Annotated in this window: 54 protein-coding genes and 1 tRNA gene (2 of these 55 running past the window's edge); 35 read left to right on the forward strand and 20 right to left on the reverse strand. The window is 70.2% G+C overall.

The genetic code is table 11. The features are described 5' to 3' along the window. Positions 1-36, forward strand: partial view of a GGDEF domain-containing protein gene (locus BLQ63_RS16275; protein WP_143014946.1) — the final stretch only. It extends 1,563 nt beyond the left edge of the window; only the last 36 of its 1,599 coding nucleotides appear in the window; its start codon lies off the left edge, out of view; it ends in the stop codon at positions 34-36. A gap of 66 nt (positions 37-102) precedes the next feature. On the opposite strand, the gene BLQ63_RS16280 is transcribed toward BLQ63_RS16275, so the two are convergent. Next, a complete protein-coding gene (locus tag BLQ63_RS16280; protein ID WP_091037403.1) occupies positions 103-1,020 on the reverse strand; it encodes a glycoside hydrolase family 191 protein in 918 nt (305 codons plus the stop codon). A gap of 22 nt (positions 1,021-1,042) precedes the next feature. Continuing rightward, positions 1,043-1,867 carry a P1 family peptidase gene (locus BLQ63_RS16285; protein ID WP_091037406.1) on the reverse strand — a complete coding sequence of 275 codons (825 nt, stop codon included), beginning with the start codon at positions 1,865-1,867 and terminating at the stop codon, positions 1,043-1,045. Between the two features lie 320 nt (positions 1,868-2,187). On the opposite strand from BLQ63_RS16285, the gene BLQ63_RS16290 reads away from it, so the two are divergent. Next, the gene (locus BLQ63_RS16290; protein WP_091037408.1) at positions 2,188-2,406 is read left to right on the forward strand and encodes a hypothetical protein; all 219 of its coding nucleotides are present in this window, start codon (positions 2,188-2,190) and stop codon (positions 2,404-2,406) included. 237 nt (positions 2,407-2,643) lie between these two features. Here BLQ63_RS16290 and BLQ63_RS16295 read toward each other — a convergent pair whose 3' ends face one another. The 3 genes from BLQ63_RS16295 to BLQ63_RS16305 all read right to left on the reverse strand — a co-directional run bounded on the left by BLQ63_RS16295 (position 2,644) and on the right by BLQ63_RS16305 (position 7,513). Beyond that, positions 2,644-4,230 carry an LPXTG cell wall anchor domain-containing protein gene (locus tag BLQ63_RS16295; RefSeq protein WP_091037409.1) on the reverse strand — a complete coding sequence of 529 codons (1,587 nt, stop codon included), beginning with the start codon at positions 4,228-4,230 and terminating at the stop codon, positions 2,644-2,646. 200 nt (positions 4,231-4,430) lie between these two features. Continuing rightward, the gene (locus BLQ63_RS16300; RefSeq protein WP_091037413.1) at positions 4,431-6,035 is read right to left on the reverse strand and encodes an LPXTG cell wall anchor domain-containing protein; all 1,605 of its coding nucleotides are present in this window, start codon (positions 6,033-6,035) and stop codon (positions 4,431-4,433) included. Between the two features lie 203 nt (positions 6,036-6,238). Beyond that, positions 6,239-7,513 carry a serine hydroxymethyltransferase gene (locus BLQ63_RS16305; RefSeq protein WP_218125301.1) on the reverse strand — a complete coding sequence of 425 codons (1,275 nt, stop codon included), beginning with the start codon at positions 7,511-7,513 and terminating at the stop codon, positions 6,239-6,241. Between the two features lie 190 nt (positions 7,514-7,703). On the opposite strand from BLQ63_RS16305, the gene BLQ63_RS28505 reads away from it, so the two are divergent. Further along, positions 7,704-8,990: a DUF2062 domain-containing protein gene (locus BLQ63_RS28505; protein WP_177154970.1), complete on the forward strand. Its 1,287-nt coding sequence runs from the start codon at positions 7,704-7,706 to the stop codon at positions 8,988-8,990. A 97-nt stretch (positions 8,991-9,087) separates the two neighbouring features. Here the strand turns inward: BLQ63_RS28505 and BLQ63_RS16320 are convergent, their stop codons facing one another. Beyond that, the gene (locus BLQ63_RS16320) at positions 9,088-10,584 is read right to left on the reverse strand and encodes a glutamate-cysteine ligase family protein (RefSeq protein ID WP_091037422.1); all 1,497 of its coding nucleotides are present in this window, start codon (positions 10,582-10,584) and stop codon (positions 9,088-9,090) included. Positions 10,585-10,844: 260 nt separating this feature from the next. Between BLQ63_RS16320 and BLQ63_RS16325 the strand changes: the two genes are divergently transcribed. Continuing rightward, on the forward strand, positions 10,845-11,546 hold the full coding sequence (locus tag BLQ63_RS16325) for a CDP-alcohol phosphatidyltransferase family protein (RefSeq protein WP_245680987.1): 702 nt from the start codon (positions 10,845-10,847) through the stop codon (positions 11,544-11,546). Here the strand turns inward: BLQ63_RS16325 and BLQ63_RS16330 are convergent. Next, a complete protein-coding gene (locus tag BLQ63_RS16330; protein ID WP_091037425.1) occupies positions 11,543-12,697 on the reverse strand; it encodes a glycosyltransferase family 4 protein in 1,155 nt (384 codons plus the stop codon). The two genes, BLQ63_RS16325 and BLQ63_RS16330, sit on opposite strands and share 4 nt — an antisense overlap. A gap of 272 nt (positions 12,698-12,969) precedes the next feature. Between BLQ63_RS16330 and BLQ63_RS16335 the strand changes: the two genes are divergently transcribed. The 4 genes from BLQ63_RS16335 to BLQ63_RS16350 all read left to right on the forward strand — a co-directional run bounded on the left by BLQ63_RS16335 (position 12,970) and on the right by BLQ63_RS16350 (position 17,875). Continuing rightward, entirely contained in the window at positions 12,970-14,472 is a 1,503-nt protein-coding gene (locus BLQ63_RS16335) for a sugar transferase (protein ID WP_091037429.1), read from the forward strand. A gap of 97 nt (positions 14,473-14,569) precedes the next feature. Then, positions 14,570-15,574 (forward strand): UDP-glucuronic acid decarboxylase family protein, encoded by a 1,005-nt coding sequence (locus BLQ63_RS16340; protein ID WP_091037431.1) that lies wholly within the window; start codon positions 14,570-14,572, stop codon positions 15,572-15,574. Between the two features lie 68 nt (positions 15,575-15,642). Further along, a complete protein-coding gene (locus BLQ63_RS16345; protein ID WP_091037433.1) occupies positions 15,643-16,806 on the forward strand; it encodes an LCP family protein in 1,164 nt (387 codons plus the stop codon). Between the two features lie 226 nt (positions 16,807-17,032). Further along, positions 17,033-17,875, forward strand: a complete 843-nt coding sequence (locus BLQ63_RS16350) for an SAM-dependent methyltransferase (RefSeq protein WP_091037437.1) — start codon at positions 17,033-17,035, stop codon at positions 17,873-17,875. Between the two features lie 116 nt (positions 17,876-17,991). Here the strand turns inward: BLQ63_RS16350 and BLQ63_RS16355 are convergent, their stop codons facing one another. Further along, positions 17,992-18,876: a helix-turn-helix domain-containing protein gene (locus tag BLQ63_RS16355; protein ID WP_091037441.1), complete on the reverse strand. Its 885-nt coding sequence runs from the start codon at positions 18,874-18,876 to the stop codon at positions 17,992-17,994. 117 nt (positions 18,877-18,993) lie between these two features. Continuing rightward, positions 18,994-19,239, reverse strand: a complete 246-nt coding sequence (locus BLQ63_RS16360; RefSeq protein ID WP_091037445.1) for a DUF397 domain-containing protein — start codon at positions 19,237-19,239, stop codon at positions 18,994-18,996. A 530-nt stretch (positions 19,240-19,769) separates the two neighbouring features. Between BLQ63_RS16360 and BLQ63_RS16365 the strand changes: the two genes are divergently transcribed. Next, on the forward strand, positions 19,770-20,018 hold the full coding sequence (locus BLQ63_RS16365) for a hypothetical protein (protein WP_143014947.1): 249 nt from the start codon (positions 19,770-19,772) through the stop codon (positions 20,016-20,018). 834 nt (positions 20,019-20,852) lie between these two features. Here BLQ63_RS16365 and BLQ63_RS16370 read toward each other — a convergent pair. From BLQ63_RS16370 to BLQ63_RS16380, 3 genes are all read right to left on the reverse strand, one after another. After that, the gene (locus BLQ63_RS16370) at positions 20,853-22,139 is read right to left on the reverse strand and encodes a hypothetical protein (protein ID WP_091037457.1); all 1,287 of its coding nucleotides are present in this window, start codon (positions 22,137-22,139) and stop codon (positions 20,853-20,855) included. Continuing rightward, positions 22,126-23,310, reverse strand: a complete 1,185-nt coding sequence (locus BLQ63_RS16375) for a M48 family metalloprotease (protein ID WP_091037461.1) — start codon at positions 23,308-23,310, stop codon at positions 22,126-22,128. Before BLQ63_RS16375 ends, BLQ63_RS16370 begins: the two co-directional genes overlap by 14 nt. A gap of 593 nt (positions 23,311-23,903) precedes the next feature. Beyond that, the gene (locus BLQ63_RS16380; protein WP_091037464.1) at positions 23,904-24,170 is read right to left on the reverse strand and encodes a GntR family transcriptional regulator; all 267 of its coding nucleotides are present in this window, start codon (positions 24,168-24,170) and stop codon (positions 23,904-23,906) included. Between the two features lie 237 nt (positions 24,171-24,407). On the opposite strand from BLQ63_RS16380, the gene BLQ63_RS16385 reads away from it, so the two are divergent. Then, positions 24,408-24,683, forward strand: coding sequence for a hypothetical protein (locus BLQ63_RS16385; RefSeq protein WP_143014949.1), 276 nt, complete (start codon positions 24,408-24,410; stop codon positions 24,681-24,683). 53 nt (positions 24,684-24,736) lie between these two features. On the opposite strand, the gene BLQ63_RS16390 is transcribed toward BLQ63_RS16385, so the two are convergent. Continuing rightward, on the reverse strand, positions 24,737-25,393 hold the full coding sequence (locus BLQ63_RS16390) for an HAD family hydrolase (RefSeq protein ID WP_091037474.1): 657 nt from the start codon (positions 25,391-25,393) through the stop codon (positions 24,737-24,739). After that, positions 25,390-26,271 carry a winged helix-turn-helix domain-containing protein gene (locus tag BLQ63_RS16395; RefSeq protein ID WP_091037477.1) on the reverse strand — a complete coding sequence of 294 codons (882 nt, stop codon included), beginning with the start codon at positions 26,269-26,271 and terminating at the stop codon, positions 25,390-25,392. Before BLQ63_RS16395 ends, BLQ63_RS16390 begins: the two co-directional genes overlap by 4 nt. Before the next feature lie 169 nt (positions 26,272-26,440). Between BLQ63_RS16395 and BLQ63_RS16400 the strand changes: the two genes are divergently transcribed. From BLQ63_RS16400 to BLQ63_RS16435, 9 genes are all read left to right on the forward strand, one after another. Further along, positions 26,441-26,656, forward strand: coding sequence for a hypothetical protein (locus BLQ63_RS16400; protein WP_091037479.1), 216 nt, complete (start codon positions 26,441-26,443; stop codon positions 26,654-26,656). An 89-nt stretch (positions 26,657-26,745) separates the two neighbouring features. Continuing rightward, entirely contained in the window at positions 26,746-26,904 is a 159-nt protein-coding gene (locus BLQ63_RS28510) for a hypothetical protein (protein WP_177154971.1), read from the forward strand. 110 nt (positions 26,905-27,014) lie between these two features. Beyond that, positions 27,015-27,242, forward strand: a complete 228-nt coding sequence (locus BLQ63_RS16405) for a hypothetical protein (protein ID WP_091037481.1) — start codon at positions 27,015-27,017, stop codon at positions 27,240-27,242. 10 nt (positions 27,243-27,252) lie between these two features. Continuing rightward, positions 27,253-28,434 (forward strand): DUF2637 domain-containing protein, encoded by a 1,182-nt coding sequence (locus BLQ63_RS16410; RefSeq protein ID WP_091037483.1) that lies wholly within the window; start codon positions 27,253-27,255, stop codon positions 28,432-28,434. A gap of 78 nt (positions 28,435-28,512) precedes the next feature. Next, positions 28,513-30,633: a hypothetical protein gene (locus tag BLQ63_RS16415; RefSeq protein WP_091037485.1), complete on the forward strand. Its 2,121-nt coding sequence runs from the start codon at positions 28,513-28,515 to the stop codon at positions 30,631-30,633. A 132-nt stretch (positions 30,634-30,765) separates the two neighbouring features. Then, on the forward strand, positions 30,766-30,987 hold the full coding sequence (locus tag BLQ63_RS16420) for a hypothetical protein (protein ID WP_091037487.1): 222 nt from the start codon (positions 30,766-30,768) through the stop codon (positions 30,985-30,987). 25 nt (positions 30,988-31,012) lie between these two features. Further along, positions 31,013-32,935: a YfjI family protein gene (locus tag BLQ63_RS16425; protein ID WP_091037491.1), complete on the forward strand. Its 1,923-nt coding sequence runs from the start codon at positions 31,013-31,015 to the stop codon at positions 32,933-32,935. Between the two features lie 55 nt (positions 32,936-32,990). Then, positions 32,991-33,212 (forward strand): helix-turn-helix transcriptional regulator, encoded by a 222-nt coding sequence (locus BLQ63_RS16430; RefSeq protein ID WP_218125302.1) that lies wholly within the window; start codon positions 32,991-32,993, stop codon positions 33,210-33,212. Continuing rightward, a complete protein-coding gene (locus tag BLQ63_RS16435; protein WP_091037499.1) occupies positions 33,212-34,672 on the forward strand; it encodes a tyrosine-type recombinase/integrase in 1,461 nt (486 codons plus the stop codon). The genes BLQ63_RS16430 and BLQ63_RS16435 overlap by 1 nt, the downstream gene beginning before the upstream one ends. Positions 34,673-34,819: 147 nt before the next feature. Here the strand turns inward: BLQ63_RS16435 and BLQ63_RS16440 are convergent. Further along, positions 34,820-34,892 (reverse strand) — tRNA-Arg (locus BLQ63_RS16440). 182 nt (positions 34,893-35,074) lie between these two features. Here BLQ63_RS16440 and BLQ63_RS16445 point away from each other — a divergent pair. The 6 genes from BLQ63_RS16445 to BLQ63_RS16470 all read left to right on the forward strand — a co-directional run bounded on the left by BLQ63_RS16445 (position 35,075) and on the right by BLQ63_RS16470 (position 39,996). Next, positions 35,075-35,737, forward strand: coding sequence for a hypothetical protein (locus BLQ63_RS16445; protein ID WP_091037504.1), 663 nt, complete (start codon positions 35,075-35,077; stop codon positions 35,735-35,737). A 60-nt stretch (positions 35,738-35,797) separates the two neighbouring features. Further along, positions 35,798-36,163 carry a dihydroneopterin aldolase gene (gene folB, locus BLQ63_RS16450; protein ID WP_091037509.1) on the forward strand — a complete coding sequence of 122 codons (366 nt, stop codon included), beginning with the start codon at positions 35,798-35,800 and terminating at the stop codon, positions 36,161-36,163. Next, positions 36,160-36,681: a 2-amino-4-hydroxy-6-hydroxymethyldihydropteridine diphosphokinase gene (gene folK / locus BLQ63_RS16455; protein WP_091037513.1), complete on the forward strand. Its 522-nt coding sequence runs from the start codon at positions 36,160-36,162 to the stop codon at positions 36,679-36,681. Before folB ends, folK begins: the two co-directional genes overlap by 4 nt. Further along, the gene (locus BLQ63_RS16460) at positions 36,674-37,237 is read left to right on the forward strand and encodes a DUF3180 domain-containing protein (protein WP_091037518.1); all 564 of its coding nucleotides are present in this window, start codon (positions 36,674-36,676) and stop codon (positions 37,235-37,237) included. Before folK ends, BLQ63_RS16460 begins: the two co-directional genes overlap by 8 nt. Before the next feature lie 87 nt (positions 37,238-37,324). Beyond that, complete coding sequence (locus tag BLQ63_RS16465) at positions 37,325-38,653, forward strand: ABC transporter permease (protein WP_091037522.1); 1,329 nt, start codon at positions 37,325-37,327, stop codon at positions 38,651-38,653. 32 nt (positions 38,654-38,685) lie between these two features. Beyond that, the gene (locus BLQ63_RS16470) at positions 38,686-39,996 is read left to right on the forward strand and encodes a hypothetical protein (protein WP_091037527.1); all 1,311 of its coding nucleotides are present in this window, start codon (positions 38,686-38,688) and stop codon (positions 39,994-39,996) included. An 80-nt stretch (positions 39,997-40,076) separates the two neighbouring features. Here the strand turns inward: BLQ63_RS16470 and BLQ63_RS16475 are convergent, their stop codons facing one another. Beyond that, positions 40,077-40,346: a hypothetical protein gene (locus tag BLQ63_RS16475; protein WP_091037529.1), complete on the reverse strand. Its 270-nt coding sequence runs from the start codon at positions 40,344-40,346 to the stop codon at positions 40,077-40,079. Further along, positions 40,339-40,548, reverse strand: coding sequence for a hypothetical protein (locus BLQ63_RS27930; protein ID WP_143014950.1), 210 nt, complete (start codon positions 40,546-40,548; stop codon positions 40,339-40,341). Before BLQ63_RS27930 ends, BLQ63_RS16475 begins: the two co-directional genes overlap by 8 nt. Before the next feature lie 503 nt (positions 40,549-41,051). Between BLQ63_RS27930 and BLQ63_RS16485 the strand changes: the two genes are divergently transcribed. After that, the gene (locus BLQ63_RS16485; protein WP_091037534.1) at positions 41,052-41,792 is read left to right on the forward strand and encodes a GntR family transcriptional regulator; all 741 of its coding nucleotides are present in this window, start codon (positions 41,052-41,054) and stop codon (positions 41,790-41,792) included. 11 nt (positions 41,793-41,803) lie between these two features. On the opposite strand, the gene BLQ63_RS16490 is transcribed toward BLQ63_RS16485, so the two are convergent. Beyond that, positions 41,804-42,589, reverse strand: coding sequence for a DeoR/GlpR family DNA-binding transcription regulator (locus tag BLQ63_RS16490; protein WP_091037630.1), 786 nt, complete (start codon positions 42,587-42,589; stop codon positions 41,804-41,806). A gap of 179 nt (positions 42,590-42,768) precedes the next feature. On the opposite strand from BLQ63_RS16490, the gene nagA reads away from it, so the two are divergent. Then, positions 42,769-43,872: an N-acetylglucosamine-6-phosphate deacetylase gene (gene nagA / locus BLQ63_RS16495; protein ID WP_091037635.1), complete on the forward strand. Its 1,104-nt coding sequence runs from the start codon at positions 42,769-42,771 to the stop codon at positions 43,870-43,872. A 55-nt stretch (positions 43,873-43,927) separates the two neighbouring features. Here the strand turns inward: nagA and BLQ63_RS16500 are convergent, their stop codons facing one another. Beyond that, the gene (locus tag BLQ63_RS16500) at positions 43,928-44,704 is read right to left on the reverse strand and encodes a DUF4190 domain-containing protein (protein WP_091037537.1); all 777 of its coding nucleotides are present in this window, start codon (positions 44,702-44,704) and stop codon (positions 43,928-43,930) included. A gap of 519 nt (positions 44,705-45,223) precedes the next feature. On the opposite strand from BLQ63_RS16500, the gene BLQ63_RS16505 reads away from it, so the two are divergent. Then, positions 45,224-46,096, forward strand: a complete 873-nt coding sequence (locus BLQ63_RS16505; RefSeq protein WP_091037541.1) for an RDD family protein — start codon at positions 45,224-45,226, stop codon at positions 46,094-46,096. After that, positions 46,093-47,148 carry a histidinol-phosphate transaminase gene (locus BLQ63_RS16510; protein WP_091037544.1) on the forward strand — a complete coding sequence of 352 codons (1,056 nt, stop codon included), beginning with the start codon at positions 46,093-46,095 and terminating at the stop codon, positions 47,146-47,148. Before BLQ63_RS16505 ends, BLQ63_RS16510 begins: the two co-directional genes overlap by 4 nt. A gap of 66 nt (positions 47,149-47,214) precedes the next feature. Here the strand turns inward: BLQ63_RS16510 and BLQ63_RS16515 are convergent, their stop codons facing one another. Then, entirely contained in the window at positions 47,215-47,553 is a 339-nt protein-coding gene (locus tag BLQ63_RS16515; RefSeq protein ID WP_218125303.1) for a helix-turn-helix domain-containing protein, read from the reverse strand. 237 nt (positions 47,554-47,790) lie between these two features. Here BLQ63_RS16515 and BLQ63_RS16520 point away from each other — a divergent pair, with 237 nt between their 5' ends. From BLQ63_RS16520 to BLQ63_RS16545, 6 genes are all read left to right on the forward strand, one after another. After that, positions 47,791-48,504: an FHA domain-containing protein gene (locus tag BLQ63_RS16520; RefSeq protein WP_091037553.1), complete on the forward strand. Its 714-nt coding sequence runs from the start codon at positions 47,791-47,793 to the stop codon at positions 48,502-48,504. A gap of 194 nt (positions 48,505-48,698) precedes the next feature. Continuing rightward, entirely contained in the window at positions 48,699-49,184 is a 486-nt protein-coding gene (locus BLQ63_RS16525) for an FHA domain-containing protein FhaB/FipA (protein ID WP_091037558.1), read from the forward strand. 114 nt (positions 49,185-49,298) lie between these two features. Next, the gene (locus tag BLQ63_RS16530; RefSeq protein WP_177154972.1) at positions 49,299-50,525 is read left to right on the forward strand and encodes a PP2C family protein-serine/threonine phosphatase; all 1,227 of its coding nucleotides are present in this window, start codon (positions 49,299-49,301) and stop codon (positions 50,523-50,525) included. 156 nt (positions 50,526-50,681) lie between these two features. Beyond that, a complete protein-coding gene (locus tag BLQ63_RS16535; protein WP_091037567.1) occupies positions 50,682-52,583 on the forward strand; it encodes an FtsW/RodA/SpoVE family cell cycle protein in 1,902 nt (633 codons plus the stop codon). Further along, on the forward strand, positions 52,580-54,043 hold the full coding sequence (locus BLQ63_RS16540) for a penicillin-binding transpeptidase domain-containing protein (protein WP_091037570.1): 1,464 nt from the start codon (positions 52,580-52,582) through the stop codon (positions 54,041-54,043). The genes BLQ63_RS16535 and BLQ63_RS16540 overlap by 4 nt, the downstream gene beginning before the upstream one ends. A gap of 250 nt (positions 54,044-54,293) precedes the next feature. Beyond that, a protein-coding gene (locus BLQ63_RS16545) for a serine/threonine-protein kinase (RefSeq protein WP_143014951.1) crosses the window boundary here: on the forward strand, positions 54,294-55,347 show its 5' portion. It continues 239 nt past the right edge of the window; the window shows 1,054 of its 1,293 coding nt (coding positions 1-1,054); its start codon is at positions 54,294-54,296; its stop codon lies off the right edge, out of view.

Genomic DNA, 55,347 nt, shown 5'->3' on the forward strand with positions numbered 1-55,347 from the left:
ATCGGACGCTCCGGGGACCCCCCGGTTCAAGCGTAGTTCCCGGGTCCGACGGTGCTTTCGGTTCGGGCGCAACGCGAGTCGCGCTCGCGCGGTCCGGCCCTGCTACGGGCAGGGCGCGAAGATCGCGTCCAGGTCCACGTCGGCCACCGCGCCCGCGAAGCCCTCCTCCTCGTACCTCGCGCAGGCGGCGGCGATGTTCGCCTCCTCCGCGGCGTAGTCGACGGCCAGGATCAGCTTTCCGGCGGCCGCGATCTCCCGCACATGGGCGAGGTTCTCGGCGCACCACTCCTCGGTGCAGGGCTCGTCGGGGTTGATGAAGAACAGCTCCTCGACGCCGAGCCCGTCGATCGCGTCGAGGTACCCGTCGAACCCGATGAGCTCGGGCGAGTTCTGCACCAGCACGTCGAGCCGGTCGTCGGTGTACTCGTCGATGGCCTTGACCTGGTCGGCCATCTTCTGCGCCAGTGAATCCCGGTCCTCGCCGGGCACGAGGCCGAGGTCGATCTCCTCGTACGCGTTCGGCACGTCGAGGTACACCCCGTCGAACCCGGCCGCGATCGCCTGGTCCAGGCGCGGGCGCATCACCAGGTCCCGCCAGCGCTCGTCCCAGTACCGCACGAAGTACTCGTCGGGCCAGTCGCCCCACTGGTTGAGGACCAGGTCGGTCTCGGCGACGGCGGGGTACTCGGGCCGGTAGGTCTCGATCGAGCCCATCGTGAAGTACGCGTAGACGGTCTTGCCGGAGTCCTTGAGCGCGGTGATCTCCTCGGTGCTCCAGTAGCCTTCGCCGCCGTCGCGGGCCAGGTCGATGACCGCGACCTCCTGCGGCGTCGCCGCGAGGGCGTCGAGCGCGTCGCCGTCGTAGCCGCTGAGCTGGTAGATCCAGTCGCGGGGCGCCTGCGCGGCGCCGGCGGGCTCCTCGGTCGCGGGCGGCGGGCCGGTCGGTTCGGCCCCGGCGTCCTGCGTGCAGGCGGCGAGCAGGAGCGGGAGCGCGAGGAGCGCGGCGGGGAGGCGTCTCATGCCCGAAGTCTAAGGGGGTGGCTCAGATGTCCGTGCCGATCGCCTCGGCCACGGCCTCGACGGCGAGGGCCCGGACGACGTCGACGGAGGCGGGCACCAGGCCGGTGGCGGCGGCCACGAACGCGTCGCCGTCCATGCGCGTGTGCACGGGGCTGATGGCCTTCGCGAGGCCGTCGTGCGCGCCCTGGGCGACCAGGGCGCAGTCGACCTTGTCGAGCCGCGCGTTGGTGACCACGACGCCGATGGTGGTGTTGCGCCCGAACGACCCGCTCGCGAAGCCTTCGGGCCGCAGGAGCCGGCGGTCGAGCGGCCCGGGTTCGCCGAAGGCGTTGACGGCCGCGAGCGCGCTCACGACGACCGGTCCGGCCGCGACGGTTGCCGACCTGAGCCCGGAGGGGAGCGTCACGCCCCGCCACTGCCCCACCGTGGCGCCCCTGCCCGCCCCGACGGGCCCGTCGAGGGCCGGTTCGAACGGGGCCATGGCCGCGTCGCAGGCCTCGTAGCCCTGGGGTGCGGCCGGGACGTTGCCGGTGCCGTCGAGGTCGTAGAGGCCGAGGGTCGGCACTATCGGGACGGGTCCGCCGGGGGTCGCGACGCCGCGGCCGCGCTCGGCGAGCCAGCGCATGACCCCGTCGGCGGCGGCGAGGCCGAACGCGGAACCGCCCGTGAGCAGGACCGCGTCGATGCCGGTGTTGGCGCGGAGGGGGTCGAGCAGTTCGATCTCCCGGCTGGCGGGGGCCCCTCCCCGCACCTCGCCGGAGGCGACGGTGGCCTCGTCGAACAGCAGCACCGTGCAGCCGGTGTGCTCGCCGGTCCAGTGGCCGACGCGAACTCCCAAGTCCCGCATCCGGACAGACTACCTTCACCTGCCGGAAACCCGCTGCTCGAATTTCATAACCGAACGATAACTAAGTGCTTTGTGGACAGTGTTGCGCGCTACATGTGACCCACGCGAAATCCCTGGATTTTCAGGGCATACAGGCCCTAGCATTGATGTTGAGGCCGATGGAAGCAGTGGCGGAACGGCGAACCCGAACCGCTCGTGCTGCCGGCCACCGGAGCGATCCAGCGGGATCGCGACGGATCACCGCCGTCGACAATGGCGTCATCGACGAGCGGTCCCCCTTCAGATAGCAATCCGGCACACCCTGCCGGGAAGGAATCATCATGCACGAGTTCGTAGGTGCTTACCTCGCAGTCGACGCCGCCAACACCACCGCCACCTCGGCCCTGCCGAACGCGCCGGTCGTTGACGATGGCCGGGCCGACAAGCCGTATGTCTTCGGCGTCACCCGTCCCGAGAAGGTCCGCCTCTCGACCGCCGGCGTGCTGCGCCGGGTGGCCGACCGTGTCGAGGGCCGCGCCCTCGCCGGCCTGGCCCGATAGGTCCGAGGCGAGCGCGCCCACAAGGCGCCGCGCCCGACTGCACAACTCAAAAACCCACTAGAACGCTACGCGCTGCGGCTGCTTCCCAAGAGCCCCAGTGCGTTTCGTTCGCTCCGGGGTCATGACCGGAGGACGTGGGAAGACGGCGGGTCCCGGCTTCGAGCCGGGACCCGCCGTCGCGTCCCGGCACGCGCCGGGCGCCCGGCCGGGAACGGCCGGGCGCCCAGTGGTGACGGTCTACTCGGCGACCGCGCCGGCGGTCTTGCGGCGCCGGCCCAGGACGATCAGGACCACGCCCGCTACCAGTACCGCGCCGGCCGCGACGTAGATCACGGTCAGGGAGGTCCCGGTGGTCGGCAGCCGGCCCGAGCCGCCGCCGTTGAGCGTGAAAGCGGCCTTGTTGTCCTTCGGGTCGCTCTCGAAGTCGCCGGGGTAGTCCTCGTAGTCGAGCGCGATGACCTCGACGGACCCGGCGCCGTCGGCGTCCTCGTCGGTGACCTTGACGTCGACCGGCATGGCCTGGTCCGACCCGGGGGACAGCTCGTGGAACATGCAGATGAAGTCGAGCTCGGCGAGCCGCTCCTCGGTGACCTCGTCGTCCAGGTACGAGCCCATCTCGTCCCCTTCGAAGCAGTTCCACTCGTCGCCGCCCACCGTCATGACGACCTCGACGCCCTCCGGCAGCTCGACCAGGACCGCGTAGGACCCGGGTCCGTCGAAGAAGCTGTAGGCGCCGGCGGGGCCCTCGTTCCCGGCCCGGAGTTTCACGGTGACCTCGTCGCCGTTCCCGCCCTTGACGTCGATGGCCTCGGTGGTGAGGTCGTACAGCTGCTGGGAGGTCGTGATGTCGATGTTCCCGTGGAACTCGTCGACGAACTCGCTCTCGGGCTCGCTCACGGTCCGCAGGCCGAACAGGTCGCCCGACCCCTCGTCCCAGAACACGCCGCCGAAGTCGGCTTCGAGCCGGTCGGCGCCGACGGTGTACACCTCGTAGACGCAGTCGCACACGTCGACCGGCCCGGGGGCGCTCTCGTGGACCGTGTACCCGATCGGGGTGTCGAAGGTGAACACCGTCCCGGGCAGGTCCTCGAAGTCGGTCACGACGCAGGTGACGTTGACGCCCTCGTTCACGATGCAGTTGTCGTAGCCGGCGCCCGGCCAGGCGAGGCCGTGCGGCAGGTACTCGGGTGCCCAGGTGGTGACGACCACGGCTTCGGCGTTCGCCGACAACGCCGACTCCTGGAGGAACTCGGGCGCCACGTCGACCGTGGAGCCGGGCTCGACGCCGTCGTAGGCGGCGTTGCCGAGCAGGTACGGGCGGCCGTACCCGTCGCCCTCGTAGGGGAGGACCTCGACGGTGCCCTCGATCGTCTCCACGGTCTCGCCGTCGACGTCGACGGTGACGGTGTAGTCGTGGACGCCTTCGACCGCGCCGACGAGCGCCTTGTACTCGAAGGCGAACTCGACCGGGTTGTCCGCGTCCTCGGCGATGCACAGGAACTGCCCGGTGTCGGCGTAGAGGCCGCAGCCGTCCCAGTCGTAGGTCTGGAGCAGTCGCAAGCCGGAGCCGGTGTCGTAGTCGATGTGGGCGGTCACGTCGTGCTCGCCTTCGGCGAAGTCCTCGCCGAACTCGAGGGTGAGGCCGCCGAGGTGGTGCTCGTTGTCGGCGACGACCTCGGAGGCGATGTCCAGGTCGACCGAGACGGGGACGGGGGCCTGGGCGGAGGCCGGGAGCGCGAACGCTCCGGCGCCGAGCGCCGCGGCTCCCGCGGCGGCGGCGGTCCGGGCGAAGGCACGCCCGAACCTGTTTTTGGGTGCACTCATGGCAGGGTTTCCTAGCTGGTGATCGAGGACGGTCCTTTGTGGCCGCCTCAGAGGGACTGGATGTCTACTAGACGCGGCCGGTCCCCGAGTTGACGCAGCCGTTGCGGGGAAAATTCGTGACGGTGATCTCACGGTGCGTGCCGCCCGTGAAAGAGGGGCCCCCGTCCACCCGGACGAGGGCCCCGATGCGCTTGCGGCGCTTACTCCTCCGCCTCCGGCTCCGAGGCGGGCTCCGACGGGCCGCGCCGGCGGGTGAGCACGAACAGCAGCACCCCCGCGACCAGTGCCGCGGCGGCGATCCCGAGCACCGGCGTCAGCGACGAACCGGTCTTCGGCAGCTGCCCGTGCCCGTCCGCGTTGACACTGAACACCGCCGAGTTGTCCTTCGGGTCGGCCTCGAGCACGCCCGGGTACCCGTCGTTGTCGAGCGTGACGACCTCCAGGGTCCCGTCCCGCTTCGCGCCGGTCCCGGTGATCTCGACGCGCACCGGCAGCTCATGCGTCTCGCCGGCGGCGATCTCGTCGAACAGGCACGCGAAGTCGAGCTTCGCGAGGTCGCCGGGGTCCACGCTCGGCAGGTAGGTCTCCCAGTCCGCCTCGTCGAGGCAGATCCACCCCTCCTCGTCGATCGACACGAGGTCCAGGCCCGTCGGGAGCCTCCCGAGCAGCGCGTAGGAGCCGGGGCCGTCGAAGAAGTCGTACGCGTCCGCCGGACCGTCATTGACGACCTCCACCGTGACCGTGGTCTTGCTCCCCAAGGCCCCCTTGGCATTCGCGTCGTCGACCGCGAGGTCCCACGGGTGGTCCGCGGTCGTGATGACGATCTCGCCGACCGTGGAGTCGGCGAACTCCGACTCCGGCTCGCTCACCACCCGCAGCCCGAACAGGTTCCCCGAGCCCGCGTCCCAGTCCACGTCGCCGAACCGGTCCTCCAGCTCGGCGGCGTTGACGACATACGCGCTGTAGTAGCAGACGCACACGTCCACCGGGCCCGGCGCGCGCTCGCTCACCGCGTAGTGCACCGGCACGGTCGGCGTGAACACCGTGCCCGGCGCATCCGCGAAGTCGGTGACCACGCACGTGACCCCGGGCGAGTCGAAGTAGCGGTCGGTGCAGTTGTCGTAGCCGGCCGACGCGTCCGCGCCCCGGCCCTCGCTGAACGGGTACTCCGGTTCGCTGAACGTGAGGATCACCGCCGCCGCGTCGTCCCCGAGCGCCTGCTCCTGCAGGAACTCCGGCTGCACCTCCACCGTGCTTCCCGGTTCGACGCCGGTGAAGACCGCGTCGCCGTGCAGGTACGGCCAGGCCTCGCCCGGGCCCTCCTCGACGGGCAGGACCTCGATCGCGCCCTCGACCGTCTCGACCGTCGCGCCGTCGACCGCGAAAGAGGCGAAGTAGGCGAAGGAGTCGTCCTCGACCGCGTCGGTCGCGGCGTAGAGGAAGTCGAAGGAGACGCGGTCCCCGTCCACGTCCAGGGAGCAGTCGGCGGCGTACGGGCCGTCCGTCGTGCAGTCGTCGTCATCGGCGTCGTTCTCGGGCACGATGGCGCCCGCGGGGGTGTCGAACAGGATCGTCATGGTGACGGTGTGCCCGGCCGGGAGGTCCTCGCCGAAGACCACCTCCGCGGAGAACCGCACGGGCTCCCCTCCGACGGTGACCGGCGAACCGTCGTCGATGCCGACTTCCTCCGGCGTCGGCACCTGTGCGGACGCCGGGGAAGCGAACGCCCCGGCGCCGAGGGCCGCGGCGGCGATCACGACCGGCAGGAGCAGTGCCCGCCTGGTCCGGTTGCTGCGTGCATGCATGAAGGGCTTCCTCGCACTGGGCCGGACGGCCACGGGTCGCCCGGGAGAGGGACTGATGAATACTAGACGCGTTCAGCATGTCACTCGTTGCAATGCCGCTCCGGGGAATTCACCTGGGCGTTCCCCGAACGCCGCCCAGGACGCGGCGAGGGCGCCGCTCCCGAAGGAGCAGCGCCCTGCCGTTCACCTTCGCCGCAGCGCGGCTACGCCTTCCAGCCCGGAATCGGGAACGCCTTCGTGTGCTCGCGGATCTCGCCCGCGACCACGTCCAGCTCCGCGTCCTTGCCGTCCTTCGCCGCCGCGACCGCCCGGTCGATCCAGCCCGCGATGAGGTCCATGTCGCCCTCGGTCATCCCGCGGGTCGTGACCGACGAGGTGCCGATGCGCAGGCCCGACGGGTCGAACGGCTTGCGCTGGTCGAACGGCACCGAGTTGAAGTTCAGCTCGATCCCGGCCGCGTCCAGGGCCTTCGCCGCCGGCTTCCCGGGGATGTCCTTGCTGGTCAGGTCCACCAGGATCAGGTGGTTGTCGGTGCCCCCCGAGACCAGGTCGAACCCGCGCGAGGTCAGGCCCTCGGCGAGCGCCTTCGCGTTCGCGACGATCTGCGCCGCGTACGCCTTGAACGAGTCCTTCGCGGCCTCGCGCAGCGCCACGGCGATCGCCGCCGTCGTGTGGTTGTGCGGCCCGCCCTGGAGACCGGGGAAGACCGCCTTGTCGATGGCCTTCGCGTGCTCGGCGTTCGCGAGGATCATCGCGCCGCGCGGGCCGCGCAGGGTCTTGTGGGTCGTGGTCGTGACGACGTCCGCGTGGCCGACCGGGGTCGGGTGCGCCCCGCCCGCGACCAGGCCGGCGATGTGCGCGATGTCGGCCATGAGGATCGCCCCGACCTCGTCGGCGATGGCCTTGAAGCCCGCGAAGTCGACGGTGCGGGGGATCGCGGTGCCGCCGCAGATGATCATCTTCGGACGCTCGCGGCGGGCGATCTCGGCGACCTCGTCGAGGTCGATGCGGCCGGTCTCGCGGCGGACCCCGTAGTGGACCGCGTCGAACCACTTGCCCGTCGCGGAGACCTTCGCGCCGTGGGTCAGGTGCCCGCCCGCGGGCAGCCCCATGCCCAGGACCTTGTCGCCCGGGGACAGGAACGCCATGTAGACGGCCAGGTTCGCCGGGGACCCCGAGTAGGGCTGGACGTTCGCGTGGTCGGCCCCGAACAGGGCCTTCGCCCGGTCGACGGCCAGCTGCTCGACCTGGTCGATCAGCTGCTGGCCTTCGTAGTAGCGCTTCCCGGCGTACCCCTCGGAGTACTTGTTGGTGAGGATCGAGCCCGTGGCCTCCATGACCGCCTGGGACACGTAGTTCTCGGAGGCGATGAGGCGGATCTTCTCGGACTCGCGCCGGCCCTCGGCCTCGATGAGCCGTTCGATCTCGGGGTCGGCGGCCGCCAGGTTCGCGGTGAGGGCCTCGTAGGCGTCGGACATGCAATGCTCCTCGCTGATCGGCATGATCTCGCACGGCGACCGGGCAGGTGGCCTTGATGCACCGAGCATAGCCGGGGCCGCGGGCGCCGGGCCCGGGCGTTTCCTCCCGTGTGAGACGGCGTGACCCGTCGTACGCTCACGCGTCCGCCCGTACGAGACTCCATTGCGTACACGCAGTAGCGTGCGACGTATGTCACCTAGATCCGCCGCAAAGACCGTGGGCGCCGGGTTCGCGGTCGCGGCCCTGGCCGCGCTCGCGCAGCTCGGGCTGGCCTACGGCTTCGGCCTCCTCTCCTGGGCTGAGGACGCCCCCGGCGCCGCCGACGCCGTCCTCGAGTTCCGCTGGAACGCCAACCTCGCATGGGTGGCCTGGTTCTCGGCCGCCTCGTGCGTGGTCGGCGGCCTGGCCTCGGGCGCGATCGGCTCCCGCGCCGCCGCCAGGCTCGGGGCCGCCACGCGCGTCACCGCGGTCCTGGCGAGCGCCGCCGGAGCGTTCCTCGTCGGGCCGCTCGTGTCGCTGTCGGCCGAGCAGGGCGCGGTCTTCACCTCGTTCCCGACCGACCCGCTCATCGCCTCCGGCCTCGGCGCCGTGGTCGGCGTCGCGCTGGCGCTCATCGGGCTCAGCTCGCGCTCGGTCGCGGTCAACGTGGGCGCCTCGGTCGCCCTGGTGTGGCTCCTGGCGATCCTCTCGGTGTTCGTCGAGGTCGGCGACCGCGTCTCGCCGGTCACCGAACTGGCGGTGTGGGGCTCGTGGGCCGGGCCGGACACCGCCCTGGGCCGCCGCGGCTTCTCGATCGCGGTCCCCTTCGTGATCGGCTCGGCGCTCATCGGCGCGATCGTCGCGCTCATCGCCCGCCGGGGGACGATCACCAGCTCGGGCTACCGGATCGCGGCGGCCTCCGGTATCGCCGGACCGCTCATCGTCACCGTCGCGCACCTGGTCGCGGGACCTTCCCGGGTTGACAACGCCGAGTCCATGTCGGTGATCCTGGTCGGCCCGTACGCGGCCATCGCCGGGCTCCTCGGATCCCTGATCGTCTGCGCCCTGCCCAAGGCCGGCGGCCAGATCGACGACCGCGCCGAGGTCCGCGAGCCCGTGCCCGCCGGGCTGACCGAGTCGGTGCCCGGCTGGACCGTCCCCGAACCGGCCTCGGCCTACGACGACGGGCGCAAGGGCGACACGAAGGACCTCCCCGCCACGTTCGTGCCCGAGCAGCCCAAGCGCCCCTCCCGGCGCGAGGCCCGCGCCGCCAGGCAGGCCGCGAAGCACGACGAGCAGAAGCGTGCCGACTGGGAGCCCCAGGAGGGCGACGACGAGCCGAACCCCGACGTCGACTGGGTGCAGGAGCTCAAGGCCGTCGACATGGACGAGCCCGCCGAGCCCGAGGCGAAGCCCAAGCGCCGCGCCAAGAAGGCCGTCGGCCGCACCCGCCGCAAGATCAACTCCGACGAGGCGACCGACACCGACGAGTCCTGACACGACGAGTCCTGACACGACGAGTCCTGACACGACGAGTCCCAGCACCCCCGAAGCGAAGCGGCCGGGCCCTCAGGGCCCGGCCGCCGTCACGTCCTCACACCTCCCACTCGTGCACCGGCCTGCCGTCGGCCGACCGGCCCGCGTAGTCGAGCACCATGGCCCGCAAGGCGTCCCGCCGCTCCAACCGCTGCCGGTGCTCGGCGACCTGCACCCGCGCGACCTGCCACGAGGCGCCGTTCACGCCGCGGCGGCACCGCGCCTCGATCACCCCGAGGTACCGGTCGCCGTCGCGCCCGCTGACCCCCAGGGCCGACAGGCCCTCGGCCGCGGCCGGCAGCAGCTCGTCCAGCACCAGCCTGCGGGCGGGCACGAGCCCCCGCCCCGGCCAGTGCTGGTCGGCGTGGATGCCGTGGCGCGCCGCCGAACGGAAGTTCGCCAGCGCCTGCCCGAACTCGAGCCGGTCGTGCAGCGGCCGGTCGGCGTTCGCGTAGTGCACCACCAGTCCGTAGAACAGGGCCATGTTCGCGCAGATGTCGATCGCGGTCGGACCCGCGGCGACCACCCGGTTCTCCACGCGCACATGGGGGCGGCCCCGGTGCACGTCGTAGACCGGCCGGTTCCAGCGGTACACGGTCCCGTTGTGGTAGCGCAGCTCCTGGAGATTGGGGACCCCGCCGACGGCCATCACCGCAGCGGGGTCCTCGTCGTCGCAAAGCGGTAAAAGCGGCGCGAAATGCCGGTAGTTCTCGTCGAACAGGTCGAGCACGCCGCCGATCCACCGCTCCCCGAACCAGGCCCGCGGCTTCGCGCCCGCCGCGCGCTCGTCCGCCTGCCTCGTGTCGGTGCCCTGCTCGAACAGGATCACGCGCGTCTCGGCCCAGAGCTGGCGTCCGAACAGGTACGGCGAGTTCGCGCCCATCGCCACCTGGATGCCGGCGATCGCCTGGGCCGCGTTCCAGTACCTCGAGAAGTCCTCGGGGGACACCTGCAGGTGGAACTGGACCGAGGTGTTGGCCGACTCGGGTGCGATGGTGGAGGAGGTCAGGTCGACCGATTCGGCCCCGCGGATGTCGATGCGCAGGTGCTCGCCGCGCTGGGACATGATCTCGTCGTTGAGGATGCGGTACCGCTTGGTGCGCGAGAGGGCGTCGATGCCCATGTGGTCGGGGTACAGGGTGGGCATCGTCCCGATGGGGCAGATGTGCACGCCGGCCTTGTCGCCCGCTTCCCTGACCTCCGACAGCACCGCGGCCAGATCGCTTTCGTACCAGGAGATCCCGGCGCCGTCGAGGAGCCGGGGCGGCAGGTTGAGTTCGATGTTGAACGCGCCCAGCTCATGCTGGGCGCCGTACAGGGCGTCCTCGTCGCCCGAGGTGTGCAGGTGTTCCAGCACCGAGTCGTTCGCGAATGCCGGATCACCGTTGGGCTCAACGAGATCGAGTTCGAGTTCGAGTCCCGTCATCGGCCGGTCGCGGTCGAGCCTGCGATCGGCCAGCAGCTGAGCGAGGGCCGCCCGGCCCGCCTGGAGTCTCGCGGTGTACGCGGGATGGTCCCAGTGCTTCAAGGCAGAGCCGGTCACCTCGTCCCCCATGTTTCCTCCCCAGGAATCGATGGTTCATCAACTTTAAGACCGTTGGTCATGCCGTGGCTACCAAGGGAGATGTTGTTTCGTCCCAAATGGTGTGGATCGCGCTCATATTAGGGACCGCGCACCCTTGGTGGTGTCGGCATCTTGACACAACCGGGTCCCGGGCGGCAACGTTGCGTATCGCACCTGGTCACAGAAAGCGTCATTCGCATCACGGTGCGCTGCCCGGAGGCCACGCGCGGTGTCGTGGGTAGGATCTGCGCGTGACTGCACCGCGTCCGTCCCGCCGGCCCGCCGACTTCCTCGCCGCCAATCGCGGCGGCGGCCTCGTGACCATGCTCGACCAGCGCGGCGGCGCGCTGTTCGCTTACGCCGCTTGGCGAACGGGTCTCAAGCCTTCGCACCTGTCGCTGCTCAACCTCGTCATCGGGGTCGGCGTCAGCGCCGGGATCGTCGCCTACATCCCGGCCGCGCGCGAGGGCGCCCCGTGGTGGCCGGTCGCCGTCGCGGCTCTGATCCTGTGGCAGGCGGCGTACATGCTCGACTGCGCCGACGGCCAGCTCGCCCGCGTCACCGGCACCGGCTCCGACGCGGGCGCCCGCGTCGACATCCTCTGCGACATCGCCATCCAGGCCTCGGTCGTCGCGGTCGTCGTCGCCGTCGCCGACGCCTACACGCCGGCGGTCCCCGCCTGGTGCGGTGCGGCCTTCGCGGCACTGTGGATGACCAACCTCGTCACCTCGGTGATGGCCAAAGAGGACGCGTCGGTGTCGATGGTGACGAGCACGAGCCTGCCCGTCCGGCTCGTCAAACTGGTCCGCGACTACGGCTTCGTCATCGCCGTGATCGCCCTGGCGCTGCTCGTCCCGGATCTCATGTGGCTGGTCATGCTCGGGTTCGGCGCGGTGAACGCGCTGTTCCTGCTCGCGAGCATCGCCGCGAGCGCCCGCACCGCACTCCGCTAGGCGATGACCTCTTCGTAGATCTCCACGAGCCGGCGCAGCGTCACCCCGGGCGCGAACACCGACTCGTAACGGGCCCTGGCATTCGCCGCGAACGACGGGTCCTTCGCAACCGCCTCGAGCCCCCTCGCCAGCGCCTCGGGCGCCGGCTCGACCGCCACGCCCGCCGGCCTCGCGGTGCCGTGCCCGGCGATGAACGGCGCCCCGCCCATGCGCGTCGCGACCACGGCCCGCCCGCTCGCGAGCGCTTCGAGACCGGTGGTCGGCAGGATGTCCTGCCAGATCGAGGGGATCACCATCGCCGCGGCCTCCCCGAGCGCGGCCCGCATCCCGTCCGCGTCCAGCTGCCCCAGGTACTCGACCTCGCCCCTTGCGGCCGCCGCCTCCACGATCGGGCGCAGCGGCCCGTCCCCGGCGATCCGCAGCCGCGACCCCGGCAGGTCCGCGAGCCGCCACGCCTCCAGCAGCAGCTCGACGCCCTTCTCCGGGACGAGCCGCGCCCCGAACAGGAACCCCTCCCCGAGCGGCACGACCCCCGGGTCGGCGACCGCGTTCGGCTTCACGCGGATCCGCCCGTCCTCGATGCCGATGCTCCGCAGGTACGCGGCCATCGCGTCGGTCAGCGCGATGAAGCGGTCGACGCCGCGCCACGTGCCCTGGTGCACGCCGAGCGCGACCGCCATGACCGCGCTCTGCGCGCGCGAGCCCCGGTAGCAGGCGTGCGCGACGCCCGGCGCGTTCCAGCGCTTCCCGTGGCAGTCCCGGCAGTCGTGACCGTCCCTGAAGTAGAGCCCGTTCACGCAGTCGTGCCGGTAGTTGTGGATGGTCTGCACCACCTTCACCCCGTGCCGGTGCGCGGTGCCCACCACCGACGGCGACAGCAGCGGATAGGGATTGTGCAGGTGCAGCAGGTCCGGCTTCTCGCGTTCGAGCAGCGCCGCCAGCTCGCGCTGCGTCCCGGCCGCGTGGATCGGCGAGACCGCGAGCGCGGCCTTCCTAAGAGGAGGGAGGTCGCCGATCTCGTCCGAGGACCGCAGGAACGGCACCACGTCGACGCCGGCCGCTCGCAGCGCCCCGATCTCGTAGTCCACGATCGTGTTCTCGCCCGAGGGCTGCGCCGAGGAGTACCGGTTGTGGGCGATGACGATCTTCACAGGATCTCCGAGTGGCGCGGGCGGCGTTCAGTTCGGCCGAAGATACCTCAGCGGCCGAATAGGTGTAGGTTGTCGGGTACCGTGTCAGCGGGCCGCCCAGCTTGCGAAAGCGCAGGAGACGCAGCGTCGATCTCCGCCCGCGGACACTCACCTCCACCGTAAGCTGACGACCGCAGGGATGTGCAGTGGCTACGAGCCTGGAACGCCCAGCAAAAGATCTCCACGGAAGTGGGGGTGCTCCGCAATATCCAACCGGGAATTTCGGACGGGGGATGCGCGTGGCCGGTGCTCGCGAAGGCGGTGACCAGCAGCTGGTCACGAACGGCGTCACCCGCTCGGCCTGGCGGCGCCTCGCCCCCCGCGCCTCCAACTGGCACCGCTACTACCAGGGCGCGCTCGTCGGCGTCGACATGTTCGCGGTCCTCCTCGCCAGCGTCATCGCCGTCAACCTCACCCCCACCCCCCACGCCGGCTTCGACACCGACGGCCAGCTCCACTTCTTCTACCTCACCGTGTGGCTCCTCCTGCCCGCCGCGTGGCTCCTCACCGTCTGGGGCACCGGCTCGTACGACCGCCGCTACTTCGGCATGGGCAACGAGGAGTTCAAGCGCGTCATCCGCGCCTCCATGTTCATGCTCGCGTTCGTGTCCTTCGCGGCGCTGACCTTCAAGGCCGACGTCTCCCGTGTCACGGTCGCGGTGATCCTCCTCGCGGCCGCCTGCCTCATCATGGCCTTCCGCCTGGGCGCCCGCTACGGGCTGCACAGGATGCGCGTCGCCGGACGCGGCGTCCAGCGCGTCCTGCTCATCGGCGCCTACCCCGAGGCGCTGGAGGTCTACCGCACCGTCCGCCGCGCGCCCGCCGCCGGACTCGTGCCCGTGGGCATATACGTCACCGAGGGCGCCTCCTCCGTCCGCAACCTCGACACCCCGGTCCCGGTCTTCGCCGGGACCGACGTCGTCACCTGCGCCGAGCAGCTCGAGGCCGACACCCTCGCCGTCTGCGGCTCGGCCTCGGCCGACGCCGCCGACCTGCGCCGCCTCGCCTGGCAGCTCGAAGGCACCGGCCGCGACCTCGTGGTCGCGCCCCAGCTCACCGACATCGCCGGCCCCCGCGTGCACATCCGCCCCGTCGAAGGCCTGCCCCTGCTCTACGTCGAGGAGCCCAAGATCTCCGGCGTCGGCTGGCTGATCAAGAACATCCTCGACATCTCCTCCTCGGTGATCGGCCTCGCGCTGCTCTCGCCGCTGTTCCTGGCGGTCGCGATCGCCATCAAGACCGACAGCCCCGGCCCCGTGTTCTTCCGCCAGAACCGCGTCGGACGCGACGGCGAGACGTTCAGCTGCTGGAAGTTCCGCACCATGTACATCGACGCGGAGGAGCGCCAGGCCGCGCTCATGATGCACAACGAGACCGACGGCCTGCTGTTCAAGATGAAGGACGACCCGCGCATCACCAACGTCGGCAAATGGCTCCGGCGCACCTCCATCGACGAGTTCCCGCAGCTCGTGAACGTGGTCCGCGGCGAGATGAGCCTCGTGGGCCCCCGCCCGCTCCCGGCCGAGAACGGCGACTTCCTCGGCGACGTGCGCCGCCGCCTCCTCGTCCGCCCCGGCATCACCGGCCTGTGGCAGGTCTCGGGCCGCTCGGACCTGTCCTGGGACGACGCCGTCCGCCTCGACCTCTACTACGTCGACAACTGGTCGCTCGCGACCGACCTTCAGATCCTGTTCCGCACCGTCGCTGTAGTGTTGCGCCGAAAGGGCGCCTACTGACCGCGAGCCGAGCTTTCGACACGATGCCGTGTCCTGAGCGAATACACAGCTTGCGCCCAGGTGAACGCCAGGCCAACCCTGATAATCTTGGATCTTGATGACTACTTACGGAACAGGCAACCGCATCCTCGTCACGGGTGGCGCGGGCCTGGTGGGCAGCCACCTGGTCGACGCGTTCCTGGCGAAGGGCTGCGACGTGACCGCCGTCGACAACTTCGTCACCGGCTCGCGGGACAACCTCGCCGAGCACCCGAACCTCACCGTGGTCGAGGCCGACGTCACCGAGGGCCTGCCCGTCGGGGACGCCCCCTTCGACGCGGTCCTGCACTTCGCGTGCCCGGCCAGCCCCGTCGACTTCGCGACCCTCCCCGTCGAGATCCTCCGCGTCGACTCGATCGGCACCCTCCACGCCCTCGACCGCGCGCTCGCCGACGGCGCCCGCTTCCTCATGGCCTCCACCTCCGAGGTCTACGGCGACCCGCTCGTGCACCCGCAGCCGGAGTCCTACTGGGGCAACGTGAACCCCATCGGCATCCGCTCCTGCTACGACGAGGCCAAGCGCTTCTCCGAGGCCGCCGTCGCCGCCTACCACCGGCACAAGGGCCTGGACGCGTCGATCGTGCGGATCTTCAACACGTACGGCCCCCGCATGCGCCCCGACGACGGCCGCGTCGTCCCCAGCTTCATCAGCCAGGCGCTCGCCGGCGAGCCGCTGACGATCCACGGCGACGGGTCCCAGACCCGCTCGCTGTGCTACGTCGACGACCTCGTGCGCGGCCTGGTGCTGCTGCTCGAGTCGGGCGAGTACGGCCCGGTCAACCTCGGCACCGAGTACGAGCTCACCGTGGCGGAGATGGCCGAGGTCATCCTGCGCCTGACCGGCTCGAAGTCGACCATCGAGTACACCGACCGGCCCTCCGACGACCCCGAGCGCCGCCGCCCCGACCTCACCGCCGCCCGCGAACTGCTCGGCTACGAGCCGCAGGTCCACTATGAGGCCGGTCTCAAGACGACCATCGACTACTTCGCGACGGCCTCCAGCCCCGGCCGCGGCACCGCCGCGGACCTGGGTCTGGACGCGACGGACTTCACCGTCTCCTGAGGAAACTCCGATGTCCGGCCCGCGTGCGCGGTTCCGCTGCGCTGGCGCCGACCACGTAAGCTCGGGTCATGACGTATTCCGGTTCCAATTACCGCGGCAGCGCCTCGGTGCCGCCCGCGGGCGGCGGGGGAGGCGGCGGCGCCCGAGTCGCCGCGGCCGCGACCGGCGGCGGTCCGACCCGGCGGGGCCTCATCGGCTCCGGGGTCGGCCTGGTGGCCTCCATCGCGGCGACGGGAGGCGGCCTGGCCGTCTGGTCGACCGCCAACGACACCAACACCGACCTCGACCGCGCGTTCGACCTCGAGGGCCTCCCCGAGGAGAACCGGCCCGAGCCCGACAGGGCGCTCAACCTCCTCATCATCGGCTCCGACGCGCGCGAGGACTCCGAGGAGGGCGACGCCCGCTCGGACACGACGATCGTCATGCACGTCAACGAGGCCGGATCCGAGGCCTACGGCATCTCGATCCCCCGCGACCTGTACGTGTTCATCCCCGAGTACGCGGACGCGCAGTACTACCCCGAGTACACCGGCGACAACGCGAAGTTCAACGCCGCGTACGCCTGGGGCGCCGTCCCGCTCACCGTCCTCACCCTCGAGGACCTGACCGGCGTCCGCATCGACCACGTGGTCGAGATCGACTTCGCCGGCCTCGTCCAGGTCGTCGACGCCCTCGGCGGCGTCACGATGAACATCGAGGCGGCCGACGCCGACGAGTACTGGGACGAGAACGGCGTGACCTCGATCCACGGCGAGCACCGCTACTTCGAGGTCGGCCCGAACCAGCTCAACGGCGAAGAGGCGCTCGACTACGTCCGCCAGCGCAAGCAGTGGGCCCGAGGCGACTTCGCCCGCATGCAGCACCAGCAGGAGCTCATCAAGGCCATCATGGACTCCGCGCTCAGCGCCGGCGTCCTCACCGACCAGGACCGGCTCACCAGCTTCATCGACTCCACTTCGGACGCGGTCAAGGTGGACACCGAGTTCAACGTCGTCTCCACCGCCATCAACCTGATGTCGATGCGCAGCGACGACCTGGTCTTCATGACCGCCCCGAACCTCGGCACCGGCGAGCAGGGCGGCGAGTCCGTCGTCGTCTACGCCGAGGACCTCGACAACCCCGGGGACTCCAACCCCGAGGCCGTGAGCCTCTGGGAGGCCCTGCGCGAGGACGACGTCGCCGCGTGGGTCGCCGCCAACCCCGAGGCCGCCGGACAGGGCGAAGAGGAGTAACCGCACCCGTTCACCCGGGCCCGCACGGCTTGTCCGCGCGGGCCCGGGTCGTCTCCGCCGCTGATCGGCGAGTGCACTCGTGATCACCGATGCGCTTGGTGCGCCTCGTGATTCATTTGTCGAACGTTGGGTCCAGTGTGGCTCGATGGAGTGGTCCCGAAGTCCGGCACTGTGATCAAGGTCGTACGATGTGCGCAACCGTTCCTTCGAAGAAGAGGCAGGGCCGATGGCAGAGAACGACGGGACCAAGCCCGAAGAGACCGAAGACTACGTACCCGACTTCGACATCAGCAAGCCCTCCATCGCCCGCATCTACGACGCGACGCTGGGCGGCAAGGACAACTTCGCGGTCGACCGCGAAGGCGCGGCCATGATCGCGAAGTACGTGCCCAAGATCCGCGAGGCCAGCCAGGACAACCGCCTCGGCCTCAGGAAGGGCGTGGAGTACGTCGCGCGCCAGGGCATCGACCAGTTCCTCGACATCGGCGCCGGTCTGCCCACGCAGGAGAACACGCACCAGGTGGCCCAGGCCATCAACCCGAACGCGAAGGTCATGTACGTCGACAACGACCCGATCGTGCTGGCGCACGGCCGGGCCCTGCTGGCGACCAACGAGTCCACGGCGATCGCCACCGCGGACCTGCGCGACCCCCCCAGCATCCTCAACCACCCCGACGTCAACAAGATGATCGACTTCGACCGCCCCGTCGGGTTGATGATCGTGGGCCTGATGATGCACTTCCACCGCGAGGAGGACCCGGGCACCTGGATCCGGGCGCTGCTCGACGCCTGCCCGAGCGGGTCGTACCTGCACATGACCGACTTCGTCGACACCGGTTACCCGGAGCAGGAGGCGATGGAGAAGTCCTGCATCATGGCGATGGGCAACGGCTGGATCCGCACGCCCGAGGAGATCGAGGCGCACTTCCAGGGCCTGCCGCTCGTCCCGCCGGGCCTGGACTACCCCTCCCGCTGGTTCCCCGGGGAGACCGACAGGGAGCTCACGCCGGTCGAGGACCTCGAGGAGCACCAGCGGATCATCATGGCCGGGGTCGCCTACAAGCCCTAGTCCGCAACGCATGGAAGGCGCGCGCCGGCGGCCGCGCGCCTTCGCCGTGTCCGGCTCACTCGATCGGGTGAATTCGCGATTTCGGTTCGCGGCCGTCCAGAACGGCCGGGCGACTACTAGCTGTAGTGATCGCGGATGATCTGCCGCAGGAAGTCCTGGGTCTTGTGCGGCTGCGTGGCCTGGACGCACAGGTGCTCCATGGCCGCCTGGTAGGAGTCCACCTCGTTGTCGCGCTCGAGGTACAGGCCGCCGGTGAGGTGCTCCAGGTAGATGACGTCCGAGAGCTCCTCGTACGCGAAGCGCAGCCAGGTGAACGGCGCGCCCGCTCCGGAATGGGCGCCCGAGGCGAACGGGACGATCTGGATGCGCACGTTGGTCTTGTCGCAGGCCTCGATGAGGGTCTGGATCTGGCCCCGCATGACGCCCGCGCCGCCGAACGGCCGGTGCAGCGCGGCCTCGTCGATCACCGCCCACAGCTCCGGCGGCATCTCCTTGCGGTCCAGGATCTCCTGGCGCTTCATTCGGACGTCGATCCGCTTGTCGATCTCGGTGAGCGGCGTGTGCCCGTAGCCGAGCATCATCACCGCGCGGGCGTACTGCTCGTTCTGGAGCAGGCCCGGGACCACCTGGACCTCGTAGGTGCGGATCATCGAGGCCGCACCCTCCATCTCCAGGTAGTTGCCGAACCAGTCGGGCAGGTAGTCGTTGTAGCGGTGCCACTGGCTTGGCTGGTTGGCCGCCCGCGCCATTTCGACGACGCGCTCGATCTCCTCCTCGTCCTGCACCCCGTACATGAGCATGAGGTCGCGGACGTCGCGCAGCCGGAACGAGACGCGGCCCAGCTCCAACCGGCTGATCTTGGTGGCGTCGGCGCGGATCTCGTAGGCGGCGTCCTCGCGGGAGATGTCGGCGTCCTGGCGGAGCTTGCGCAGGTTGCCGCCGATGATGATGCGCAGCGTGGTGGGACCGGTCGGCATGCCTTCCGGGGTCGCCTTCGCCATGCGTCACCTCCCGTTCGCTCTAGATCACCGTGGACGAAAAACTCACCCTGACAGGGTAGCCGCTAAGCCCGCCCCGCCAGGGTGAGTGTGCCGCCCAAGGGCTCTCGCCCTTGCGCTTCAGACGATCAGATCGTCGAACTCGCCGTCCTTCGCGCCTTCGACGAGCGCCCGGATCTCCGCCACCGTGTAGATGAGGGCCGGGCCCTCGGGGAAGCGGGAGTTCCGGACCGCGATCTCGTCCCCACCGGGGAGCGCGGCCAGCTCGACGCAGTTGCCGCCGTTGGGGCCGCTGCGCACGCTCTTGCGCCATGTCAGTGTCGAGGGGAGTTCCGTTGCGGAGATGCCGTTGAGGGCCTTGTTCATCAGAGATCCTTCCACCAGTGGCCGGACGGTCCGGCCGGATTCTCTATTGCGTCGGCCGACATCGGAGGCGGCGGAACCGCACGGTCGGGCTGTAGCAGACCGGTACCGCGGCGGACGATTCCGACATCCCCAATGAGGGCCGGACTAAGTGTCCCACATTACACACGGTAACTGCACATGAGGATGCAGGCTCAGATGCACGTGCATCTGCCCGGTGTCGATGCATGTTACGATGAATGTGACAATGCACATAGACACGAGCGCGCGAGGTGTGCGACCGTGGTCACCGTTGCCGCTAACCGAGGTTCGGTGAAGCGACGCGCGATCGCCGTCAGGGATGTGGGTCCCGGCCGGCAATCGCCTTCGCGCCCGGGCGCTCCGCATCGCACAACCGGACAATCGTTTTGCACAGCCGGGCCGGGCTTCGCACGGCCGGTCGGAACATCGCCGGAGAGGGGTTGGGTGCCATGGAACGTCTCGAGGCGCAGACGTTGCTACAGGCAGCCGCGGCAGGCAAGCTGCGGAGCTCTATGTGCCAGCAGGTGATGGCCATCGAGTACGACCGCAGTGGACAGGTGCTCTACCGTTGCGCCCGTTCGTGCGGCAAGCACACCGCGGACGCCGGCCAGGTCCAGGCAGGACTCCTGTGGCACTACCGCGGTCGCAGCCTCGGCGAGCACTACGGGTTGCCCGATGAGGACATCGTCGACGACATGTTCGCGGCGCTCCAGCTCGCCTGGATCCGCGACGGCGACATCTACACGGCACGGTTCAGATGAGAACAGGGCGCAGGGTGCGCGAGCACCCGGTTGGAAGCGCCCCCGAGACTTTGTTCTGTTTGGTGGGATAGAGCCTCGGGGAGGCCGGTGGGGGCCTCCCCGAGCTCTGCAAGCAGACGTATCACTTGCGAACAGTGCTGACACACCGAAGCGGGCGGGACCGAGAGGTCCCGCCCGCCATCGCGTTCCGGGCCGCCGCTCGGGAGGGTGCCCCAGGCAGGAATCGAACCTGCGACCTGCGGTTTAGGAAACCGTGAAGGAAACCGGACCTGACCAGGCGGTTCGCGCGAGGGGGCCCGGAAATCTGACCGCATTCTGCCCGTGAGCCCGGGCCGCCTCCTCCTGGCCTCAAATCAGGCGGCGAAAGGGCCGCTTCGTGTGTGCATGGACGGGCCACGGCTCGTCGGTCCAATGGACGTCTGAGTGCCCGCCGAGGGCGGCGAGGCATTCGTCAATGGAGCCGAACCACAGATCCTCGAATCCGTCGCCTCCAGGCCCGCTGCGACGGCCCCACACTCGGATGAAGACCCGGCCGTCGTCCCATGCCCACCCGAGCGCGAGGCCGTGCCCGGCGGGTTCCAGGGTCCCGCCGCGAGGCAGAGGGCGGAATAGTCGCGCACCTGGTGGAATATCGATCATGTGTGCGATTCTAGGCCCGGATCACCGACTGGAAGCCACGCCGCACCCACGCCCCTAGACATAGCCTCTGACCTGCGGAAACGTAACCCGCTGAGTGCGTTTCTGCGAGCCGTTCAGCGTCCGGCCCTACCCGAGGTAGGGCCGGTTTCGTCTCAAGCGCTCTCAGCGGGCCGGATTTAGAGCGTTTCGGCTGGTCTAACAGTAGGACTGCCCGATGTCGCACGCCTGCGGCTCATAGTCGAGCGTCCCGCCGTCGCCGAGGGTGGTGTATCCGTTGGCGTGCACCTCGGCCGTGATGGTCCGCGTTTCGCCTGCGACGGTGTCGTACTTGGCGACTGCGACGCCCGGTGTGGTGGTGTGGACTTCGAGACCGCCCGCGTGGTCGGGCTCGACTTCGACGCTGGGATACGTCTCGACGGTCCATGTGGCGTCGTCGGGCATGAGGGACATCCATCCGGTGTCGTCGCGCCACCCGCAGGCGGCGTCGGGGTAGCCGCCTGCCGCTGCGCAGGCGTCGACGTGGGCGACGACTGCGGCAAGGGTGTCGGCTTCGGCTTCGGGCCGAATGTCGGCCGACAGGACCGCCGTCCCGTCCTCCCCCAGCGGCACGGTCACCGTGGTTGCCGCGTCGGTCCACAGGCCGTCTCCGGGCGCCGTGGCGGTGTAGACGCCGGGGAGTGCGAGGAGTCCGACCGGTTCGTCGGCATCGCCCCACCCGTCGCCGTCGGTCTCCTCGGCGGGGTCGGCGTCGATGCTCACGGCGGCGAGCTGGACCGCCCCGGGCGCGGTCCCCGAAGCGCGGACCGTGGTTTCCAGGCCCGCCGGGTTCAGCGCCCACGGCCGCGCCCAACCGCTCCCCTCGCGCGTCGCGTCAAGGTCGACCGTGAACGCCTCCCCGGCAAGCTCGTAGCCGATGGTCACCGTCGCGTGCTCCATGTCGGGGCGCTGCGTGTAGTCCTCGGTCCACCGCGTCGACATCCCGTCGCCGGTCGCTTCCCGCTCCCCTGCGGTGTCGAAGGCGACACCGAGAACCTCGAGGTTCGTCGGCGGCTCGTAGCCGCTGTCGAGCGCTCCGGCGGCGAGCAGCGGGTGCGCCTCGGCGTCGACGCCGAGGATCGCGGCGACGGCCCGGCCGTCGCCGTCCTCGAGCGCGGCGATCAGTTCGCGTGCGGGTTCTTCGGGTGAGTACCGCTGCCCCTGCACGATGTAGAGCCCACCGACGCCTGCCACGGCGACGACGGCGACGACCGCGAGCGGCACGGCGATACGGCGCGGCAGGCGAAGCCGCCGGACCCAACCGGGGCTCTCACGCCGCGCCGGGCGTGGCATCCCTGCCGGGGCCGCCTCGGTGACCGGGGCGGCGTCGGGGGTGGTGAGGGTTGCGCCGCACGAGGCGCAGAACCGGGCGCCCTCGCGCGCGCCCTGGTGGTCGCAGTCCTCGGCGCCGGGCGCGTCGGCGGTGGCGTGGTCAGTCGAGTGCATCGGCGCGAGCCTCCTTGCGTTGTGGGAGTGCTACAAGCGGGACCCCATGCCGGCCGTTGGGGTTCCTACAAACGCCGAGGTCGGTTGCGAGGTCGCGACGCGGGACCCCGGCGGCTTCGAGCGCGTCCAGACGCGTCTCCGCCGGGGGCGTCACGTCGAACGCGCGACGCCAGGTGCGCACCCCCGCGTGCGCCTCGGCGGGATGGGCGGCGATGGCCTCGGCGAGGGCCGGGCCCCACCCGCAGAGGGCCGCCTCGGCGTCGGCGGCGAGCGTGGCGCGTCGCCACCACCCGGCTTGGATCGGGATGAGCAAGTGCCGCACCGTGAACAGCACCGGCCACAGCAACGCGTACAGCGTGAACGTCAACGGCCGGGCCCGCGTGTTGGTCGACGGCGCCAGGAGCCGGGCGGCGACTTCATAGATCACGGTGAGCGGCAAGGCCACGCCCGACACCCACAACCGCGTCACCGGATGCCCGGCCCGCCAGTGAATCAGCTCCCGGCCGACCAGGGCCGTCAACCGGTCGGCGTCGCCGACGCATTCGGCGAGCAACGCCCGTGAGACCACGAGGTGGCGAGCGTAGGCCACGGCTTCGGGGGCGCCGGTGTCGGTGATGAGTAGGTGTGGGACCGAGGCGACGCCGAGGCGCCGGACCGCCTCGGCGACCGCCGGAGCGAGCACGTCGGCCTCGCGCGCGCTGAGGGCCCGGACGCCACCGAAGCGGGTGAGCCGCCACCGCTCGGCGGCGACCATGACGGCCGTGTAGGCGACGGCGAGGGCCAGGGCGGCGGCGACGTTCCCGAGCGCCATCGATACCGGCCAGGTCGGATCGGACTCCCACAGCGCCCGCCAGGACCCCGACAGGCCAAGCCAGGCGAGGGAGACGCCGCCGTAGACGGCGCCGATGATGAGACCGAGCGCGGCGCCGAGCTGCCAGGCCACGTCGGGGATGAGGTCGGGGACCGCGACCGGGAGCGGGAGCACGAGGTCAAACAGGACCCAGATACGCGACTGCACGCCCTCACCGAGCGGCGTACCCGAGAAGAAACCGAGGATCGCACCGGCGACGGTCCCGACCGCGCCGAGGAGCACCGCCAGGGGCACGCCGAACCACGCGGACGCGAGAGCGGCGAGCGTCCCGGCAGGGTGAGCGAGGATCGCCGACCACAACCACCGTCCCGCCGAACCCCACCCCGCCGGTCGACCCGCCCACCGAGTGGGAGCCACAGTCGCCGCCGAGGGCGCCGGGCCGACCAAGGACGCGCCGCACGCCGGGCACACCGGAACGCCATCAGCTGGCAGTCGCGCACCGCATTGATCACAGAACGTCATGCCGCATTGTGACCCCCATATGCCACAATCACGGCGCTCCGCCCGTAGGGTCTCCATCGCCCCAGTTCACCCGCAACAGTTCAGCCTGCGCTTGCGCCTCGGTAATGGGCCGCGAACGGAGAACCTTCGGTCGTCGGCGGTTTCGACCCCATGGCCAATATGGCCAATACGGCCAAAACCCTTGCCGTGAGCCGCTGACCAGTGGGTACACCCTTGGCAGGCCACCTGGCCACAACCCGGTCAAAACCCGGGCCAACATGGCCATAACCCAGGGGTCGGGGGTTTTGGCCATGCCTGAAGGGATATTGGCCGGGTTTTGGCCATGCTGCCGAAGGGCATCGTTTCCGCAGGTCAAACGCCCATGTTCAGGGTTTTGGCCATATTGGCCATTTTGGCCATGGGGTCCAACCCAGGGCGAACCCCGGCGGGCCTCATTCGGCCGGGTCGTTGTCCTCGGCGAGGGCTACGAAGGTGCCGCGTCCGGGCACCGCGACCAACACGCCGTCCTCGACAAGGGCCGCAATCGCCTTGCGGACAGTTCCCCTCGCAAGGCCGTACGCCTGGACGAGCTGTGATTCCGAGAGGATGCGCCGTCCCGCCGCCCAGTCGCCTCGGTCGATTCGAGCGCGCAGGATAGCGGCGAGCTGGGCATACACCGGCGTCAGCGAGTCGTAGTCAATCACTGCGTCTGCGTCCATGAGCTGACGTTAGAGGGGCGTAGACCTCCGTCCACCAGTATGAACGTTCATACACGCTCATGAACGTGCATGTACAAGAGTAGACAGGTTGTCTAGGCTGTAGGGAAGGAAAGACCCTGGCGGCCGCGTAGGACCGGCCCCAGGGTGTGGCCTCACTCGACGTGAGAGCGAGACATGGACAGCGTACCGAGATTCCCCTGGCTAGGCATAGTGCCTGGGCTGCAAGGACCCCCAGGCATGGCACGGCCGCCGATACGGATGGACTACGCCGGTGGCTGGGAAGACGGCCGCGAGGCATTCACCCTGCACCTGGACCGCGAGCAAGGCGACGGTTGCCTGTACCTCCGCGAGGGATTCACCGACGAGGAGGAGATCGCCACGGTCTACTTTTCGGGGGCGGTGTTCCACGGGGTCATCTGGCGCGGACTGGCGTCGAGCCGCGGGGCTGAGTGGAAGTCAACCCAGCTAGCTCGAGTTGCTGCCGTGGTCACAGGGCAGAGTCCACCTCAATGAGCATATGTAGAGGGCCGACAACGCATCGCGTTGTCGGCCCTCTTCGTTGCTGGTCAGAAGGAGTCCACAACGACCTCGGCTCCGGCCTCCCTGAGCCTCAGGGCTTTCCCGGGCTTGTTGGCGAAGCCGACCGTCATCACCCCGGCCGACGTCCCGGCCTCGACATCGGTTAGCGAGTCGCCGATGAAGACCGCATCCGAGGCACCGACCTTGATCGCGCTCAGCGCCTCGTGCAACAGATACGGATCTGGCTTCATCCTCTCCGGACGGCCGAACGGCCGACCGATGACAGCGCCGATGTCGCCGTCAAGCCCGTGGCGCTTGAGGTACTTCGCGATCGGGCCCGCGCTGTTGTTGCTCACCACTGCGACGGCGAGGCCTACTCGCCGTGCGGTGGCGATGAGGTCGGCCATGCCGGCAGTCGGCTCGGCCGACTCAACCGCTGCTAGCTCGGCCTGCGTCAACTGCTCATCGACCCTCTCGACCTCGGCGCGAGAAAGGGAACCGGCGGCAGCGCGTAGCACTTCCATCGGATCTCTCTCACTGCCAAGGGTGTCGGCAAGTTGGGGGGCGAAGGTCCGCAGCTCGACGACCAGTTCAGCCGCGATCTGCGGCGCGGGATATCCGGCGAAGACGCTGCATACGGGCCCGTCGAAGTCGAGCAGCAATAGCGACTTGCCCGCTAGGGCTGTCTGCGGGTCGAGCTTCATCCGATGTCCCGCGCGGTCGCGACGGTGTCCCACAGCGAGTCGAACCAGGTGCGCGCGGCGCTGACGAACATTTCGCCCTGCTCGGAGTCCTCCCCCGTGCTGGAGAAGTGGAACAGGCTGGCGTCCTTGCCCATGGGGTCGAAGATCTCGACGCGGTCGCCGTTGATGGGCACCGAGTGCTGAACGATCGGGTAGAAGCCGAAGAACACTTCGGCGTTGTTGAGGATGAAGAGCTTGAAGACCGGGGCGATGCCGTGCATTCGAACCTCGACCGAGCCTGACTTGATGAGGCCGAGTTCTTCCAGCTCACGCACGTCGTTGACGATGGTTTCCAAGGCCCGGTCAGTGATCCGAGCCATCCGCTCGGTCACGCTCGCCGCGTCCTGGGTCGGGTCGACAGGGATCGGCAGCGACATCGGAAGCCGCATGTCAGACACCATGATCCGCAACTTGATGTCCTGAGGGGTCAACTCGCCCATACGGATGCGGTCGAGTGGTTCGAGCACCACTCCCTTGAGCGTCTCGCCGGAGAACCCCGCGAAGTCAATGGCTACGTGATCGTCCTTGAAGAGCGATTCGACGTGCGGCCGCAGTTCCACAGTGCGGTGCGTCTTGACCCGGACTCGCGGCAGTCGGCCCTGCTGGGTGACGACGAGCTTGTCCTTGTCAGTGAGGATTTTGAACGCGCTCTTGACGGTCTCGCGGGCGACACCGAAACGGTTCTGGAGTTTCTGGTTGGAGGGCAGCGTCTCGCCGGGCGCGAACTTGCCCGTGAGGATCGCTGCCTTGAGGCGGTTTGCGATCTGGAGTGACGAGCTGTCAGAGCTGTCCGGATCGAGTTTCCCCAGGAAGTCGTACTCGTCTGTGTAGTCATCCATGCCCCCACGCTAGCACCTGGCTAGCCAGGATGGAAATTTCTTCCCCGAACGGTTGACATGACTAGCCAGGCTCAGTAAGGTCATGTCCATTCCAACCTGACTAGCCAGGTTGGGCAAGGCGTCAACCGGCGCTCTCCCGTCCGCCAAGACATTGAAAGCAGGGCCACCCATGAAGAACGACTACTACGTCTCCTACTCCCGCATCGCCGACCACGGCGGCAACTTCGGTTTCGGCTACGCGATCTTCACCCTGACCCGGCCGCTCACCGGCGACGTCGTGAAGGAGATGCACGACTACCTCAACGGGGAGAACCCCGGCAACAACATCATCATCCTGTCGTTTCAGCGGCTTGAGTCGCCGCAGGCGCAGACCTCCAGCGTCTAGGCGAAACCCGGGCCCTCGGGCCCGTGGTCCGGGTGAGGGTGGCTCCCTCCCCGCTGATGAGCCAAGCCGCACTGACAGGAGGACTCCCGATGGGTAAGAGCACCAACGACATCACGACCAATGACGGTGGCAAGACCACGGTGGTGCAGAGCGAGGTGATCGGCGCGATCGGCGACGGTGCGACGGCGAACATCGCCGCTGCGGGCAAGGGGGCGCGGGGCTCGATGACCGTGAACGTCAAGCGCTGACCGGCGAAACGCGGCCCCGTACTGCGGGGTTCGCGTCCGGGCCCGGGTGGCTCCCGACCCGCTGATGAAGCCAAGCCAATCCCGTCCGCCAAGACACCAAGGGAGACAACATGACCACCGCAATCGCGACCCCGGACCGCCCCGACTGGTTCGACGCTGAGCCCACGTTCGCCGACCTCGACGCGATCGAGATCGAGTGGCCCCGGATCGAGCGCGACCTTGCCGAACTCGACCGCGCCCTCACCGGCCCCAACCCCGAGCGGTTCGTGGCCTTCGACATTGACCGCGCCCTCGGCGACACCGTCGCTCCCGGCTTCCCGACCTTCTCACTGTCCTAAGGGGTTCACCGTGGCAACCACTTACGTTGAGGCCGAGGCAGAAGCCAAGGCCCGCACCCTCGCCGCCAACGCGGACGCCAAGATCGCCGTCCGCGATGCCGAGACCGATCGGAAGATCCGCGCCGCCGCCGCTGAGGCCGACCTGGAGGCCCGCCGGATCGCCAACCGTGCCGCCGAGCGCGAGGCGAAGTCCACCGCCAAGTCCGCCGAGACCACCCGCAAGACGGAAGCCCGCCGTACCCGCCGCGCGGCCCGCGCCGCGCGCCGTACCGCAGCCGTCGCCCGGGTGACCGCCTACGTCGCGGGGAACATGCCCGGCGTCTACTCGGCCGGGATCTACGCCATGGCCCTGTACGTGGCAGTCTCCGGTCAGATCGGAGTCGCGACTGATCGGGGCTGGCCGATCGCCATCGGGATCGGCATGGCCGCGTTCCTGGAAGGCACCGCCCTGGCGATGGCGCTCACCGCGCACCAGCAACGGCTCAAGGGCGAACGAGCCCTGACCCCGCGCATCATGACCTGGGTCGCTGCCGGGTTCGCTGCCGCGATCAACTTCGGCGCGCACGCCGACGACATGATCATGGCCGCCGTCCTCGGCTCGTCCTCGCTCGCCGCGATCGTGGTGTGGGAGGTCCGCTCGGGTGCCAAGCACCGCGACGCGCTCCGCAAGCTCGGCCTCATCCCCGACCCACCCGAGCGGTTCGGGTGGCGACGCTGGGTCCGCTACCCCCGGTCGACGTTCGCCGCCTGGTCCCTCGACGTTCGCTCCCGAGTCGGCACCGGCGCCGCCGCCCTGCTCGCCACGGTCGAAGCCGACCGCGCCGCAGCCGAGGCCACCGCCAAGGCCGAGCACGACGCGAAGGCCGCCGAGAAGGCCGCCCGCCAGGATGCCATCAAGCTTGCCCGTTCCGAAGCCAAGGCCGCCAAGGCCGCCAAGGAGGGCAAGACCGATGCGTCCAAGCAGGACGGTCCGGTCAAGCCGCCCCGTGCCCGTACCGGTACGGCCAAGGCCGTCAAGCGGAACGCCGATGACGCCACCTTGGTAGCCCGGCTCCGCACCCTCGCCGCCGAGACCGGTACGGCCGTCTCCATCAACCGGGCCCGTACCGATCTGAAGGTCGGTACGGGTCGGGCGAAGCGGCTGCTGTCCCTCGCCGCTGACTCGTCTTTCACCGTCCCGTCCGCCGACTGACTTACCCCTGGTGGGGCCGCGCCAGCTGCTCGGCCCGGCCCCACCGCCCCACACCGCTCTGGAAGGGAGCCAACGACTATGACTATCGAGAACTACGACTGGCAGGCCGCCGAGGACGAAATCAACGGCCGCAAGCCCGAGATCGAAACCATCGAGCCCGACGACGACGGCCGCGCCGAGGCGGGCCCGGTCCTGGTGGACGACGCCGAGGCGATCCGGTCCTGGAAGGGTCCGGCCGCCGACAAGCGCGAGGCGATCTTGCCGACCTGGGCCACCTCCCGGTCCGGACTGCTGAACGCGGCCACCCGGTACGGCCAACTCGCCGCCTACCGGTGCGCGTTCCACGCGGTGCGCGTACCGGTCTACGGCGCCCGCCTGATGGCTTGGGCCCCAGTCGGCACCGCCCGTGCGGTCGGTGCGGTCTGGCGTTGGGCCTCGGACGCCGAGGGCCGCCCCGCCCGGGCCGACGCCGTCGCCGGGCACGATTGGCAGGCGTACCAGTCCCTGGCGCGACTGCGGGACCGCCGGGTGCGGTGGCGCGGTTCGGTCTGCGCCTGCACGGGCCTGGGCCTGGTCGCGCTCGGCACGGTCGGCGCCCTCGCCGCCCCGCCGCTGGCGCTGTGGGGCGCGGGAGCCGCCGCCGTCGCCGCCCTCGGCCTCGCCGGGAAGCCCGCTGACAAGCCGCTCGCGACCCGCGCCGTGGTCAAGGTGAAGCTGCAACCGCTGACCTCGCCCATGGTCGAACGCGCCCTGTCGCGCATCGGCATCGCCGCACTGTCGTCGGGCAAGTCCGAGGACCGCGTGAACTGGCCCTCGCCGATCCGCGAGGACGGGCCCGGGTGGCTCGCCGAGGTCGACCTTCCCGGCGGGGTCACCGCCTCGGACGTGTGCGAGCGGCGCGACCGCCTCGCCGGTGCCCTCGGCCGCCCGCTCGGTTGCGTGTGGCCTGAGGGCAAGCCCGAGGTGCACCCCGGACGCCTGGTGATCTGGGTCGGGCACGAAGACCTCGCCGCCGCCGCTCCCTACCCGTGGCCGTTGGCGCGCAAGGGCACCGTGGACCTGTTCGACACGTTCCCGGTCGGCATCGACCCCCGGGGCCGGGTCATCAGCGGTGAGCTGATGTTCACCAACTGGTTGGTGGGCAGCTTGCCCGGCATGGGCAAAACGTTCCTGATGAAACTGCCGCTCCTCGCGGCGGGCCTGGACGAGCGCGCCGAGGTGTGGGCGTTCGAACTCAAGGGCTCCGGTGACCTCGCGTTCACCGAGGCCTACGCCACCCGCTACGCCTCGGGCGCTGACGATGCCCCGGTCAAGGCCGCGCTGCAAGCCCTGAGGGACCTGCGCGAAGAGTGCCTGCGCCGCGCCGAGGTCATCAAGAACCTCCCGCGTGACCTCGTGCCCGAGAACAAGGTCACGCCCGAACTCGCCGCCCGCAAAGACCTCGGGCTGCACCCGCTAGTCGCGGCGATCGATGAGGTCCAGGAGCTGTTCACACACGCCGAGTACGGCAAGGAAGCGAAAGAGCTGGCGCCCAAGGTCATCAAGCTCGGCCGCGCGTTCGGCATCAGCCTGGTGTTGTCGACGCAGCGACCGGACAAGGACTCGCTGCCCACGGGCGTGACCGCCAACGTCGGCACCCGCGCGTGCCTGCGGGTCATGGGGCAGGTCGAAAACGACATGATCCTCGGGACCTCGGCCTACAAGAACGGCACGCGCGCAACGATGTTCACCAGCCGCGACCTCGGCGTGTTCTACCTCGCCGGGGCCTCCCCGGCGCCGCAAATCGTCAAGGGCGCCTACGTCGACGGCCCCACGGCCGACCTCGTCGCCGCCAGGGCCCGCGCCCTGCGCATCGCCCGAGGAACCCTGTCCGGTTACGCCGCCGGGGAAGTGACCGAGGCCGATGGTCCGCAGTTCAACCTGCTGGACGACCTCGCCGCGATCTGGCCCGGCGGCGAGGCCAACGTGTGGAACACGACCCTGGTCGACCGCCTCGCGCAGTTGCGCCCGGCCGTGTACGGCCACTGGGCCGACCTCGCCGACGAGGAGAAGACCGAGACCTTGACGGCCGCCGTCAAGGCCTACGGGCTCGCGTCCAAGGGCGTCTCGCGCCGCTCGGGCGCCAAGCAGATCAACCGCCGGGGCCTCAACCGAGGCGACCTCGATACGGCCCGCGAGGGCCGCCCCGGGGGCCGCTAAGGGCCGCTAGCGCTAGCGGGCCCGCTGCTACCGGTAGTAGGCCCGCTAGCGCAACAAATGATCACTGACCAGGGTGTTAGCCGCTAGCGCCCTTCCCCGACCTCACCCAAAAACCGCCCGAAGGAGCCTCCCGTGACCCTCACCGTCGCCGCTATCGCCCTCGGCCTCGCCGCCGCCCTCGTCTACGCCTTCCGCTGCTGGGCCTTCCCGTTCGCCCGCTGCTGGTGGTGCAAGGCCGACGGCCGCAACGCCGCCGGTTACTGCAACGCCTGCCACGGCACCGGCCGCCGCGTCCGCCTCGGCCGCCACGTCTACGACCTGATCCGCGCCGAGTACCGACGCGGCACCAAGTAACCCGAACCGAAGGGGTGTCAATGTCATGAAAGCCAAGAACCCGACCCACGAGGCCGAGCGCGCCGTGCTCGGCGCGGCGATGATGGACGGCCGCACCGTTCCCGAACTCGCCGCCCTGGTCGACGTCGGATCGTTCGACGTGCCTCGACACATGATCATCTGGGAGGCCATCGCTGCCCAACACGCCGAGGGCAAGCCCACCGAAGCGCTCGCCGTGGCGCACCGGCTCAACGAGGAAGGCAACCTCAGCAAGGCCGGAGGCGGCCCCTACCTGCACGATCTGCTCGAAGCCGTGCCCACTGCCGCCAGCGGGCCCTACTATGCCGGCCGAATCGCCGAGGCCGCCAAGCGGCGCGACCTCGCGGCCGTCTCCGCTCGCATCGGCCAGCTCGCCAAGGAAGGCGGGAACCGCGACCTTGAGGAAGTCGTCGCGCTCTCCCGCGCCGCTCTCGACGGCGTCGCTACCGACGCCGAGGCGTGGCCCGCCCCGGTGCCGCTGACCGAGGTGCGCGCCCTGCCCGCCTTCCCAGCCGCGTGCCTGCCCGACTGGCTCGGCGACATGGTCGACGCCGTCGCCGAGGCCACCCAGACACCAACCGACCTCGCGGGGTCCGTCGCCCTCGCCGCGCTCTCCACTGCGGCGCAAGGCCGCGTCCACGTCCAAGCCGGGCCCGACTGGATCGAACCGGCCAACCTGTTCACCTGCTGCGCGCTGCCTCCGGGCAACCGCAAGTCGTCCGTGTTCGCCGCGATGGTCCGCCCGATCCTCGACGCCGAGGCCGAACTTGCCGAGGCCACCCGGCCCCGCATCATCGAAGCGATCACCGAGGCGGAGATTGCCAAGCGCGCCGCCGAGCAGGCTCTTGCCGTCGCGTCCAAGAACCCCGGTGACCCCGACGCGGCCAACGGCGCGAAGTCGGCCGCGATGGAGGCCGACGCCGTCACGATCCCCGTGCAACCCAAGCTCGTTGCCGACGACATCACGCCCGAGGCCGCGAAGTCGCTGCTTGCCGAGCAGGACGGCCGCCTCGCAATCCTCAGCGCGGAAGGCGGGATCTTCGCGACCATCGCCGGACGCTACTCCGGCGTCCCCGACCTCGACGTGTTCCTCAAAGGCCACGCCGGAGACATGCTGCGGGTCATTCGCAAGTCGGCTCCGGCCGAGTATGTCGCCGCCCCGGCGCTCACGGTCGGCCTCGCAGTCCAGCCCGAGGTGCTGAGGGAAGCCGCGCGGATGCCGGGGTTCGAGGACCGGGGCCTGTTGGCGCGGTTCCTGTTCTCCCTGCCCGCTTCGCGGGTCGGGTTTCGCAACCCCGCACCGGCGGCCGTCCCCGGTTCGGTGAAGGCCGCCTACGGGCGCAAGGTGTCCGGGATCGTCCACACCATGCACCACCGCACCGAGGCCGCCGTCCTGGAGCTGACGGCCGAAGCGCGCGAGCGCGTCGTTGCCCTGGAACGCGAGCGGGAGCCGCGTCTCGGCCCGGGTGGCGCGTGGGAACCGATCCTGAACTGGGCCAACAAGTGGACCGGTGTCGTCGTGCGCATCGCCGGACTGCTTCACATGGCGCAGTACCCGACCACCGGCCACGCCTCACCGATCGAAGCCGACACCATCGACGCGGCAACCGTGCTCGGCTACTACTTCGCCGACCACGCGCTCGGCGTCTGGTCGTACATGGGCACCGGCGCCGAAGTCGGCCCCGCCGCTGAACTGCTCGCCTGGCTGACCCGCCACGGCAAGCCCGGTATGAGCATCCGCGACATGTACCGAGGCGTCCGAGGCCGCCGCAGCCTCGGCACTGCCGACAAGGTCCGCGACGCCGCCGCCCGCCTGGTCGACCACGGCTACCTCCGCGAGCGCCCCCGCGCACCCCGCCGAGGCGGCCGCCCCGCCTCGCCCCGCTTCGACCTCCACCCAGACATGACGGTGGCCGGTGAATTCGCCTAGCAGCTCCTCACCGGCCCTCGTCCTCCCGTCCGCCAAGAAGGAAGGAACCATCAGCATGACACGGGCAACCGCTCATCCGACACCCTCACACCCGACCAAAGGCCTCATGACTTTGCAAGAGGTCTACGACGAGCTCGGCATCTCCAAGTCCACCTGGAACGACTGGAAGAACAAGGGTCGGGCTCCGAAGCATTTCAAGCTCCCGAACGGGCAAGTTCGTGTCCGCCGCGCCGACTATGACAAGTGGCTCGCAACGCTGGAACTGGTGAGCGCCTGATGCGATGGAGCCGGAAAGTCACCTTCTGGGAACACAAGATCAGCGAGCGGAAGAAAGGCAAGACGTACACCGTCCGATGGACCGTGGACGGCGAGCGACAGCGCGAGCCGCTGCGCGCCAAGACGGCCGCCGACAATCGCAAGTCCGAGCTGATGACCGCTTACGCGCGCGGCGAACGCTTCGACATCGACTCGGGCTTGCCTGAATCGGAACTGCGCCAGAAGACGGCGGCCGACTGGTACGCGGCCACGCTCCAGTACACCGAGGCGCATTGGCCGCACGTGGGCAGTCGCCAGCGGCTCAGCATCGCGGAAGGCCTGAGTGAGGCGATGCTCGCCGTACTCAAGGCGGGCAAGCAGCGACCCACCGACAAGGAGATCCGCGCGGCCCTCCGCGAGTGGGCGTATGCGGCTCGACTCCAAGGTGATGAGCTGCCCGATGGCCATCGGGCAACGATCGCTTGGTTGCAGGACAACACGATCGACATGACCGCGTTCGAAGATGACCAGACCGGCCCTGCCCTCGCCCGTGGCGTCCTGGAGGCACTGAGCCGCAAGCAGGACGGGAAAGCCGCCTCGGCGAACTACGCGAACCGCCGCCGGACCACCGTCAACGGGTTCCTGGAGTACGCCGTGGAGATGCGGTTGCTCCGCTCAAACCCGCTCAAGGGCGTGACCTGGCGACGGGAGAGGAGCGACGACACCGTGGACCCTGCGGTGGTCCCCAACTCAGACCAAATCAACCGCTTGTTGGCGGCCGTCGTTGCCCACGGTGCACTCGGGAAGCGGCTCGAAGCGTTCTTCGCCACCATGGTCCGCGCCGGGCTCCGCCCGGAGGAGGCCATCGCACTACACCGCGAGAACGTCGAGCTTCCGCCGGAAGTGGGGGAGGACCACCCCGAGCACGGCAAGCAGTTCGGCGAATTCCGACTCCGCCGGGCCGACACCCACGCGCCGACGCGGTTCAACGACGACCGCACACAGCGCAGGAGCCGCCGCCGACTCAAGCACCGAGGAGAGAAAGCAGTACGCATCGTGCCCATCGAACCCCGCTTGGTTGCGATCCTCCGCAAGCACATCAACCAGTTCGGCTACGGCCCCGGAGACCGCCTCTTCGTCGGCCCGCAAAACGGGGTCCTGTCACCCGAGCGCGTGAGCAAGGTCTGGCGCGAGTCGCGCCCGAACGCGCTCACCGAGGACGAGTTGACGCGCGGCATCGCCGCCGTCCCCTACAACCTCCGGCACGCCTGCGTCTCCGGGTGGCTCGCCGCTGGAATCGAGGTCGCCCAAGTCGCCGAGTGGGCCGGACACAGCATCGAAACGCTCTTGAAGATCTACGCGAAGTGCATCGACGGGAGCAGCAAGCGCGCCAAGCGGCGACTCCTGGAGGCCATCGCCGAGGAGGAGACCGAGGAGAAAAAGGAAGAAACCCCAGGTGGTGAGGAGGACTCGCCCGGCTAAAAATCTCACCTAATTCTTACCAGAGAGCCGGAATCGGCCGTCCCGAGCCGTACCCAGCCGGACCACCACCTGAACGACGAGAACGACCCTTGACCGGGAAATGCCTGGTCAAGGGTCGTTTTTGCTGGTCTGTGAGGGCGGTGCGAGTGCCCCAGGCAGGAATCGAACCTGCGACCTGCGGTTTAGGAAACCGTTGCTCTATCCCCTGAGCTACTGGGGCGACGAGGAGAGAGTCTAGCCGATCCTCGCGGCGGGACCGCTCCGCCGGTCAGGGGAGCGCTCCGGCCCGCGCGGCCCTCATCGTCCCGGCCGTCCATCCACCTGGGACGGCGTCGATCCGCGCCGTGCGGCTCCGCCGAGGGCGGGGCCCCGAGGGAAGCGCGCGACCCGTAAATTGGAGACGTGACCCCTTCCCCCCGTAGGCGTCCCGACAAACTCACCGTCTTCGCCCGCTTCCTCCAGTTCAAACTGCGCATACCGGTCATCGTCGCGGTGTGCGTCTCCGTGCCCGCCGTCTTCCTCACCATCTGGACCGACGGGAACCCGGCCCTGGCCGGAAAGGTCGTCGGCTGGGTCGCCGGGGCCGTGCTGTGGTTTGAATCGGTGGTCCTGCTCGTCGCCGCCGAGCACAAGCGCGAGTGGCTGTGGCGGCACAAGTGGATGATCCTCGTCTGCGTCCTGACGCTCGCGAGCCTCGTCGCCGCCGCCGGCGGCGCCCAGGTGCTGCGCCTGGCCTACCTCATCGGCTCGGTCCGGGCCCTGCGCGCCAAGCGCATCATCGACGCCGCCGGCATCCTCGGGCGCCGCCTCAGCCTCGGCATCTGGTGGAAGTCCGGCCTGTTCACCGGCGCGGGCGCGATCGCCGCGGCCACCGCCGCGGTCGTCCTGTTCGACCCCGACGCCGAGTACGGCGAGATCCTGCACTGGCTCGACGCGAACCTCCGGCTCCTGCCGATCCTCTTCGCCGGGGCCGTGCTCGCCGCCGCCACCTGGTTCGTCTTCCGCACGAAGAAGGCCGCGAAGCGCGCCGGCGCCATGGACGCCGAACCGCCCGCCGCGTCATAGGGCACCTGCGCCTATACCGTCCTTCCTCGACTTTCCCCGCGATTCGAGTAGGCTCGGCGCGTGGATACCGACCTGATCACCTTGTCCGGCCTGCGGGTGCACGGGCGCCACGGCGTCTTCGACCATGAACGGGAGGCCGGCCAGGACTTCATCGTCGACGTCTCCCTGCGGACCTCCACCGCCGAGGCCGCCGCCAGCGACGACCTCAAGCACACCGTCGACTACGGCGCGCTCGCCGACACGCTCGCCGACATCGTCGCGGGCGAACCGGTCGACCTCATCGAGACCCTCGCCGAACGCCTCGCCGACGCCTGCCTCGGCCTCGAACGCGTCGCCGCCGCCCGCGTCACCGTCCACAAGCCGCAGGCCCCGATCAGCCAGCAGTTCACCGACGTCTCCGTCACCATCGAGAGGACCCGCCGATGAGCCGTGTCGTGTTCAGCATGGGCGCCAACCTCGGCGACCGCGAGGCCAACCTCACCGCCGCCCTCGAGGCCGTCCGCCCCGACCTCGTCTCGGAGGTCTACGAGACCCCGCCGTGGGGCGGCGACGACGAGCAGCCCGCCTACTACAACATCGCCGTCATCGCCGACGACCCCGAACGCGGCCCGGAGGACTGGCTCGCCCTCGGGCAGCGCCTCGAAGCCGAGGCCGGACGCGTCCGCGACCCCGAGCGCCCCTACGGTCCCCGCACGCTCGACGTCGACCTCATCGCCGTCCACGACGGCGGCGAGCCCGTGCGCCGCGACGAGCCGGACCTGACCCTCCCGCACCCGCTCGCGCATCTGCGGGCGTTCGTCCTGGTCCCGTGGTTCGCCATCGACCGCGACGCCGAGCTCCCCGGCCGCGGCCGAGTGAGGGACCTGCTACGCGACGAGTCCATCGCGGCGGATGCGCGCGCACTCCGCAGGCTCCACCCGATATGGTCAAAGCAGTATGAGTGACGACGAACACGGTCCGGGGCCGAGTCTGCGGCCTACCGCTCCGTCCACCCTCGCGGTGGCCGGACTGGCAGGAGCCGCCCTCACGCTGCTGCTCGTCGCCCGCTACTACCAACAGGCCCCCGACCTGGTCTGGCACAACTCCCTGGTGATCTTCGCGCTGGCCTTGCTGCTGGCGTGGTTCGCCCACACCACCCGCAAGGCGCTGCGCCCCAGCCGCAGGCAGGTGCGCGCCGCCGCCGTCGACCAGGGCGGACCGGCCGCGGCGCCCGGCAGGCTGGACGGACCGGAGCACGCGCTCCAGATCGCCCGCTTCGCCGTGCTCGCCAAGGCCGCCGCGATCGGCGGGACCGCCTTCTTCGGCGCCTACCTGGGCTTCACCGTGTGGCTCGCGGTCCAGTCCGGCCGACTCGCCGCCGCAGCCGACGACCTCCCCGCGGCGGTGCTGGGCACCATCGCCTGCGCCGCGCTCACCGGGGCCGCGCTCTGGCTCGAACACTCCTGCCGCATTCCCCCGCAGGACGACGAGCAGGACGACGACGGCCCCGCCCGTCCCTGACCGCCACCGACCCGCCTCCCCGGCGACCCCGATGCTGAACCCATTCCCCATATCCCCCATATGTTCGCGCGTTTAGAGGTGCGCCCCATGAAATTCGACTCCCCATCCAAAGACCGCGACTCGACCTCGCAGATGAGCGTCGTCCCCACCGGAGGCGACGAGACGCCGTCCGACCGCATGGCAGTGCACGTGGTCTGGGAGATCGGCCTGCTGCTGCTCGGCGGCGGCGTCCTGTTCGCCCTCACCCAAGCCGCCGGCGGACCCTTCGCCGAGAACTCCTGGAACGGCTTCGCCGCCGCCCTCGCCCCCGTGGCGATGCTGGCCTCGGCGATGGCGGTGTCCCTGCGCGTCGGCGCGGTCAACCTGGCCGTCGGCCCGATCGCGCTCCTCGCCGCCTGGCTCTTCGTCGACGCCTCGGGCTCCGGTTCGGCGGTGGCCCTCGGCATGGGCCTGGGCGCCGCCGTGTTCGTCGGCATCGTCCTGGCGACGCTCACCGCGTGGCTGCGCGCCCCCGGCTGGGCCGCCAGCGGCGCGGTCGGCGGCGCGATCGGCCTCTGGGCCGGGACCTCAGGCGACCCGTCCGCGTTCATGCTGTCCGCACTGCCGGACACCGGCGTGCTCGCGGCCCTCGCGGGCGCGGCCGGCCTGTCGCTGTTCCTCGGCCTGGTCGGCGCGTTCGCCGGCATCCGCGGACGCCTCGCGCCGATCCGCGACACCCCCGCGGGGGAGCGGCACGGCCGCGGCGGCCTGGTCTTCCTCGGCATCCTGCTGTCCTCGTCCCTGGCGGGCGCCGCCGGCGTCGTCGCCGCGTGGACGACCGTCCCCGACGCCGGGAGCGCGGGACTTCCGGACCCGATCCTGCTCACCGTGATCGCGCTCGGCGCGGCGCTGCTCGGCGGCACCAGCCTCCTGGGCCGGCGCGGCGGCGTCTGCGGCACCCTGTTCGCGGCCCTGCTCGTATTGTCGCTGATGTGGCTCGCCGAAGGCCGCGGCTGGAGCTTCGACCCGAGCTGGATCGCCTTGAGCGCCATCGTCGCCGGGTTCCTCGTGACCCGCCTGGTCGAGGCCATGAACGCCGTCGACGACGTCGAGGCGGCCACCGCGAACCGAGCCGGATCGGTCGACGACCTGCGCGACGACGATCCGCGCCCGGACCGCACCGGCGAGTACGAGCGCTACGACGAGGACCTCGCCGACCTCGGCTCCGGCGGCGACCCGTGGTCGACGAACTCCGGCGCCATCCCCGCCAACACCGGCGCCATCCCCGCCAACACCGGCGGCATCCGGACCAACACCGGCCCCATTCCCAACGCCGCCGCCGCCGACCCGTTCGGCGCCTCCGGGGCCTTCGACGACCTGCGCGACGGCTACGGCACGCGCTTCGGCTCCGACAACGACCGGCGCTACGGCCGCTGACCCCTGATCCGACTCTCCCCGGGACGACAACCATGACCTATGTACCTCCAGAGCGCGACGAGCCCGCGCTGGACCAGACCCGCCAGCTCGACTTCACGCCGCCCCCGGCCGCCCCCGGCACCGGCCGACCCGCGGTCGGCAACGGCGTGGACTCGCAACCGGTCGACCCGTTCGCGGGGCGGGAGGCCGAGCCGCTCATGGTCGCCGACGAGCGGCCGCGGCGCGACCGCGTCGTCTTCCAGTTCGTGTGGGGGGCGATCCTGCTCCTGCTGACCCTGAACGCGCTGTTCCTGATCTACCGGCGCGAGGACGAGCTCTTCGGAGGCGAGTTCGACTCCCTCCTCGACGCGTTCGACCGGCACGCCCTGTACTTGACTCCAGTTCTCTTGGCGGCCTTGGCGATCGGCATGTCGCTGCGCTTGGGCGCGGTGAACCTCGCGGTGCCGGCGCTCGCGTTCGCGGTCACGATGGCGACTCCGGTCGAGACGAACATCTGGCTCTACCTCGCCTACGTGGCGGGCGCCGCGGTGGCGGCCGGGCTGCTGTACGTGCTGCTCGCGGTGGCCTTCCGGGTGCCGCCGTGGTTCGCGGGCCTCGCGGTCGGCGTCCTGATCCTCGCGGCGCTGCCGGTCGTGGACCGCCTGGCGCCGCGCGAGTCGTATTCGCTGCCGGGCATGCCGAACGGGTTCTACCTGTTCGGCGGCACGGCGGTGCTCGCCGTCGCGGGAGGCCTCATCGGCCTGTCGCCGCGGGTGCGGGACGGCTTCAGCGCGGTCAAGCGCATGACCGACGGCGAGGAGCGCTCCGCTCCGGCGGTGTTCCTGCTGCTGGGCGGCACGATCCTGTCGATGCTCCTGGCCGCGGGTTCGGGCTATGTGGTCTACGTGTTCGCGCTCGGCCCGATCGAGGGCGCGAACTCGCTGAACTTCGGCCCGTACGGCGCTTATCCGACGGGGGTCGAACTCCAGGTGCTCGCCTTCGCGATCGTCCTCATCGGCGGCACGAGCCTGTGGGGCCGCAGCGGCGGCGTCCTCGGCGTCGTGCTCGCCACGATCGCGGTCTGGGCCGGCCTCGTCCTCTGGGGCCAGGCGGTCGAGGACGCGGGCGAGGGCTCCTGGCAGGCCGACTACTCGCAGGCGATCTTCGCCGGGGTGCTGCTGCTGGGACTGTTCGTCTCCTTCGGCCTGGACCGGCTCGGCCGCCCGAAGGAGCCCGTGGAGGAAGAGGAGTTCCCGCCGTTCCAGGGCGAGATGCAGCTCTACGAGCCGCAGAACGGCATGGCCCCGGCGGGCACGGGCCTGTTCGAACCGACCCTCCCGGACGCCAACGCGCAGCGCCAGTAACACGTTCCAGGACATGCAGTGGCGGGGCCGCCCTTCGGGCGGCCCCGCCACTGGCCTTTCGGCGAGCCGACCGACTGCCGCTAGGTCCAGCGCGCGATGGCGCGGGCATCCGCCTCGATACCGGGACTCATCTGGTCGCCGCGCCAAGTGGGTCGCCATTCGGTGGCCGCGGTTACCGGCTCGGTGAAGACGGCGACGAGGTAAGGCTCGTTTCCCAGACCCTCATCGCAGCGGATCCGATGCCGGGCATGGTTGTCGGTGGATCGCTCGACGAGGAAGCTGATGTGGGCGCGCATGCCGATGTTCCGGATGAAGTCGCCGAGATGGACCCAGGGTTCGACCTCAGACATGCGACCACTCCAGTGGCAGGGCGGTGAAGCTTGCCGATCGGCGCGAATGGCGCGGGTGCGGACTGGGCTTGCGCCGGTGCCCGGTCGGTTGGGACCGCCGGAGCTGAAGGTCGGCTTCAGTGATGTCGCCGGAGACCAGCGCGGCCTCCTGCTGCGCGGAGCTGGCGGTGTAGACGAACTGCCTGGCCGCGGACTCCCGCATGGGGCAGCTGTGTCGCCCCCACCGCTCGCCGCACCAGTCGCATCGCAGCCGCCTGAAGCCGAACCACCCCCGGAAAGGCTGGTGGAGTTGCAGATCGATCTTGGCCCAGCCAGGGATGAGGTCGCGGGATAGGGTCGATAGCGCCATGAGAAATCCGTTTCTCCTGGAGTGCGCGGCCCGCCGGTCTAGGTTCCAAGCTTTCTCGGCGGGCCGCTGTCTATGTGCGGCCGTATTGAGTTCGAGTTCCGCCCGCCCCAAGCACTTCGGGCTCGGGGCGGGCGAGGATCGCCGTGCGGCACGCTGCCTGATTCCCCACCGAATCAGGCGGCCTGCGAGTCAGCGCCGCAAAGCGGCGATCCGAATGAAGCTGCGAATAAGTAGATCACAACCGATGGCATCAATCAACTACTGATGTCATCGAAGTGAGCTACGCTCGCGCGAGACCCGCCGCACGGGGCACTGGGTAGGCTGGGGCGGCACCAGGCCAGGGAGGATCGACCGACATGCAAGGCAAGCAGACTTCTGCGGCGGCTCACGCCACGGATGTGCTGCGCCAGCGTGTCGTCGACGGCGTCTATGCACCTGGCGCCCGGTTCCCCAGCGCGACTGCGATCAGCGAAGAATTCGGTTTCGACCGTGGGACTGCGGCAAGAATCCTGGCGCAACTCCGAGAATCCGGATTCATTATCACCAAGCCAGGCTCGGGCAGCCATGTCCGGACCTTCGAGCCGATTCTCCGGGTCTTCCCGAACCGGCTTTCGACTTGGCGTGACGGCCAGGCGATCCAGGATGCCGACACCGGCAAGCGGGCTCGAGTGGTCGAGGTGAATGTCGGAGAGCGCCCCGCAAGCGAGAAGGTCGCCGCATCGCTCGGTCTCGCGCCCGGCGATCCGGTGTTGTGCCGCTCGCGACGGTTCGCCGTGGAGGACCGGCCGGTCCAGCTCGCCGATTCCTTCTACTTGCCCGAGATGGTTCGAGCCACGCCGATCGTCTACACCGACACTGGGCCTGGTGGCGTCTACGCCCGCCTCGCCGAGATCGGCCATGCACCAGTTTGCTTTGCCGAGCACCTCAGAGTCCGGATGCCGCTGCCGACCGAGAAGGCTGCACTCGACCTCCCCGGCGGTACACCGGTCATCGCCATCGTCCGCACCGCCTTTGACGCGGAGGACCGGTGTGTCGAGGTCACCGAGATGATTCTCGACAGCAGCGTCTACGAACTTGAGTACCGCGCGGACCTTTAGAACCCGGCCGCTCAGACGACGATGACGCGGATGCCCGCCTCTTCGAAGCCCCGCAGTTGCTCGGCGGGGGCGTTGCCGTCGGTGACCAGGGTGTGGACCCGGTCGGTGGGGCAGATCCTCGCGAAGGCGTGGCCGCCGATCTTGGAGCCGTCGGCGATCACGACCACCTTGCGCGCCCGCGCGGCCATGAGGGCGTTTATGGCCGCCTCGCCCTCGTGATGGCTGGTCGCGCCCAGCTTCATGTCGATGGCGTCCACGCCGAGGAACGCGATGTCCAGGGTGATCTCGCGCAGGATCGGCGCTGCGAGGGGGCCGATCAGCTCGTAGGACTGCGGGCGCACGACGCCGCCGACCACCACCACTTTCAGGTGTGGGCGCACGATCAGCTCGTTGGCGATGTTCAGGGCGTTCGTGACGATCGTCAGGCCTGTCGAGCCCGGTGTCGCCACCAGGTCGGTTCGCATTGCGAGCGAGCGCGCGACCTCGGTGATCGTCGTGCCGCCGTTGAGGGCGATGACTTGACCCGGGCTCACGAGCCCTGCGGCGGCCGTGCCGATGCGGTGCTTCTCCTCGACGTGGCGAGCGGTCTTGTAGCGCAGCGGGAGGTCGTACGAGATGCCTCCGGCCACGGCTCCGCCGCGGGTCCTCGTGATCATCTGCTGCTGGGACAGCTGGTCGAAGTCGCGCCGGATCGTCGCCTGCGAGACGCCGAGCCGTTCGGCCGCCTCCTCCACTGTGATGCGTCCGGTCTCTGCGAGGATCTCCAGCAGGGTGTTCCACCGGGCGTAGCGGTCCACGGCGCTCCTCGGGTCGGGATCGCGGCGGGCGGCCGCGGTCTGCACGATAGTGTTCGAAGTAGGTCGGTAGGCGCTCGGGCGGTGCTCAAGTCATGCTCGTGCGCTCACGATCATTGTGCCGCACCGACGTGGGCTCGCACACGCAGGATCGATTGGAAGGAGCGCCCGTGGACGGCGTCATGCTGCCGGCGATAGGCCGGATCGTCACCCCCGACGGCGTGGTCAACGGGACCCTCATCGTCGAGGGGGACCGCTTCGAGGGCATCCTCGAACGCGAGGGCGATCCGACCGGCTGGGTCCTGCCCGGCTTCGTGGACGTGCACTGCCACGGCGGCGGGGGTTATTCGCTCGCGAACGGCGACGCGGACTCGGCCAAGGGCGCCGCGGGCTTCCACGCCTCGCGCGGGACCACGACGCTCGTCGCCTCGCTCGTGTCCTCGACCCACGAGTTCCTGCTGGAGACCACCCGGGCCCTCAAGCCGCTGGTCGAAGAGGGGACCCTGGCCGGCGTCCACTTCGAGGGCCCCTACATCTCGGCGGCCAAGTGCGGCGCGCACCGCACCGACGTGCTGCGCGATCCCGACATCGGCGAGCTGACCGAGCTCATCGAGGCGGGGGAGGGCGCGGTCAAGATGGTCACCATCGCCCCCGAGCTCGACGGCGCGATCGCGGCCATCGAGTTCCTCGACCAGCGCGGCGTCGTGCCCGCGATCGGGCACACGAACGCCAGCTACGAGCAGACCACGGCCGGGATCGACGCGGGCGCCCAGGCCGCGACCCACCTGTTCAACGCGATGCGGGCCTTCAACCACCGCGAGCCGGGCCCCATCCCGGCGTTGCTGGACGACGAGCGGATCTTCTCCGAGATCATCGCCGACCCCGTCCACCTGCACCCGGGGACGATGCGCTTCGCGTTCGACACCTCGCTGCCGGCGTGGACCCTGCTCGTCTCCGACGCGATGGACGCGGCCGGGCTGGCCGACGGGCACTACATGCTCGGGCGCCACGAGGTCGAGGTCGTCGGCGGGGTCGCCACGGTGGCCGGGACCGACGTCATCGCCGGTTCCACGATCACGCTGCTCGACGCGTTCCGCAACACCGTGCGCCTCGCCGGCCAGTCGGTGGAGGCCGCCTCGCAGATGGCCTCGGCGACGCCCGCGGAGCTGCTCGGCCTGAACGACGTCGGCACGATCGAGACCGGGAAGTTCGCCGACGCCGTGGTCCTGGACGACGACCTGAACCTCGTCTCGGTCATGCGCCGCGGGGCCTGGCTCCAGGTCTGACACGTACGCGAAGCGGGCCGGGAGCACAGCTCCCGGCCCGCTTTTCGTTGCGCCGCTAGGTGTTGTAGTACATCGAGCCGCTGCCCGCCCCGATGATGACGTAGATCAGGCAGAACGTGAAGAACGACAGGATGCCCAGGATGAGGCCGGTGATGGCGATGGACTTGTTGGTCGCCCTCCCCTTGTTCGCGCGGCTCCAGCCGACCGCGCCGAACACGATCGCGAGGACGCCGAGCGGCCAGGAGAAGCCGTTGAGCACCGGGATGAACGAGAGCACCACGGCGATGATGCCGCACACGAGCGCCGCCGTGCCCAGGCCGTTGCGCGGCTGCTGGCCGTGCAGCGCCCCGTCGCCGTTGTAGGCCGGAGGCGGTGGCGGCGGGACCGCCCCGCCCGCGTACGGGCTGTACCCGCCTCCGCCGCCGGGATACGGCGGCGCGGCGGGCTGCGGCACGGCGGGAGGCGGCATCGACGGCGGCGGCGAGCCTTCGGGGGACGGGCCCTGGGGCGTCGAGCCGGGAACCGCCCCGGGCACGGGGTCCTCGGGCGGCACGCCGCCGGGGTTGCGCTCCGAGGCCGGGCCCCAAGGGGCCGGATCGCCGCCGAACGGCTCGGGCTCGGGAGGGTCCTGCCCGGGCCGGTTCCATGCCGGATCGCTGGAAGGGGACTCGTTCGGCCCCACCGGGTCCGGACTGTTCGGATCCGGCTCCTGCGCCCGCCCCGGCTCGGCCGGGTCCGCCCGGTTCCACGCGGGCCCACCGGGCGGCTCGGGCTGGTCCGACCCCGGCCGCTCCGGCTCGGGCGGCTCGGGAACGGGCGGGTAGGTGGTCATGATGCCCTCCTCGGCAGGTCCGGGGCTTGCGGCCCCGCTGTCCCGCAAGGTAGCCCAGTCCGCGCCCCTCCGTGCCGAATCGGGGGAACCGGGCCCGGAGGCGGGACCCGGCCCGTCCATGAGCGAACTCTGTTCGGATTTTTTCGGGTTAGGGGTTTACTACCCGTCAGTACACGAGTAGAAATGAGTTACGGAGCCGGAAGGACTTCCCGAGGACACGGTCCTCGCAGACCTGAAGGAATCGCGCACAGCCGCCGAGTACCCACGTGCGACCTTTGCCGTCGGGAGGCACAGCGGGTCCAGCACCTAGGAGCAGGACACCGCTATACAAGACTTCACGCTTGGTAACTCGGTTGGATGTGGAGCAAGTAGCACGCGGCCCAGTCGAGGCAGTATCCGACCGGGCCGCGTCGCTGTGCGCGCGCCCGTACCCCGTTTTCCCGCTTCGCGGTCCACTCACAGCCTCCTGTGTCCGAACTGACTGGGAAAGCTCAGCCGGGGCTGCAAGAATGGGCCACGATGACCACGATCGAACCCGGCTGGTACGCCGACCCCGCCGACCCGGCCACGCAACGCTACTGGGACGGCGCCGGCTGGATCGGCAAGCCCGTCCCCGCCGACGCAGAGCCCCCCGCCGAACCCGAACCGGTCGACCCCGAACCGGAACCCCTTCCGGAGTCCACTAAGGACGCGCCGGTCGAGACCCTGCCCCCGGACCCGCGCTTCGGCGACGGCCCCCCGCCGAAGATCGTCCAGCGCACCCCCGGCGCCGTCCAGCCGCCCGACACCGTGCCGATCCGCTCCCTCGGCGTCACCGTCGGCTGGATCACCCGCCCCGACGTGCACCGCATCCTCGGCGGCCGCATCCTCGCCCACCCCGGCCAGCGCTTCGTCGCCCGCCTGGTCGACCTCGTCGCCCTCCTGGTGCTCAACGCCGTCGTCAACGGCTACTTCATCTACCAGTTCATGCAGACCGTCTGGCCCTACGTGCTCGAAGCGGCGGCCGCCGACGACCCCAACGACGTCCAGATGCCCGCCCGGGCCTCGGAGCAGTGGTGGGTCGTCCTCCTCATCGCCCTCGGCCTGTGGTTCGCCTACGAGGTCCCCGCGACGCTCAACTCCGGGCAGACGCTCGGCAAGCGGCTCATGGGGATCCAGGTCGTGTCGCTCGCGCCCGTCAACCTCGGCTGGGGCCGCCTGCTGCTGCGCTGGTCCTACGCGGCGCTGCCGCTCATCTGCTTCCCCTTCGGCGCGGTCCTGTGGCTGATGGACGGGATATGGTGCATCCGAGACCAACCGTTCCGCCAGTGCCTGCACGACAAGTCGCCCGGCACTGCCGTCGTCGAAGTGCGACCCACTCCGGCGCATGCAGACAAGGAGCCCTCCGCATGACCGACCCGCTGCGAGCCGATCTCGACGCGATCCCCCGCTACGTGCCCGGCAAGGCCGTCCCGAACGCCGTGAAGCTCTCCAGCAACGAGGTGCCCTACGGCCCCCTCCCCGGCGTCGTCGAGGCGATCGGCGCCGCCGCGGCCGACGTCCACCGCTACCCCGACCTCGGCGTCGTGCGCCTGCGCGAGGCCCTCGCCGAACGGCTCGGCGTCGACTTCGACCGCATCGCCACCGGCACCGGCTCGGTCGCCCTCATCGGACACCTCCTCCAGGCGATCGGGGTCCCCGGCGGCGAGGTCGTCTACTCGTGGCGGTCCTTCGAGGCCTACCCCATCGCGGCCACCGTCGCCGGACTCGAGAGCGTCCAGGTGCCCAACACCGCCGACCACCGCCACGACGTCGAGGCGATCATCGCGGCCGTCGGCCCCGACACGCGGGCCGTCCTGGTGTGCAGCCCCAACAACCCGACCGGCCCGGCCGTCACCGCCGCCGAACTCGACCGCCTCTTCGACGCGATCCCCGAGCGCGTGCTCGTCGTCGTCGACGAGGCCTACCGCGAGTTCGTGACCGACCCGGCCTGCCCGGACGCGATCGAGCGCTACGGGCACCGGCCCAACGCCGTGGTCTTCCGGACCTTCTCCAAGGCCTGGGGCCTGGCCGGCCTGCGGGTCGGCTACATGGTCGCCGCGCCCGAGGTCGCCGACGCCGTGCGCAAGGTCGTGATCCCCTTCGCCGTCAACGTCGCCGCGCAGACCGCCGCGCTGGCCGCGCTCGGGGCGGAAGGGGAGATGCGCCGCCGCGTCGCACTCGTCACCTCCGAGCGCAAGCGGACGGTCATGGCCGCGAGGGAACTGGTGCCCGAGGTGCCCGACACGCAGTCGAACTTCTTCTGGCTTCCCCTGGGGGAGCGGGCGGTCGAGTTCGCCGCGCACTGTGAGGCGCGGGCAGTGCTGGTGCGGCCCTTCGCGGGCGACGGCGTCCGCGTCACGATCGGACTGCCCGAGGAGAACGACGCGCTGCTCGACGCACTGCGCGACTTCGTCGAAGCGTAAGTCTTTCCGGTACGGACACAACAGGACCGGGCGCCCCACCGGCGCCCGGTCGATACTACGGCCGCGCTACTTGGGGACGGTGCGCTCGTTCTGGTGCACGAACGCGTCGTACATCTCGGTGAGGGTCTGCTTCTGCTTCGAGGTGAGCTCGCGGTCGGTGGCGATGGCCAGCGGCATGCCCGAGCCCTTCTCGGGCGTCATCCCCGCGCGCAGGTACATGATCGGGGTGGTCATCCGCAGCGCCAGTGCCAGCTGCCGCAGGACCGCGCCGCTGGGGCGGCGCACGCCGCGCTCGCCCTGGAGGTAGGGGTTGGAGACCCCGGCGGAGTCGGAGAGCTCGCGGAACGAGACGTGGGCGCGTTTGCGCACGTCCCGGACGAATGAGCTGAAGTCGCGATCTGTCACCCGCGTCACCATACGCGCCTTCCCCCCTCGACGCCACCCGCCCCTGCCTGGGCGCCCCGCCATTCGGTACCACCAGCTGACACGGCCCTCACCCGAACAGACGATATGAACCGGACTCGGGGAAGGGTTGCGTCTCAACCGCTCGCCGCGGCGTGAAGCCAGCCGATACCATCGGAAGTCGACGTCGCCGATCTGGTGCGTCACCGCACGCTTGGCGTCAGACGAGGAGGAGAACCGGTGAGCGTTCTGCAACGCTTGGAAAAACAACTGGAGGGCCTGTTCGAGGGCACCTTCAACAAGATGTTCAAGGGCGTTGTGCACCCGGTCGAGATCGCCAGCGCCATGCAGCGCGAGGCCGAGACCCACAAGGCCGTCCTCGCGGGCGGGCGCGTGCTGGTGCCGAACCGCTACGTCATCGACCTCTCCCCGCCCGACCACGACCGGCTCGCCCCGTACGCGGCGGCGCTGGCACAGGAGCTCGCCCAGTCGCAGGCCGAGTTCATCGGCGAGAACGGCTGGACCGTCTACGGCGACGTCATCGTCGAGATAGAGCGCGGTGAAGGCCTGGACACGGGCATGTTCCGCGTCACCGCCGAGGTCGCGGCCCTGAACGAGGGCGTCGACCAGCCGGTCTCCGGCGGCGGCTACGGCCCCGCGCAGCAGCAGGCCCCCACGGGCCCGGTGCTGGTGACCGCCGACGGGCGCCAGTTCACCGTCGCGCACGGCGCCACGATCATCGGCCGCGGCGAGCAGGCCCAGATCCGCCTGCCCGACGTCGGCATCTCGCGCCGGCACGTGCGCGTCGACTTCGACGGCCGCCAGGTCTCGGTGACCGACCTCGGCTCGACCAACGGCACCCTGGTCAACGGCCAGCGGATCGCCACCGTCTCGATGCAGCCGGGCGACGTGATCCAGATCGGCACGACCTCCCTGACACTCTCGGCGGGCTGATCCCGCCTCTCGGTGCGCCCCGGCCCGGCGGGTCGGGGTACCTTTTTGCCCTTCGCGGGGCGGATTTCGAAAACCTCAGGGCCCCATGCCGGTAGCGGTCGGACGACCCGCTGGGTTCGGCGGCTCGCCGCCTCGGTCGCGCGCGCGTGGGCTACCGTGTCCTGGACCGATCGTTCAGCCGCTGGGAGCGCCGAATGCCTGAGATAGTCCAGACCGTCGCCCGGTTCGGGTTCCTCGTGCTGGTGTGGCTGTTCGTGTTCGCCGCCGCCAGGACCATCACCCGCGACCTGCTCGCCCAGCGCCGCCCCGCGGCCGCCGGGCCCGCGGCCGGCCCGGTCTCGGCCCCGCCCGCATCGGGCCGCGGCGCCCGCCCCCAGGGGCCCGCGCAGACGGCGCAGTGGCTGGTGGTCACCACCGGTGAGCTGGCCGGACGCCGGTTCGTGCTCTCCGGTCAGCCCATCACGATCGGCCGCGCCCCCGACTCGACGATCGTCATCCGCGACGACTTCGCCTCGAACCGGCACGCCCGCGTGGTGCCCATGGACGGCCAGTGGATGGTCGAGGACGTGGGCTCCACGAACGGCACCTACCTGGGGCGCGCTAGAGTCACCAGACCCACGCCGGTCCCGCTCGGGGTGCCCATCCGGATCGGGCGTTCCTCGTTCGAGCTGCGTCCCTAGCGGCTCGTGGAACGTGAGACGGCGATGTCGGCTACGAATAGCGGGTGTGCCCCGCGCTACGGCGGTTGATACATGAGTTTGCACCTGCGATACGCGGCGATCTCCGATCGCGGTGTGGTGAGGCAAGGCAACCAGGACTCGGTGTTCGCCGGGGCCCATTTCATCGCCGTGGCCGACGGCATGGGCGGCATGGCCGCCGGTGACCTCGCCTCGGCCATCGTCATCAACACCGTCGCCCGGCTGGACGTGCCCCCGCCGTCGGACTCGGTGGTGGACGAGCTGGCCGACGCCGTCGCCGACGCGAACCGGGCCATACGCCGCTGCGTCGCCGACGACCCGCAGAAGGAAGGCATGGGCACCACGCTCACCGCCCTGTGGTTCGACGGCGAGTGGTTCAACCTGGTCCACATCGGCGACTCCCGGGCCTACCGGATGCGCGAGGGCGGCTTCGAGCAGATCACCGTCGACGACACCTACGTGCAGATGCTCGTCGACGAGGGCCGCATCACGGCCGAGGAGGCCGAGGTGCACCCGCAGCGGTCGCTGCTGCTGCGCGCGCTGGGCGCCTCCGAGGTCGAGCCGGCGTTCCAGACCATCAAGGGCGTCCCGGGCGACCGGCTGCTCCTGTGCTCCGACGGGCTCTCCGGGCCCGTCTCCGACTCCGACATCGCCCGCACCCTCCAGACCGCGGCCTCCCCGCAGGAGGCCGCCGAGTCGCTGGTCCAGCAGGCCCTCGACGCGGGCGCGCCCGACAACGTGACGGTGCTCATCGCCGACGTGGTCACCGAGCACCCCGGCGAGCAGCGCCAGATCATCGGCGGCGCGGCCGCCGACGCGCGCCTGGCCGAGTCCGACACGGCGGTCCTGCGGGCCGTCAAGGACCAGGAGGAGGCCGCGGACGAGGACGGCGAAGCCGCGGACGAGGAGTCCGGGGCGAAGGGCCGCGGGAAGGGCCGCGTGTGGCGCACCGTCCTGGCCTGCCTGATCGTGATCGTCCTCGCCGCCGGGGGCGGCGCGTGGTGGATCCGCACCCAGTACTTCGTCGGCGTCTCGGACGCGGGCAACATCAGCCTCTTCCGAGGCCTCCCTTTTGAAGTGGCCGGCTACCGGGCGGCCTGGATCGAGGTCGACTCCGGGCGTTCCGCCGAGGACGCCGTCGACTCGGTCGAGGCCGACCTGGAGGCCGGGATGACCGCCGACGGCCGCGAGGACGCCGAGGACGACCTGGCCGAGCTGATCGACCCGGCCTCGGACAACGACAACCTCGACCCGCTGTGCACCACCGCCGGAGGCGACGCCGAGTCGGTCCCGGCGGCTTCAAAGGACTGTCGCGACGACTGAGCGTGGTCGATGTAGGCTCACTGCGTCCGGGCTCGAGCGGCCCGGGGGGACCGAGTACGCAGGCCTGCAACCGGTCCGAAGCCGGACAATCGGCACAGCGGTGAACACCTGCAATGCCGCGGTTGACACCGCGGAACGAAGACGCGAGGGGAACTGATGGCCCAGCCCATGTCGGCGACCGCCCGGCCGGCGGGACCGTCCGAGCCGGCGCTCACGCCCCTGACGGGCATGCCCAAGCGGGTCTTCCGCGAGATCGTCATGCTGGTCGTGGCGGGCATCGGGGTGTTCGGCCTCCAGCTCACCATCGACCTGGCGCTCACCGAGACCACCACCTCCGTCACGTTCATGCTGCCGCTGGCGATCTTCGTCGTCTCGATGTGCGCGTGGGGCGCGGTCAAGTTCCTCGCCCCTTACGCCGACCCGCTGTTCGTGCCGATCGCGGCGTTCCTCACCGGCATCGGCATCGTCTACATCAGGCGGATCGACCGCACGGCCACGTTCGAAGAGGACCGGTTGTCGGCCGACGCGGGCGTCTTCGCCGGCTCGGGCGGGCGCCAGCTCATGTACTACATGGCGGGCGTGTTCCTGCTGACCGTGCTGCTCGTGATCGTACGCAACCACCGGGTGCTGCGCGGGTACGCGTACATCCTGCTGTTCGCGGGCATCTTCCTGGCGGCGATCCCGGGCTTCCTGCCGTACTCGATCTCCGGTTCGGGCGGTTCGAAGAACTGGATCCGCCTCGGCTCCTTCTCGATCCAGCCCTCCGAGTTCGCCAAACTCATGCTGCTGATCTTCTTCGCGGTGTACCTGGTGCGCAAGCGGGACATGCTCTCGGTGGCGGGCAAGAAGATCCTCGGGCTCCAGCTGCCGCGCATGAAGGACCTCGGCCCGATCGTCATCGTCTGGGCCGCCAGCCTCGTCATCCTCGTCATGGAGCGCGACCTCGGCACCTCGCTGCTGCTGTTCAGCATCTTCCTGTCGATGCTGTACATGGCCACGCGGCGCGCCTCGTGGATCGTCATCGGTCTGACGATGTTCATCGGCGGCTGCATCGCGATCTACCCGTTCTTCTCGCACCTCCAGACGCGCGTCGACATCTGGCTCGACCCGTGGGACCCGGTGAAGGTCTACGAGACCGGCACCTCCTGGCAGCTCGTGCAGGGCCTGGTCGCGATGAACTCGGGCGGCCTCATCGGCAACGGGCCCGGGGCCGGCAACCCGAACATGATCCCCGCCTCCGAGTCGGACTTCATCCTCGCCGCCATCGGCGAGGAGGTCGGCCTCATCGGCCTCATCGCGATCCTGCTGCTGTACGCGATCCTCGTGGAGCGCGGCTTCAAGACCGGCATCATGTCGCGCGACCTGTTCGGCACGCTCATGGCCGGCGGCCTGGCGTTCCTCGTCGCCTTCCAGCTGTTCGTGGTGTTCGGCGGCGTCACCGGGCTCATCCCCATGACCGGCCAGACCACGATGTTCCTCGCCGCGGGCGGCTCCTCGCTGGTCGCGTCCTGGCTGCTCGTCGGGCTGCTCATCCGCGTCTCCGACGACGCCCGCAAACCCTGGCAGGCCTCCTTCGGCCTCCAGAAGACCGAGGCCCCGCCGGAGTTCCTCGCCGAGCAGGCCGCCAAGCGCGCCGCGGAGGAGGCGGAGAAGGCCGCGGCCGCGGGCGTCATGGACTCCGGTCCGATCCCCGGCGGCGACCAGCCGACCGAGCTCATCATCCCCGGCCACCTCCAGGGCGCGCCCGGCACCGGGACCGTCGAGGAGTCCGTGGTCAGCCCGCCCCCGGGCTCGCCGCCGCCCACCGGCCCGTACAGCCCGCCCCCCGGCGGCTCCACCGGCCTGCCCGCGCGGCCGTACTCGCCGCAGCCGCCGCAGTCCCCGCCCCCGCCGCCCCCCGGATCCGCCTACGGCAGCCCCGGCGGCGGCCCGACCGGCAACCCGACCCGGCCAGCCCCCCAGACGCCGCCTCCGCCTCCCCCGCCGCCCTCGTCGGCCTTCGACTACCGGCCGCAGCCCCCGGCGGGCCAAGACCGACAGAAGGGAGGCGGTGAATGAACCCGGCTCTGCGACGCATGGGCATCATCGCCCTGATCCTGCTGGGCGCCCTCATCGCCCAGGCCACGTGGGTGGGCTTCTTCCACCACGACGACTACCAGGGCCTGGCCAACTCCCGCACCCTCATCGCCGAGTACGAGGTCCCGCGCGGCCAGATCCTCGCCGGCGACACCGTGATCGCCCAGTCCGTGCCGACCGACCCCGGCAGCAGCTACGGCTACAAGCGCGACTACCCCGAAGGCGACTACTTCGGCAACATCACCGGCTTCAAGTCGATCAACTACGGCGCCAGCAACATCGAGTACGCCGAGAACTCCCTCCTCAACGGCACCAGCTCGCTCTTGGCGTTCGACGACTTCTGGGCCACGATCTCCAAGGACCGCAAGGCGGGCGGCAACGTCGTCACCACCCTCGACGCCGACCTCCAGCGGGCCGCGTACGACGCGCTCGAGGCCACCGGCGTCAAGGGCGGCGCCGTCGTCATCGACCCGCAGACCGGCCGCATCCTCGCCGAGGCCTCCTACCCCGGCTGGAACCCGACCGACATCTCCTCCAACAACGGCGACACCGCCACCGCGGCCAAGACCGCGCTCGACGAGGACGAGGACAACCCGGGCCTGGACCGCACCCGCTCGGACTACTACCCGCCCGGCTCGACCTTCAAGACCATTGTGGCCGCCGCGTACATCGAGAACGGCGGCAGCGCCGACTCGATGGTCCCGGCCGGGAACGGCTACACGGCCCCCAACACCGACCACGAGATCACCAACTCGAACAACCAGTGCCCCCAAGAGGAGATGACCCTCGAAGAGGCCTTCGCGAAGTCCTGCAACACCACGTTCGCCCGCCTGTGCGTCGAAGAGCTCAGCGCCGACGACATCACCGAGATGGCGAACGCCTTCGGCTTCGGCGAGGCCTTCGAGACCCCGCTGCCGACCGTGCCCTCCGCGACCGGCGACATCACCGAAGACGCCTTCCGCGCCCAGGCCTGCATCGGCCAGCAGGAGGTGCGCGAGACCGTGCTCCAGAACGCGATCGTCGCCGCGACCATCGCCAACGACGGCGAGCGGATGAACCCGCAGATCATCGCCGAGCTGACCGACTCCGAGGGCGACACCGTCCAGCAGGGCGGCGAGGACTCCGCCGGGCGCGTCATCGACATCGACACCGCCCAGGAGCTCCGGATCCTCCAGGAAGCGGTCGTCGAGGAGGGTTCGGGCTCGAACGCCCAGATCGAGGGCTACACCGTCGGCGGCAAGACCGGCACCGCCCAGCACTCCGACGACCGCGACAACCGCGAGCCCGACCACGGCTGGTTCCACGGCTGGGCCATGGACGACGGCGAACCCGCCGTCGCGGTCTGCGTGTTCCTCGACTCCTACGGTGACGGCGCCTCCGGCCAGGCCGCCCAGATCTCCGGCGACCTCATGGAGCAGTACCTCGAAGGGCGATCCGAATGACCCGTAACGCTCCGCCGACCGCGGACTTACGCTTCGGCGCCGGTACGGGACGGAACAACACGAGAACGACACGGTTTCCTCAAGATCCGCTGACAGGGCAACCGAACCGGGCGCCCGCACGTGGATCCTGGGAGAGAGTGCGACAGCCCTGCTCCCCGTATTCACGGGGTCAGACCCTGGGCGGCCTGCCAGTAGACTGAAGCGTCGATCCCCCCGGAGCTGATCCCTCCAAAAGATTTGAGGAGACGCCGTGTTGAGCCCCGAAATGCTCCTCGGGCAACGCTATCGCCTGCGCGAACGCATTGCCGTGGGCGGCATGGGCGAGGTCTGGCGGGCCGAGGACACCGTTCTCGAACGCACGGTGGCCCTCAAGGCCATGCTGCCCTCGCTCCTGAGCGAGCCCGGATTCGAGAAGCGCTTCGCCGCCGAGGCGAAGACCGTGGCCGCCCTCACCCACCCGCACATCGTCAGCGTCCACGACTTCGGCAACGCCGACCTGCCCAGCGGCGAGACCACCGCCTACCTCGTCATGGAGTTCATCGAGGGCAAATCCCTCGCCGACCTCATCGCCGAGCGCGGCCGCATCGACGCCCGCGAGCTCATGCCCATCATCGCGGCCACCGCCGACGCCCTCCAGCACGCCCACGACCGCGGCATCATCCACCGCGACATCAAACCCGGCAACATCCTCGTCCGCGCCCGCGACGGCCAGGCCGTGCTCACCGACTTCGGCATCGCCCGCTCAGGCGCCTCCGGCGACCTCACCGCCACCGGCGCCGTCATGGGCACCGCCTCCTACATCGCCCCCGAGCAGGCCGAAGGCACCGGCGTCCTGCCCTCCTCCGACATGTACTCGCTCGGCGTCGTCGCCTTCCACGGCCTCACCGGGCACCGGCCCTTCCAGGCCGAGAACCCCATCGAGCTCGCCCTCCACCACGTGCGCACCCCCGCCCCGCCGCTCCCGCAGGACATCCCCCCGGGCGTGCGGGCCTTCGTCGAGCGGGCCATGACCAAGAACCCCCACCAGCGGTTCGCCACCGGCGGCGAGATGGCCCTGTTCGCACGCGGCGCCGTCGACGCCACCGGCGCGCCCCCCGCGACCTCCGTCATGCCCCCCGTCGGCCAGCTCCCGCAGCGCGCCGGCGTCGTGAGCATGGGCGGACCCCTCGCGGGCGTCGCCGAACCCTCGTACGCCCCGCCCCCGCACACGCCCCCCGGGCCACCCCCGGGATCACCTCCCGGCATCAGCCTGGGAGCCCCGACGCCGCCCCCGGCGTCCAACTCCGGAACGAACAAGACCCTGC

The organism is Glycomyces harbinensis, assembly GCF_900101745.1.
Classification (GTDB): Bacteria; Actinomycetota; Actinomycetes; order Mycobacteriales; family Micromonosporaceae; genus Glycomyces; species Glycomyces harbinensis.

What these genes read in the sequence shown, in the direction of transcription:
- BLQ63_RS16500 (WP_091037537.1), bottom strand. Translation starts at nt 44,704, where the DNA reads ATGACCACCTACCCGCCCGTTCCCGAGCCGCCCGAGCCGGAGCGGCCG.
- BLQ63_RS16540 (WP_091037570.1), top strand. Translation starts at nt 52,580, where the DNA reads ATGAACCCGGCTCTGCGACGCATGGGCATCATCGCCCTGATCCTGCTG.
- BLQ63_RS16510 (WP_091037544.1), top strand. Translation starts at nt 46,093, where the DNA reads ATGACCGACCCGCTGCGAGCCGATCTCGACGCGATCCCCCGCTACGTG.
- BLQ63_RS16405 (WP_091037481.1), top strand. Translation starts at nt 27,015, where the DNA reads ATGACCACCGCAATCGCGACCCCGGACCGCCCCGACTGGTTCGACGCT.
- BLQ63_RS16435 (WP_091037499.1), top strand. Translation starts at nt 33,212, where the DNA reads ATGCGATGGAGCCGGAAAGTCACCTTCTGGGAACACAAGATCAGCGAG.
- BLQ63_RS16395 (WP_091037477.1), bottom strand. Translation starts at nt 26,271, where the DNA reads ATGGATGACTACACAGACGAGTACGACTTCCTGGGGAAACTCGATCCG.
- BLQ63_RS16430 (WP_218125302.1), top strand. Translation starts at nt 32,991, where the DNA reads ATGACACGGGCAACCGCTCATCCGACACCCTCACACCCGACCAAAGGC.
- BLQ63_RS16305 (WP_218125301.1), bottom strand. Translation starts at nt 7,513, where the DNA reads ATGTCCGACGCCTACGAGGCCCTCACCGCGAACCTGGCGGCCGCCGAC.
- BLQ63_RS16285 (WP_091037406.1), bottom strand. Translation starts at nt 1,867, where the DNA reads ATGCGGGACTTGGGAGTTCGCGTCGGCCACTGGACCGGCGAGCACACC.
- BLQ63_RS16385 (WP_143014949.1), top strand. Translation starts at nt 24,408, where the DNA reads ATGGCACGGCCGCCGATACGGATGGACTACGCCGGTGGCTGGGAAGAC.
- BLQ63_RS16425 (WP_091037491.1), top strand. Translation starts at nt 31,013, where the DNA reads ATGAAAGCCAAGAACCCGACCCACGAGGCCGAGCGCGCCGTGCTCGGC.
- BLQ63_RS16470 (WP_091037527.1), top strand. Translation starts at nt 38,686, where the DNA reads ATGACCTATGTACCTCCAGAGCGCGACGAGCCCGCGCTGGACCAGACC.
- BLQ63_RS16460 (WP_091037518.1), top strand. Translation starts at nt 36,674, where the DNA reads ATGAGTGACGACGAACACGGTCCGGGGCCGAGTCTGCGGCCTACCGCT.
- BLQ63_RS16295 (WP_091037409.1), bottom strand. Translation starts at nt 4,230, where the DNA reads ATGAGTGCACCCAAAAACAGGTTCGGGCGTGCCTTCGCCCGGACCGCC.
- nagA (WP_091037635.1), top strand. Translation starts at nt 42,769, where the DNA reads ATGCTGCCGGCGATAGGCCGGATCGTCACCCCCGACGGCGTGGTCAAC.
- BLQ63_RS16475 (WP_091037529.1), bottom strand. Translation starts at nt 40,346, where the DNA reads ATGTCTGAGGTCGAACCCTGGGTCCATCTCGGCGACTTCATCCGGAAC.
- BLQ63_RS16300 (WP_091037413.1), bottom strand. Translation starts at nt 6,035, where the DNA reads ATGCATGCACGCAGCAACCGGACCAGGCGGGCACTGCTCCTGCCGGTC.
- BLQ63_RS16335 (WP_091037429.1), top strand. Translation starts at nt 12,970, where the DNA reads ATGCGCGTGGCCGGTGCTCGCGAAGGCGGTGACCAGCAGCTGGTCACG.
- BLQ63_RS16345 (WP_091037433.1), top strand. Translation starts at nt 15,643, where the DNA reads ATGACGTATTCCGGTTCCAATTACCGCGGCAGCGCCTCGGTGCCGCCC.
- BLQ63_RS16380 (WP_091037464.1), bottom strand. Translation starts at nt 24,170, where the DNA reads ATGGACGCAGACGCAGTGATTGACTACGACTCGCTGACGCCGGTGTAT.
- BLQ63_RS27930 (WP_143014950.1), bottom strand. Translation starts at nt 40,548, where the DNA reads ATGCGGGAGTCCGCGGCCAGGCAGTTCGTCTACACCGCCAGCTCCGCG.
- BLQ63_RS16280 (WP_091037403.1), bottom strand. Translation starts at nt 1,020, where the DNA reads ATGAGACGCCTCCCCGCCGCGCTCCTCGCGCTCCCGCTCCTGCTCGCC.
- BLQ63_RS16465 (WP_091037522.1), top strand. Translation starts at nt 37,325, where the DNA reads ATGAAATTCGACTCCCCATCCAAAGACCGCGACTCGACCTCGCAGATG.
- BLQ63_RS16370 (WP_091037457.1), bottom strand. Translation starts at nt 22,139, where the DNA reads ATGCACTCGACTGACCACGCCACCGCCGACGCGCCCGGCGCCGAGGAC.
- BLQ63_RS16400 (WP_091037479.1), top strand. Translation starts at nt 26,441, where the DNA reads ATGAAGAACGACTACTACGTCTCCTACTCCCGCATCGCCGACCACGGC.
- BLQ63_RS16350 (WP_091037437.1), top strand. Translation starts at nt 17,033, where the DNA reads ATGGCAGAGAACGACGGGACCAAGCCCGAAGAGACCGAAGACTACGTA.
- BLQ63_RS16415 (WP_091037485.1), top strand. Translation starts at nt 28,513, where the DNA reads ATGACTATCGAGAACTACGACTGGCAGGCCGCCGAGGACGAAATCAAC.
- folK (WP_091037513.1), top strand. Translation starts at nt 36,160, where the DNA reads ATGAGCCGTGTCGTGTTCAGCATGGGCGCCAACCTCGGCGACCGCGAG.
- BLQ63_RS16525 (WP_091037558.1), top strand. Translation starts at nt 48,699, where the DNA reads ATGCCTGAGATAGTCCAGACCGTCGCCCGGTTCGGGTTCCTCGTGCTG.
- BLQ63_RS28510 (WP_177154971.1), top strand. Translation starts at nt 26,746, where the DNA reads ATGGGTAAGAGCACCAACGACATCACGACCAATGACGGTGGCAAGACC.
- BLQ63_RS16290 (WP_091037408.1), top strand. Translation starts at nt 2,188, where the DNA reads ATGCACGAGTTCGTAGGTGCTTACCTCGCAGTCGACGCCGCCAACACC.
- BLQ63_RS16340 (WP_091037431.1), top strand. Translation starts at nt 14,570, where the DNA reads ATGACTACTTACGGAACAGGCAACCGCATCCTCGTCACGGGTGGCGCG.
- BLQ63_RS16360 (WP_091037445.1), bottom strand. Translation starts at nt 19,239, where the DNA reads ATGAACAAGGCCCTCAACGGCATCTCCGCAACGGAACTCCCCTCGACA.
- BLQ63_RS16355 (WP_091037441.1), bottom strand. Translation starts at nt 18,876, where the DNA reads ATGGCGAAGGCGACCCCGGAAGGCATGCCGACCGGTCCCACCACGCTG.
- BLQ63_RS16535 (WP_091037567.1), top strand. Translation starts at nt 50,682, where the DNA reads ATGGCCCAGCCCATGTCGGCGACCGCCCGGCCGGCGGGACCGTCCGAG.
- BLQ63_RS16320 (WP_091037422.1), bottom strand. Translation starts at nt 10,584, where the DNA reads ATGGGGGACGAGGTGACCGGCTCTGCCTTGAAGCACTGGGACCATCCC.
- BLQ63_RS16390 (WP_091037474.1), bottom strand. Translation starts at nt 25,393, where the DNA reads ATGAAGCTCGACCCGCAGACAGCCCTAGCGGGCAAGTCGCTATTGCTG.
- BLQ63_RS16485 (WP_091037534.1), top strand. Translation starts at nt 41,052, where the DNA reads ATGCAAGGCAAGCAGACTTCTGCGGCGGCTCACGCCACGGATGTGCTG.
- BLQ63_RS16505 (WP_091037541.1), top strand. Translation starts at nt 45,224, where the DNA reads ATGACCACGATCGAACCCGGCTGGTACGCCGACCCCGCCGACCCGGCC.
- BLQ63_RS28505 (WP_177154970.1), top strand. Translation starts at nt 7,704, where the DNA reads ATGTCACCTAGATCCGCCGCAAAGACCGTGGGCGCCGGGTTCGCGGTC.
- BLQ63_RS16365 (WP_143014947.1), top strand. Translation starts at nt 19,770, where the DNA reads ATGTGCCAGCAGGTGATGGCCATCGAGTACGACCGCAGTGGACAGGTG.